This is a genomic window from Prevotella sp. C0026C3, from assembly GCF_056590795.1.
Genome location: NZ_JBWPWW010000002.1, coordinates 173,014 through 230,684, shown reverse-complemented (window position 1 = coordinate 230,684; position 57,671 = coordinate 173,014). Strand labels below are relative to the sequence as shown.

The window sequence follows — 57,671 nt, the reverse complement described above, 5'->3', positions numbered from 1 at the left end:
TCTTGGCCAAATACTTAGAGAATACATCATGGCGGGCACTTGTCAGCCCATTACTTCCCATACCACCATTATATGTCTTCTCGTATGTAGCCTGTCCGGTAGAACTAAGACCTACAATCACGTCCCCCGGACGTATATTCGCATTGTCGATGACGTCACTTCTCTTCATACGGCAAGTGACAGTAGAGTCTACAATAATCGTCCGAACGAGGTCGCCAACATCGGCAGTCTCACCTCCTGTAGGCCAAATTCCGATTCCCATATCGCGCATTTCGGTCAATAATTCATCGGTACCATTGATAATGGCAGATATTACTTCACCCGGAATGAGCATCTTGTTTCTGCCAATCGTACTTGAAACAAGGATATTATCCACTGCTCCTACACAGAGTAAGTCGTCTGTGTTCATCACGATTGCATCTTGGGCAATACCTTTCCATACATCTATATCACCGGTTTCTTTCCAATACATATATGCGAGTGAGGATTTGGTTCCTGCTCCATCCGCATGCATGATATTACAATACTCCGGATCTCCACCTAGTATATCAGGGATAATCTTGCAAAAGGCTTGTGGATAAAGACCCTTATCAATGTTCTTGATGGCATTATGCACATCTTCCTTGGCAGCACTTACGCCGCGCATCATATATCTATTGTCCATAATATTATTCGTTTTCATTCCAAAAGTCCCAACTAGCAAAGGCTTGTAATAGCAACATCTCCAAGCCATTCTTTACCGTAGCTCCATATTCTAGACCTCTTTTCATGAAGAGGGTTTCATCCGGATTGTATATTAAATCATATAAAAGTGTTCTTGTATTCATAGCCTCGTAGGGCAATTCCGGGCATTCATCGGCTTTAGGATACATTCCACAGGGTGTACAATTAATAACGACATTATATTCTTGAATCATATCCGGAGTAATGTCTTCATATTGTATGATTCCCGGTTTTCTAGTTCTACTAACTAGCTGAGTCTCTATATTGAGCAATTTCAGACCGTATTCTATGGCTTTGGATGCTCCGCCAGTACCGAGGATGAGAGCTTTCTTATGAAAAGCTTCCAATAGTGGTTCTATACTTTTGGTAAAGCCGGTGACATCACTATTATATCCTTTCAAGATGGTATCTTTGCCTTTGTGGTCTATCTTGACTACATTGACGGCACCAATTTCCTTTGCTTCCGGACTGATATAGTCCAAATAGCGCATCACTTTTTGCTTATAAGGAATGGTCACATTGAATCCTTTAAGTTCCGGATTAGATGTGATAATCTCTGGGAGGCTCTCTATATTGGGAATTTCAAAGTTGATATACTCTGCATTGATGTTCTCATTCTCAAATTTCTCATTAAAGAAGCCTACAGAAAATGAGTGCCCAAGTGGATATCCTATAAGTCCATACTTATCCATAGTTATAAGTGCTTTAGCTCTGAATAATTATTTTTCTGCGGTATATAGTGTGCAGATACCGAATGTTAATCTCTTGAAACTAGTCTTGGAGAATCCTGCTTGTTTTAGTATATTCATCATCGTTTCTCCTTGAGGGAAAGCTTCAATCGTTGCAGATAGATACTTGTATGCACTGTTATCTTTGGATATGAGTTTCCCATAGAGTGGGAGAATGGTGTGTGAATATATTCTAAACAGGTTTCGCATAGGGAAATAGACTGGCTCAGTCAACTCGATAATGCATAGATGTCCACCAGTTTTCAGTACTCTATACATTTCTTTGAGTCCTTGATCTAGATTTTCAAAGTTGCGAATACCAAAGGCTGCGGTCACTGCATCAAAAGTCTCGTTGGGGAAACTTAAATTCATACAGTCTTCTTTTTGGAAAGTTATGATGTTCCCCAACTCTGCTTCTTCTACTTTTTGACGCCCAATTTCCATCATTCCCTCAGAAATGTCAGCTCCTATTAATGAAGATGGTTTCAGTATTTGAGCCGATAGAATGGCAAAATCTCCTGTCCCTGTAGCGATGTCGAGCATCGTTTGGGGGTGGTAAGCAGCCAATTTATTAACTGCTTTTTGTCTCCATCCTTTGTCAATATCCCATGAAAGCCGGTGGTTTAGTGTGTCATAGGTCGGAGCAATGTTATCAAACATCTGCTCTACATGTTCACCCTTGCGCCCGTTTCCATTGTATGGGATTATTTTTTCTTGCTTGTACACTCTGTGGAATGAATTAAATGGTATGCCTTATTTACGCGAAGCCAAATACTCCTTTACGTTTTTCTCGATGCGCGAAGCTATATTATCGCTTATAGCTGCCTTATTGAAAGTCTCGCCCGTAATGTGTTCGTACAGTTCTATGTAGCGTTCGCTTACGCTCTCTGCATATTCATCGGTAATCTCAGGCATCGTTTGGCCGGGTTCGTTCATGAAATTATGTTCAATCAGCCACTGGCGTACAAACTCCTTACTCAACTGCTTTTGTGGTTCACCTTTAGCGAACTTCTCCTCATATCCGTCTGCATAGAAGTATCTACTAGAGTCGGGAGTATGGATTTCGTCTATCAAATAAATCTTTCCATCGCGCTTTCCAAATTCATACTTTGTATCTACAAGTATCAATCCTTGCTTGGCTGCTATTTCTTGTCCACGTGCAAAGAGTTTCTTAGTGTAGTCTTCGATTACGGCATAGTCTTCTTCACTGACGATACCTTGGGCAATGATTTCCTCTTTGGAGATATTCATATCGTGTCCCTCGTCTGCTTTTGTGGTAGGAGTTACGATAGGTTCAGGAAATTTTTGATTTTCTTTCATGCCTTCCGGAAGTTTGACACCGCATAAATCTCGGCATCCTTCCTTATAAGCTCGCCATGCACTACCTGTAAGAATAGAACGAATAATCATTTCTACTCTGAATCCTTCGCATTTTAGACCGACTGTAACCATTGGGTCGGGAGTTGCCAGCTTCCAGTTGGGGCAGATGTCCTGTGTTGAATCAAGGAACTTTGCCGCAATCTGATTTAACACTTGTCCCTTGAAAGGAATACCTTTTGGTAAAACGACATCAAAAGCAGAGATTCTGTCGGTAGCAACCATTACGATCAAATCGTCGTTGATATCATAGACATCACGTACTTTACCATGGTAAACACTCTTCTGTCCATCGAAATGGAATTCGGTCTTTGTTAATGCTTTCATTTTATTTATAATTAATAGGATTTCCTTATTATGTGGTTGTAGAGGTCTTGCTAGTTGTTTTGTCCGTACTCTTTAGCTGCTTGTCTACGGCATTATTTTTCTTGTCATAAGCATCGAATGCGGCTACAATTCTTGTCACGAGCTTGTGTCTGACGATGTCTTTGCCATCCAGTTTGATAACAGAAATACCTTCGGTATTGCTGAGTATGGATAATGCTTCACGCAATCCACTCTTCTTTTCTTTGGGCAAATCCACCTGAGTCATATCTCCCGTGATTATCATCTTGGTGCTCCAACCCATTCGAGTTAGGAACATACGAATTTGTTGAGGCGTTGTATTCTGCGCTTCATCAAGTATGACAATGGCATCGCTTAAGGTTCTTCCTCGCATAAAGGCCAAAGGAGCTATCTGTATGATATGCTTTTCAAGCATGTCTTGCAGCTTGACCGGTGGAATCATGTCTTCAAGCGCATCGTATAAGGGTTGCAGATAAGGATCTATCTTGTCTTTCATATCACCGGGAAGAAATCCTAGTTTTTCTCCGGCCTCAACGGCGGGGCGACTTAAAATAATTCTTTTAGCAGTCTTCTCTTTCAAAGCTTTGACGGCTAAAGCTATACTCAGATAGGTTTTACCTGTACCTGCCGGGCCGACAGCAAAAATCATATCATCCTTCTCGAAAGCGTCAATCAATTTTTGTTGATTCTCTGAGCGACTCTTAATGGGACGCCCGGAGATACTATAAACGATGACGCCTTTTACGGCTTCTTCCTTGGTTTGTTTTCCTTTGATGATGTCTAAGATGTCTTCGTCGTTGATGGCATTAAAACGAAGTACATGTTTACGCATGTGCTCAATGTCTTCTTCAAAAATGGCCATTTCTTCTTCATCGCCCAAAACCTTGATGACGTTGTCTCTTGCAACAATCCTTAATTTGGGAAATAACGACTTGATGACCTGAAGATGACTATTATTTACCCCATATAATACAACAGGGTCTATATCTTCTAAAACAATATGTTTCTCTATCAACGTTATTGATACTTTATTTGGATGCAAAAATACGAAATTTCAATGAATGTAACAAGGAAATGTATTTTGAAATGATAAATAATGAAAAATTACTTTTGGGCTCTCTTTGCTCTCTTTTCTTTTTGCTAACTTTGCAACCGTACGGCTTGAAGAGTTTGAAATTCCTTATGTTATATTGATGTCATTCTGCTGTTGGGCAGGCTCTTCTTGAAAACATTGTTTTTTATATGAAAATCAGTAAAAAAAGATATTTGCAGGGATTTGGAATTGTTATCGTCGTTTTGGGAGCTGTTCGGACTTTTTTCCCAAGTGTAGCCGGAGATATAGCACAGGAGAATACCGTTGCAGATCAAGAAGTTAACGACAGTATTGGCATAGATTCCATTAGCAATAGTCGTGTGGATTTGACAGAGAATGTCTCTACTCATGGAATCTATTTGCGAGATGGTGAAAAGCCTCATCGTATTTATAGTGTTCCTCACTTTGGCAAAACGTTTCCGGATATGAATGATGTGCAGTTACAGGCTGCAACAAAATGGGGCGTCCAGCCGGTAAAAAATCGAGATGAGGCAGAGCATCGCAAGGCAGAATTGGTATATGTCGGTAGCAATCCTTATTTCTATGTAGACCGTCTTCGTAGCAGTATTCCTTATTTGGTACCTAAGGCTGCCGTGCTTTTACAGGATATTGGACGTATCTATTTTGATAGTCTTCAAGTGAAAGGTATTCCATTACATAAGATTATTGTCACGAGTGTGATGCGTAGTAAAGATGATGTATCTCGTCTTCGTAGTCATAACGGAAATGCCACTCAAAACAGTTGCCACTTGTATGGTACTACTTTTGATGTGTGCTATAATAGATATAAGACAGTGGAACGACCGGATGAGCCGCGTCGTAAAGTGCAGAATGATACGCTGAAATGGATTCTGAGTGAAGTTTTAGATGATATTCGTAAGGACAACAGATGCTATGTGAAGTATGAGGTTCATCAAGGTTGTTTCCATATCACGGTGAAGTAATAAAGCATAGCGACTTTTTAGAATTTACTGCAAGGTATCAGCAGGATTGCTGTTAGTATGAGGCATGAAAACAGCAAAGGCTCCGCAGCAATGCTGCGGAGCCTTTGCAATATCCTCATATATAGTTTTTGCTATAGCAATTTACGTATTATTCGGTATAAAACTGTATGAGTCTACGTAGCGCTCTCTCGCATACGGGGCAGAAGTATGGATACTCATTGGTTCTCATACGGCAATCCATCATTGGTCTATACATGCCTTTTAGTGCATATCCCGCTCCTTCGTATACACCTACTTTACTCTTATTTTTGTCTGTGATAGGGGTAGGGACGGGCGTATATTGATCCAACATGTCTTCCCATTTGTTGTGGAAGTCGACCAGTGTGGTTAGGTTGGGCTCCCAAGGCTCAATATCGTGTGGATACATCGGTATTTGTTCAGATTCGTATCCGTATTCATCGCCAAGTCCGGCAAAGCTATGGCCAAACTCATGTACGACGACTTGAGGGGTCAATTTGTGATGAGCCGCAGTTAAGTTATATGAATTGAGGATGCCACCACCGCCGTATTTGTCTGTATTTACTAGTACGATGATATGTTCATAGGGCAGTCCGGCTAGCCAATCGTGCAAATCTTTCAAATGCAGTGTTGTCAGATAGCGGTCGCTGTAGAATGTGTCGAAATGGGAGTGGAGTGCTGTATTTTTCCAAATACCCTTCCCCGGTTCGCTCGTTCCGCTTTCACGCGAGGGGGATTTTACTGCGATGACTTGGAAACGGTCTTTATATGACTTGAATGGTTCGTAAGTGAAGAGTATATTCATAGCCTTCTTTGCGTCTTCAATGAAAGTCGACATCTCGCTTTTTTGATACCCTTCGGCAATGTAGGCTATGCGAATACAGTTGTTTGTATCTTTGGGTGTGGAGAGCACTTCATAAGGTGTAGTGTCTTTAAAGCCTATATGTTTGATAAGGATGTCGGATGGTATAATTCGGTGAGTCAATGTGGCTACGACTTGCCTTCTGTTGTTTCGTAGGTCTAGGGTTACTTCGACCGTATCTTTCGGCATCGGAATCAGCAACACGTTTTCAAAAGACTTGCTGTTGGTCTTGGCTTCATCATAGCTTAACCACTCTTGAAACAAGGACGAGAAAGAGTTTTTATAGATAACTTTTCCTGTATGATGGTCTCTTACCGTAATCTGTCCATTACCCTCAACAGGGAGTTCTGTCAACCTCTTCTTTTTGCCATACCATCTCGGAGATACGTTGAGCTGGTCTATGGAGATATTTTGTAGTTCTACATTCCCCGAAAAAGTATAGTCTATTCTCAATGTACTATCTCTGAAATGATGATGAAACTCTTGAGCATACGTTTTGGAAACAGTGCATAACACTGTCAGTAATAGATAGATAAGGCTTATTTTTCTCATTGTCACGAAATTTAGTACACTCTCAGACTGTCGCCAACTTTAGGTGAATAGTCGGGAGACAAGTGGTTCTTTTTGTATAAGTTCTTGAGCCTGATACCATAAAATTGAGCGATACTATACATGCTTTCACCCTCTTTAATGATATGTGGTCTCTTCTTATATTGCTTTTCTGCCTTTGTTCTTTTCTTTTTGAGATAGATGGTTTCGCCAGTTACGAGGGCATCTTTCTTATTTCTCTCATTGTATTTTGCAATTTTACGATATGAGATACCTACCTCTTTTCCAATGCTCTTGAAGGTATCTCCCAGACGAGCTTTGAGATAGTAGTTATCATTGTAGCGATATATTGGATGCAGTTTTCCGTCAGGATTGACAGGCGTATCGACTGCGTTGTGGCGAGCCATGAACTTGTCATAGCTTTGCGCATTATCATAAACATAGAGTTTATACAATTGGATAATCTCTATTAGTTTGGTCGCATATCTTGGATTTGTGGCATATCCGCAGGCTTTCAACCCATTTGCCCAACCTCTATAATCTGTTCTGTTTAAAGAGAAAAGTCTACTGTATCTAGATTGTTTGGCTAGAAACTTGCTGTGGTCTTCGTAACTTTGTAAAGCGTTGTCATAAGAACGGAAGCATTCGCCTTCTGCATCATCGTTATGGTAGATGGTTCTACCTTGCCAATTGTGGCATTTGATACCGAAATGATTATTGCCTTTAACACTCAATTCGCTCATTCCTGCTCCGCTCTCCAATAGCCCTTGTGCTAGTGTGATGCTTGCCGGAATATCGTATTTGAGCATTTGTTCAATGGCAAGGTCTTTGTATTGGTTGATATATGCTTGATACGAAGAATTCCATCTCATTTGACCAAATGATTCCAATGAAATGAGACAGAATATATATATAATAGTATTCCTTAAATGCATTATGTTTCTTGCTTATCTGACTTATTCCAAGATAAGTCTCATGATTGTATTGAACAAAAGTACAGAAAAATAAAAATGTATGAAAGGAAATACACTCCTTTAATAATTATTAGTAAATTTGTGACATATATGAAACATTATCGAGTATTATTGGGAATTGGTTCTAATGACCGTCCTGTTGAGAATATAAATAGAGTGAAGGCAATGTTATTGGCGGTATTGTCTGATATTCAATATTCTAGTTGCGTTCCAACAAAGGTAATAGGCATGTATGCAGCTGATTTTTTGAATTGTCTTGTGCTTGGTACGACCGAGATGGCTTTGGAAGAACTTAATCAGAAACTTAAGACGATGGAAAAAAAGTGTGGAAGAACTGCACTGTCGAAGGATTTAGGTTGTATCCCGGTAGATATAGATGTGTTGTTATATGGGAAAGAAAAGTATCATGAAAATGACTGGGATAGACCCTATATTCAACAACTTTTGAAGGAGATGGATATTGAATAATGGGCTATCGATGATTGATATCGTATCCGTATAAGGCAAAATCTCCTTTCAGTGGATCTTCGGGGAAAACATCTTTCATGATTGCAGTGAGACGCTTGGCTACACTCATCGTTGTAGAGGATGTATTCATAAGGCCTAGCCGATTCGCTTCTTGTATTACGTGAGTGTCAAGAGGCATGATTAACGTACGCTTATCTATGATTTTACTCCATATACCTAAGTCTACTGGAGAGTGGTCTCTCGTCATCCAACGTAAATACATACATATTCGCTTACAGCTGGACTTGGCGTTCATAGGAATAGCTTCGGTTTCTTTGTTGAAATAATCAACAATTAGTTCTATGGCATAGAAAGCATCTTTGTCCTTTATATTTGTCGAGATAAAATGATATAAAGAACCATATTCATTGATGAGAATGCTTAGTTTGTTCAGCAATGCGTAAATTGTATGATTACTGTATAGTCTGTAGTAACACTGATTATCGTTAGGAATGTCAGACTCAAACATTCTGTCTTTTACCCAATGAAAGGGCTGATCATGGCTATAATCAAGAAAATTTTGAATCTTTGGAAAGAATTGTTTACGCGAACCGTAGCTTAAACAAGATGCAAGAAAGGCGAGCGTCTCTTGATTTCTTTCCCCTGTAACCTGATGCATAAACCATGCCGGATCATTCTGTAGAAATGCTTTTGTCTCGTATGTATCGGCATATTCTTTTAGATGTTGATATAGTTGATTCGGTATGGTGTGGATTCTTTTCAAGAATTGTTTATTTTTTAAAACGTTTCAAATTATATTTGATGACGAAATAGACAATGGCTATGGCCATCAAACCTATAATGGCAATCTTGATATATTCTCCATATTCCATGATTTTGTCTTGAAGTAACTCTTCTGGTACAATACTGTGGAGATACCATCCTAATGCTGCAAGGATACAGTTCCATGCCCCAGCACCAATCGTTGTATAGAGTAAAAACTTTCCATAGTGCATCTTGGCAAGTCCTGCTGGGATGGAAATGAGGTGTCGGATGCCGGGTAAGAGGCGACCAGTGATAGTTGCCACCATTCCATGGTTATAAAAATACTTTTCACTCTTCTCTACTTTGGCTTGGTTGAGCAAACATAGATGGCCTAGTTTGCTGTTTGCGAATTTATAAATAAGTGGACGTCCAAGGTAATATCCGGCAATGTAGTTAATAGTAGCACCCAAGTCGGCACCAATAGTAGCAAAGAGAATGACAAGTGCGATATTTAGATTACCACTGGCCGCGTGATAGGCTGCGGGTGATACTACTAATTCTGAAGGAACAGGAATAACGGTACTTTCCAGTAACATTAAGAATAGTATCGTTCCATAATTGAGGTTTCCTAATAAGGATGATAGCCAACTCATAATTTGTTTCTTTAATTTGGGTTGTTATTAATGTAATCAATATATTGTTCAGGCTCTAAGTCTTCGGGAAAGTCTTGGCCTAAAATCATTTTTGCTTCATAAGGATTGACTTTGCAAGCCTTTTCTATGGCAGCGCGATATTCTTCTGTCTGACCCATATATTTGCAACAGTAGGCAAGATAAGCCCATCCTGTAGTCCACTGGTTGTCTACGGCTTGGAGTAGAGCCTTAAACATTTTATAAGCTAACTGTATATATCCGTTATCGAATACGGAAATGGCGATACGAAGAAATATCTGTGGAGAGGAGTTTGATAGTTTGATAGCTCTTTGGAAATACTTCTGTGCATCATCTATATTTCCATGCTCCAATACTAAATGTCCTCGTAGTACTTCGAGCTCGTCTTTACTACTATGTGGAAGGAGCTCGGCTCTATCGACGTATCCCAAAGCTTTATCAGTATTGCCTTGTCTAGATAAGGCGAAAGCTAATTCTTGATATATTTCAGATAGATTGGGGGATAAATGTGGAGCCTGCTCGGAGGCTTTTATTAAATGTGCAATAGCCTCCGTGGTTCTATCCATGTTGAAAAGCGTTATTCCTTGCAACATCTCCCCCAGTTCTTCGTGTGGGCATAATTTGGAAAAACGTTGGTAATACTTGAGGGCTTCTTCATAATTGCCCAATGCAAATAGGCCATTGCCCTTGTTCAAGATAGCTTCGTCGTCATTGGGATTAATGGCTATAGAGAATTCACTGCTACTGATGCTGTTTTTAAAATCATTCCTCATCAATTGCGAGGAAGCCAATTGGTTCCAATAGGGGCTTGCGTATGGGTTGCCATCAATGAGTTCGTTGAAGATGCGTTCGCATTCTTCGTATTGCCCATTGCCCATTGCTATTCTGCCTTGGAGTTCTTTGTATTCCTCGGAAGTATTATCGCTAGCTAGCTCCAACCATTCTTGAGCTTTATCTACAATGTCGTAATCAGAAAAAAGTGAAGCTACATCTATATAGAAATCTTCAATATCTTCTTCGGCTATGTTGTTGAGACACTGACGCAGATATTTGTCTGCTACTTCAATTTTATCTTGCACAAGTAGTATCTCCGCTTCGATATAGAAGTAGTCAAGGTCTGATTTGTCTTGCACTTGTGCTACGTATTTCTTTGCTTTTTCTATATTTCCCTCTCGCAACAAGGCGAATCTAGCTTTGAAAAGGAGTGGGGCTGTAGCATCGGGAAAGAGTTGGATGGCATAATCAATTACTTCAATAGCCTGCTCGGTACAGCCTTTGGAATGGTAATATTCGGCTATATCGGTTAGTTCTTCAGATTCCAAATACGGATATTTTCCCTGTTGTAGGCTTTCTTCATATTTGTGGAGTAGATCTTTGAACTCATTGCTATTGAAATAATTGTCTGCCATGTACTACGTTTACTTGTTAAGTTTAGCCCATGTATCTTTCAAACTGACAGTCTTGTTGAAGATAGGCTTCTCCGGTGTAGAATCAATATCTGCCATAAAGTATCCTATTCTTTGGAATTGCAGATATTCACCTGCGGACTTTTGAGCTGCATAGTTTTCAACGTAGCAATTTTCGTAAATGTACAAGCTTTCTGGATTTAGTAATTCTCTAAAATCACGTTCGTCTGCAGATGGATTCTCGATGTTGAAGAGTCTGTCGTACTCTTGAACTGTGGCTTTGACGCAAGAATCTGCCGATACCCAATGTAGGGTACCTTTAACTTTGCGGTTTGCACCTTCAAGTCCACTTTTACTCAATGGGTCATATTCTGCTTGAATCTCAGTTATATTTCCGTTTTCATCTTTAGTGCACCCTGTACACTTAATAATATACGCATTTTTGAGCCGAACCTCATTACCAGGAGTCATTCTGAAGAATTTCTTTGGAGCATCTTCCATGAAATCAGAACGTTCAATCCATAAGTTTTTGGTGAAAGCAATGGTGTGTGTGCCATCTTCTGCATTTTCAGGATTATTGATAGCTTCCATTTCTTCTAGCTGTCCGTCGGGATAGTTTGTAATGACAAGTTTTACAGGATTTAGCACTGCACTCACACGACAAGCCCTCTTATTCAAATCTTCTCTGACAGAAGCTTCCAACAATGCCATATCGTTTAAAGCGTCAAATTTTGTGTATCCAATAGAATCTATAAACATACGGATACTTTCTGGTGAGTATCCTCTTCTGCGCATACCACACAATGTAGGCATACGTGGGTCGTCCCATCCTGCTACTAACTTCTCATCAACCAAAGTATGGAGCTTTCTCTTGCTCATAACAGTGTATGTAAGATTAAGGCGGTTGAACTCAATCTGTCTAGGACGATTGTCATTCAATACGTTGGCTGAGCCGTCTTTCTCTTTCAAGAAATCGATAAACAGATCGTAGAGAGGGCGGTGAGGTACAAATTCCAGTGTGCAGATGGAGTGAGTTACCCCCTCGAAGTAATCGCTCTGACCATGTGCGAAGTCGTACATGGGGTAGCAGTGCCATTTAGTACCGGTGCGATGGTGTGGAGTTTGAATGATTCGATAGATGATGGGATCTCTGAAATGCATGTTTGGATTAGCCATATCTAATTTAGCTCTCAAGACCATACTACCTTCTACGGCTTCTGGAGTATTCATCTGCATGAAAAGTTCAAGGCTTTCTTCTATGGGACGATTGCTGTATGGGCTATCTTCACCCGGCGTTGTTGGAGTGCCTTTTTGTTGTGCTATCTGCTCGGAAGTCTGTTCGTCAACATAGGCTTTACCTTGTTTGATGAGCCAAATGGCAAAATCCCACAACTTCTCAAAATAGTCAGAAGCATAATAGATATTTCCCCATTTGAATCCAAGCCAACTGATATCATGCAGGATATTCTCTACATATTCGTTGTTTTCTTTACTTGGGTTCGTGTCATCAAAACGGAGATTGCATATACCATTGTATTTTTCTGCAACACCAAAGTCCATGCAAATAGCTTTTGCATGTCCTATATGTAGGTAACCGTTTGGCTCAGGCGGGAAACGAGTTTGAATACGTCCACCGTTTTTACCATCAGCTAAGTCTTTTTCTACTAGTTGTTCTACAAAACTAATACCTTTTTTAACCTCAGTATTATTTTCTTCTTTCGTTACCATAGTGTTTGTCTTCTAATTTTTGGTTACAAAGTTAATAAAAAGATGATAGACAATAGCAAGTATGAATATTTTTATTCAAACACCTTATAATAGGATGAATATAATACGAAGAATGAATGACTATTGTTGCTGATATAACCTCCAAAAATATGTTTATAAACATAGAAAAATATTTTTGTGGTTTATTAAAAACTGTTATCTTTGCGCCAGTTATCCTGAATACAATCTTTTTACCTTAAAAAAGCTAATACCTATTGAGATTGGATGCCTCCCTTTGAGAAAAGGGGGGCGTTTGTTTTTATGACTATATGGCCAGGTAAATAAACAGTGTTGGCATTTATTATAAGGATTAGTCGAATTTTATAAAAAAAAAGTTTTAATTTGTTTGTGTTTTCTATGGAATGTTGTATATTTGCAAGCAAAGAATAAAATATTTGAAATAAAGAATATGAATATATCAATATCTACAGCATGGTGGTGGCGTTTCTCAAGATTGAAAAAGTCGTGAGTTACGAAGCCATGTAGATATTTGAATAGAAAAGATACATCACAGAGGCCTGTCGTTCTTGCGACAGGCCTCTGTTTTATAATTTATTGCAAATAAAATTGGAATCATAGGAGAATAATAAAATGGCAATGAAAGATGTTTTGAATAAGATGTTGAATCATGAAGTGTTAACTCGTGAAGAAACTAAAGACGTGATTCTTGGTATTACAAAGAGCGAATATCCACAAGAACAGATAACGGCTCTACTCACTGGGCTGCAAATGCGAGGCGTTACGGTAGATGAATTATTGGGATTCCGTGATGGTATTTTAGAGACAGGTGTTCCGGCACTATTGAATAGCGAACGTTATATAGACGTTGTGGGCACGGGGGGTGATCGGAAAAACACGTTCAATATCTCAACGACCGCATGTTTTGTTATAGCTGGTGCTGGATATAAAGTTGCCAAGCACGGTAATTATGCAGCTACATCGGTGAGTGGAGCTTCTAATGTTATTCATCAACATGGTGTTGTATTTACTGATGATATGGAAAAATTGAACCGTAGTCTTAATGAAGCCGGCATTGTATATCTTCATGCTCAGCTATTTGCTAAAGCTATGAAATTTGTAGGTCCTATCCGTTCTGCGCTACAATTTCCAACAGTATTTAATCTGTTAGGTCCATTAGTCAATCCTTCGCAGCCGACATGTCAGCTGCTGGGAGTTGCTACGCTTGAGCAGATGCGACTTTATACTCAGGTAAACCAAAAATTAGGAATAGATTTCGGAATCGTAAATAGTATTGATGGTTATGATGAGATTAGTCTGACAGGTGACTTTAAGGTGACAACCAATGATTATGAGAGGGTATTTAAACCTGCAGACCTTGGATTTGAAATTGCCAAACCTGAGGAAGTTGTTGGTGGAGCAACAGAGGAAGAAGCTGCAGCTATCTTTGATGCAGTGCTTGAAAATCGTGCATTACCGGCTCAAAAGAATATAGTTTTGGCTAATGCGGCATTTGGAATCCAAGTGATGGAGCGTGGCAGAAAAGATATTCAAGAATGTATAGAGATTGCACGTGAGAGTATAGATAGTGGTAAGGCTTTGGCCACATTTAAGAAATTTGTAGCCCTTAATTCATGATGAAAGATATTCTAGAAGAAATAATAGCTCGAAAGCAGAAGGATATAGAACTATTTAAACAGTTTTTACCTCCTAGCAAACTTTATACATTGGTGGAACAGAAGATGATAGAAGGTCAATCGGATATTCCTGATCGTTCTATGAAAAAAGCATTATTGGATTCTGATACAGGTATTATAGCGGAATTTAAGCGTCGTTCTCCTAGTAAAGGTTGGATAAACGAAAAAGGAAAAGCAAATATTATTCCTTTGTCTTATCAGCAACATGGAGCTGCAGCATTGAGTATATTAACAGATACTCCGTATTTTGGAGGCTACGATGAGTTTGTCAGTGAAGCCCGATTGTCGGGTGTTACCCTACCAATACTTTATAAAAATTTCATCATGGATGAATATCAACTGTTTCAAGCTCGTTATTGTGGAGCCTCGGCGATATTATTAATAGCGACTGTAATCGCAAAATCTACATGTCGACAGTTTATAGATATAGCCCATGAACTTGGTTTGGAAGTGTTATTAGAGGTACATAGTGAGTGCGAACTGGAATATGTAGAATTATCCCCTGATATGCTTGGTATTAATAATCGTAATTTAGGCAGTTTTAATACTGATGTGGATTGTAGCTTTAAAATGGCGGAATTATTGCCAGAAGATATTTGTAAAGTTAGTGAGAGTGGGATAAGTAATCCTTTGATTGTAAGTCAATTAAGAAGTGTTGGGTATAGAGGATTCTTGATAGGAGAATGTTTCATGAGGCATGATGAACCGGGGGCGGCATTATCAGCGTTTATTCAAGATTTAAAAGAACAATAAAAGATATGGAAAGAGAACAATTAATAGTGAAAGTTTGTGGTATGCGCGACGCGGCAAACATAGAATCTGTGGCCAAGTTGGGTGTGGATATGATAGGGTTAATCTTTTGTCGTACTTCTCCTCGTTATGTTTCAATGGTTGATAGTTTAGCAGGATTTATGCCCAACTATACTGTAAATCAACTCAAGGAAATGAAGAATCCGTCAAAGTCAACTGATATAAAGGTTGCTCCAAAACGTGTAGGAGTTTTTATTGATGAGATGCCGCAAACCATTATTACTCATGTTTATAATTATCGGTTGGATTATGTGCAACTTCATGGATATGAAAATCGGATTATGATAGAGAATTTGCGTCGGACAATAGAGCCGGATATAAGAAGAAATGTAAAGTTCATCAAGACGCTCCATGTGAGCACATTAGAGGATGTAGAGGAATATAAGGATTATGAGGGCGCTGTAGATATGTTCTTATTTGATACGTCTTGTCGTCTAGGTGGTGGTAGTGGACAGAAATTTAATTGGGATTTGCTAAAGCAATATTCCGGTGAGACTCCTTTCTTGTTAAGTGGTGGGATAGGCCCGGAAGATGTTGATAATATTAAGAATTTTAATCATCCCCGCTTTATAGGAGTCGATTTAAATAGCCGATTTGAGATAAAGCCGGCATTAAAGAACATAGACTTATTACAAGAATTTATTCAATCACTCCGAAAATGAACAGAATAAATAAACTTTTTGAAGAGCGAGGTGATAGGAAACTCTTGTCTCTATATTTCTGTGCGGGGTGTCCTACACTTGAAGGAACTGGTAAAGTAATCAAGACTTTACAACGTCGTGGAATAGATATGGTAGAAGTTGGGATCCCATTTAGTGACCCATTGGCTGATGGTCCGGTCATCCAATCGGCCGGAACGCTTGCTTTAAGAAATGGAATGACACTTGCGAAACTATTCAAACAGCTTGAGGAAATAAAGGCAGAAGTAGAAATTCCATTGGTGTTAATGGGCTATCTGAATGTAATAATGCATTATGGATGGAAAAACTTTTGCCAGTCGTGTGTGAAGAGTGGAGTGTCGGGAGTCATTATTCCAGATCTTCCTTTTAATGATTATATGGAAGTGATGAAGCCTATTGCTGATAATTACAATCTTCGTATCATTATGATGATAACACCGGAAACCAGTGAAGAACGCATCCGATTTATAGATGAGCATACTGATGGCTTTATTTATATGGTGAGTAGTGCAAGTATCACAGGTGCTCAAAGTAATTTTGGAGAAGCCAAATTAGCTTATTTTGAGAGAATTAATAATATGAACCTACGCAATCCACGTATGATTGGCTTTGGTATTAGTAATCGCCAGACGTTGGAGAGTGCACAAGAAAATGCCGCTGGAGCTATTATTGGAAGCCGATTCGTAACATTACTCAATGAGACAAAGGATGCCGAAGAAGCTATTAATGAATTATATGAGGCTTTAAAGAAATAGAATAATGGAAAAGTTTGGAGTTGATAAAAGAGGATTTTATGGTCAATTCGGAGGGGCTTATGTTCCTGAAATCCTTTATAAGTGTGTGCATGATTTACAAAATGCTTATATACCAATTATTGAGAGCGAGAAGTTCCGAAATGAATATGAGCAATTATTGAAAGATTATGTGGGCCGACCATCACCTTTATATTATGCACAACGTATGAGTGAGAAGTATGGTTGTAAACTTTATCTAAAACGTGAAGATTTGAATCATACTGGTGCCCATAAGATTAATAATACGATTGGTCAAATCCTATTAGCACGTGAAATGGGGAAGACACGTATCATTGCTGAGACCGGAGCTGGTCAGCATGGAGTTGCTACAGCTACTGTATGTGCTTTGATGAATATGAAATGTGAAATCTTTATGGGAAAGGCAGATGTGGAGCGGCAATATACAAACGTAGAGCGCATGCGTATGCTAGGTGCAACTGTTCATCCTGTTACTACTGGTAATATGACATTGAGTGATGCTTGCTCTGAAGCTATTCGTGATTGGTGTTGTCATCCACAAGATACATTTTATATAGTAGGCTCTACGATGGGCCCTCATCCTTATCCGGATATTGTGGCTAGAATGCAAAGTATTATCTCTAAAGAAATAAAATGGCAATTACAAGAGAAGATAGGACGTGATTATCCTGATTATCTTATAGCATGCCTAGGTGGAGGTTCTAATGCTGCAGGGACGATTTATCATTATGTTGATGACGAACGGGTGAAGATAGTATTGGCTGAAGCCGGGGGACATGGTGTTGATACTGATTATACCGCAGCTACTATCCATCGCGGTACTGAGGGTATTATTCATGGTGCTCGTACGCTAGTAATGCAAACTGAGGATGGACAGATAGAAGAGGCATTTACCATTAGTGCCGGGCTTGATTATCCGGGTATTGGTCCAATGCACGCTTATCTTTCTCAGGTGGGGTGCGAGCAAGTTTTGGCTATCAATGATGATGAAGCTATCTATGCCGGATATGAGTTAACCCGTATGGAAGGAATTATTCCTGCGATTGAGAGCGCACATGCAATAGCTGCATTAAAGAAGATAAGTTTTAAACCTGATGATGTGGTAGTGCTTACTGTTTCTGGTCGTGGTGATAAAGATGTAGAGACTTATTTGAATAATAAAGTAATGGCAAAAGAGTATGGAAACTTTTAATTATATCACAGTTACACGTAAGATATTGGCAGATCTCTATACCCCTGTGGGTATTTATATGCATTTGCGTGACAAATATCCTCAAAGCGCTTTGATGGAAAGTTCGGATTATCACAGTCATGATAATTCTCGTTCTTTTATAGGGATACATCCTATAGCAAGTATTATGATAGGGCATGGGGCTGTGAATTGTAGTTTCCCGGATGGCACTACAGAAACAGAACGATTACCTATATTTACTCAGAAAGGAGCTGATACTTGTAAATTAGCTGTGGCAAATGCCATGAATCGTTTCTTAAAGAGATTTCATGTAGAAGGTGAAAGAAAGGATTTGTGTGGTTTGTATGGGTATACGGCATTTAATGCAGTGCGTTATTTTGAGAATATCCCGATAAAAGACGAAATAATAGAAAAGAATGATGCACCGGATATTTATTATATCTTGTATCAGAATCTTATAGTCTTTGATCATTTCAATAATACAATTGAGTTAATCACATTAAGTGATTCTGATAGTGAAAAAGGAGAAATTGAATTAGATAAATTAATTAAGTCCATTGATTGCGCAAATGTTAAACCGTATGGCTTTCGTCCGATAGGGGAGACAATCAGCACTTTAACGGATGAACAACATAAAGCAAATATTAGGAAATGCGTACAACATTGCTTACGCGGTGATGTCTTTCAAATAGTCGTGTCACGCCGGTTTATCCAAAGATATGAAGGTGATGATTTTAAACTTTATCGCGTTTTGAGAAGTATTAATCCTAGTCCTTACTTATTTTATTTAGATTTTGGAGGGTTCCGAATATTTGGTTCGTCACCGGAAACTCATAATCGAATGATGGGAAATCAATCTTTTATCGACCCTATTGCAGGCACAACAAGGCGGACAGGCAATCAAGAACAGGATCAAAAGAATGCATCTTTTTTAGCTAATGATTCCAAAGAGAATGCAGAACATGTAATGTTGGTAGATCTAGCACGCAATGATTTAAGTCGAAACTGCCATGATGTAAAGGTTGATTTTTATAAAGATATGCAGCTTTATAGCCATGTTATTCATTTAGTAAGCAGAGTCAGTGGGGTATTAGATGAAGGAGCAGATCATATAAGCGCTTTTATAGACACCTTTCCAGCGGGTACACTTAGCGGTGCTCCCAAGGTAAAGGCGATGCAAATTATTAGTGAATTAGAGCCCCATAGTCGTGGAGTGTATGGTGGATGCATTGGTTTTATAGGGCTGAATGGTGATTTGAATCAAGCAATTGTTATCAGAACATTTGTTAGTAGGAATGGAGAATTATGGTTTCAAGCTGGTAGTGGTGTTGTATCTAAGAGTGATGCAGACTATGAATTAGAGGAATGTAACAATAAGTTGGGAGCTTTAGCTCAAGCAATCAAAATAGCTAAAAATATCTAAATATGTAAAGTATGAATGTTGTAATCATAGATAATTATGATTCTTTTACCTATAACTTGGCTCATTTGGTAAGAGAATTTGGAGTAGAAGTTACTGTGTATCGTAACGATCAATTTACATTGAAGCAGTTAGAACCTTTTGATAGAATTATACTTAGTCCGGGTCCGGGGCTTCCTAGTGAATCGGGATTGTTGTTGGATGTCATTAAAACTTATGCGGGACATAAACCTATATTCGGTGTTTGTCTAGGACATCAGGCTATAGGAGAAGTTTTTGGAGCGAAACTTATCAATCAACAACATGTGTATCATGGCGTTGCTACTGAGGGTACACAATTTGGTAATGACCCTATATTTACCGGATTACCTCGTCGTATGATGATGGGGCGCTACCATAGTTGGGTGGTTGATAAAGAGGAGTTTCCTAATTGTTTGGAAATTACTGCTGTAAGTGATGATGGGCAAATCATGGGCTTATGCCATAAGAACTATAATATTCATGGTATACAATTCCATCCTGAGTCTGTACTTACTCCTCAAGGACGTATTATTATGCAGAATTGGCTTCGTACTTAACTCTCCTTTTCACTACTTATAATATAGATACCCTGTAGCAGTCCCTGCTATTGGGTATTTATTTTTATGCCTTTGTTATTTAGAAATAAATGTTTTCACGATAATTTCATGTTAGTTGTTCTACGAAACGAATCTATAAAAATGATTTTGTATAATAAGTTTTTAACTTTGTGCTTATAAAACTCTAAGAAAAATATTACTTTTGTATAACACAATTAGATTTATCTTCACATGTTACCAGATACTGAAACTATTGAATTAAAGGAAGTCTCTTTACCTATGAAAGATACTGAAGATATATTGCAAGATGATTTCCCTTGGTATGGCATTAAGCTTTATACCGTGAGACAGCAAGAAGTTGCAGATTATTTTGCTCAATTTCAATTAGAGACTTTTATTCCTCAAGAGTACGTTGATGTCGAAACAAGTGAGCATAAGATCAAGCAAGTTTTGCGTCCGGTAGTCCGGAATCTCCTGTTTCTAAAAAAATCTAAGGATGAAAAGGAGATAAGAGAAATTGTAACCAATTGTAATTATAAGATTTCTGTATTAACAAAGGGGCGTACTGATCGGGCGTATTATGAAATACCTGCTAAGCAGATGTTTGAGTTTCGCGTGATGTGTAATCCTCAAATCACTATGCGGAAATTCCTTAGTGAGAAAGAGGCACATCTGAAAGCTGGCTCGCGTGTAGTCGTGAAGTATGGTCCGATGAAAGGGCTTACCGGTCGATTGGTACGAAGTAGCAAGAAATATTATTTATTAAAAGAGGTACCGGGAATGGCCATCATGTTAAAAATATCTAGATGGTGCTGTGTGAGTTCGGAAAGTTAGTTAATGCATCTATAAAGCTAGATGCATTAACTAATATCCTGTTAGAACTCAGATGTGAAGTGGAATTTGATATGTTCAAAGTCTTGTTGAGCCATACTTAGTACATACCCGCTGTCGGCAAGGAAGACGTCTCGGCTTTCACGGTCTTTTGCCATATATTGGTATTTTCGTTTTTTGAAGTTTTCAAGTTCAGCTTCATTGTCGCTTTCTATCCAGCAAGCCTTGTATAGATGTACTGGTTCCCAACGACATTTCGCATTATATTCATTCTCCAAACGATATTGGATGACTTCAAACTGTAGTTGTCCGACCGTTCCAATAATTTTTCTATTATTGAATTGGTTTACAAAGAGTTGGGCCACACCCTCATCCATTAATTGCTCAATACCTTTTTGAAGCTGCTTGCTCTTCATCGGATCTGCATTCTCTATGTACTTGAACATTTCCGGTGAAAAACTAGGTAAGCCTCGGAAATGGATTTGTTCGCCCTCGGTCAGGGTATCACCTATCTTAAAGATACCATTATCGGGGAGTCCGACAATATCTCCGGGATATGCTTCGTCAATCGTACTCTTGCGTTGAGCCATGAATTGGGTAGGAGAGGAGAACCGTACAGTCTTACCCAAACGGATATGTTGATAAGGTTGATTCCTTACAAACTTACCACTGCAAACTTTACAGAATGCGATACAACTGCGGTGATTAGGGTCAATATTTGCTGTAATCTTAAAGATAAAGCCTGAGAATTTTTCTTCTTCTGGTTTTACCTCACGCTCTTCGGCCATAGTAGGTTGTGGGCTGGGAGCGATTTTAACGAAACAATCTAGTAGCTCTTGAACTCCAAAATTATTCAAGGCAGAGCCAAAAAATACCGGTGCTACTTTGGCATGGCGATAATCCTCTATATTGAATTCCGGGTAAACACCATCCACTAATTCAAGGTCTTCACGCAATTGTGTTGCTTCCCTTTCGCCTACATGGTCGTCCAGTTCTTTGCTATTGACGTCAACTGTCACCTTTTCTGTGACGCGTTGCTTGTTTGGAGTGAATAGATTTAATTGTTGCTCATAAAGGTTGTACACGCCTTTGAAGCGGAGTCCTTGCCCTATAGGCCAACTAAGTGGGCGTACTTTTATCTGTAGTTCTTCCTCCAACTCGTCTAAGAGATCAAAGGCATCACGTCCCTCACGATCCATTTTGTTGATAAAGACGATGACAGGAGTATTGCGCATACGGCAAACTTCCATCAATTTACGTGTTTGAGTCTCCACACCTTTGGCAGAATCCACGACGATGATAGCAGAGTCTACTGCGGTTAAGGTACGGAATGTATCTTCGGCAAAGTCTTGGTGTCCCGGTGTATCAAGAATGTTAACCTTGTAGTCTTTATAATCAAACTCCATGACAGAAGTAGATACTGAAATACCACGCTGTTTTTCAATATCCATCCAGTCTGATGTTGCAGTTTTACGAATCTTATTACTTTTGACAGCTCCTGCTACCTGTATTTGTCCACCGAATAGTAGAAACTTCTCTGTTAAGGTTGTTTTACCGGCATCCGGGTGTGATATAATGGCAAAAGTTCGTCTTCTTTCTATCTCGTTCATTTATTAATTGTCATTAAGTTTTTTAATACCATCGGTCAAACTAACTTTCCTATAACGGATTTCTTTTTGAGTTTAATCGTCCTCAAATTTGAGTCCTTCCGTCCTATCTTTTATATAATAGTCGCTAAGCATACCAATGAAAGTTGTAATTTCTTTGATGGCATTGCTAGTCTCAGGAGTAATGGCTTTTTTTTGTAGTCTTAGTAGCATTACCCCATAGAGTGCATCCATACATGTCTCAATCTCATTAAGTTCTTTATCTCCCTTGTTTCGGAGTTCAACAATGAAAGGAAGTACTTTATAATATTCCGAGGTGTAGAATGGAAATTTGGTACTTTCGAGTAGCATGGCATGTAAATCGGCCATGTCTTTCAGCAATATAGTATTGATGTTCAGATGCCCTTTTTCGCGTTTTCCTTCTTCATTCATCATGCGAATAAGGTTCCCATACCAATCTGCCATTTCTTCTTTTTGCTCATCTGTATATTGAAATTTATCAATATATTCATGTCTGATTCTGCTCAGACTATTTCCATATGCACGAATCAGGTCTTCCACCTGCCACATGTATAATAAGTATTCGGCAATGGACTTCTTTCTTAATTCTTTAGCTATATACATATTTATAACCCCGGTATATGGTACAGGTTGAAAATAGTTCCTATCAAGAATACGATAGAAAAAATAATTACTACCCCTCCAATTACTTTGTTGATAATTAATATGCCGTTATTATCAAATTTATTTCTAATTTTGTCAATGAGCCAAGTCAATCCAAACCACCACAACAATGCTCCTGCCATGATGCTGATGAACCCTATACACATCTCGAAAGGATGGTTAGGTATCACAAATGTCAGCAATGCAAACAAGAACATAAAGATGAATATAATCAGCGGATTGGAGAATGTGACGAAGAATGCGGTTAATCCGTTATGCCATAGAGACCCCTTAGATTTGCTACTACTATGTATATTGCGTGTAGGGTTACTGCGGAAACAGTAAAGGCCAAATATTAATAGCATGACGCTACTAGAGATTTGTAACCAATATTTATGATGTGGATTAGTTATAAGGTTCATGACGAAACTCATACCTAATCCTGTAAATAGAGCATAAATAATATCGCTTACAGCAGCTCCAATTCCGGTCACAAAGCCATACCAGCGCCCTTTGTTCAAGGTGCGTTGTACACAGAGGATTCCTACCGGTCCCATTGGAGCCGAAGCAAAGATTCCGATTAGGATTCCTTTAAGCACCAAGTCAATGATATCTATATGGAATGGAAATGGCATAATTGTTGCAAAGTTAGTGCAAATCGTATGAAATGCAAAATAATTCCCGATTTATTTTGCAAATGTTAATATGCTTAAACAGTATGGGAGAACTGTATTTTAACAGTTCTCCCATATTATAGATAGCTCAATAGAGTCTTTATGTATTACATGTGTGACTCTATGTTGATTTTAGTTGTTTGTGTCTGTTATATCCCAACCTACGGCACTGGCTCCCAATACTGCTGCTGAGCTACCCTCTAGCCCGCTAATAAGAAATTTAGCCTTGTCTTTGTAGATTTTCAAAACATGCTCGTTATAACTCTTGATTAGTGGATCCATAAGCAAATCACCAGCCTTTGTCAAACCACCGAAGAAGATAAATGCTTCGGGTGAAGAGAATGCTGTGAAGTTTGCACATGCTTCTCCTAAGAGTTTTCCTGTGAAATCGTATATGTCGAGCGCTAGCTTATCACCCTTGCTAGCCGCAATACTTACGTCAAGGCTGGTGATATCTTCCGCTTTCATATCGCGCAATAAAGACGGTTCATCGCTGTTTGCCAAGAACTCACGTGCAGTACGAGCTACACCGGTAGCAGAACAATATGCTTCCAAGCAGCCGTTTCGACCGCATCCACATGAGCGTCCATCAGCGGGACGAACGACTACGTGCCCCAACTCGCCTGCGAAACCATCGCTTCCGTATACCAATTGTCCATTGACAACGATACCTGAGCCTACTCCTGTACCCAATGTGATGACAATGAAGTTTTTCATTCCACGAGCTACCCCGTATGTCATTTCGCCGATTGCTGCAGCATTGGCGTCATTGGTGAGTGCTACCGGTATTCCTAATTTTTTACTGAATAAGTCTGCAAGAGGTACGATACCGCTGTTTCCCCATGAGAGGTTGGGAGCAAATTCAATAGTTCCCTTATAGAAATTGCCATTAGGTGCTCCGATACCCATAGCTTTTATCTTGTTGATACCGCCAACTTGTTCGATGATAATGTGCAAAGCTTCCACAGATGCATCTACATAATCATAGACATTATCATAGCCTTGAGTCTTAATAGCAGTTGTAGCCTTGATTTCACCGCGACTGTCCACAATGCCAAAAACAGAGTTTGTGCCACCTAAGTCTAGTCCTATTACATAAGGCTTTAATTCTTGAGATTCCATTTATTTGTTATTTAAAGTTAGTATTTATTCTGATTTTGTTTTTTAGGTTGAACCTTGATAGTGGTTCTAGCGAATACTTTTAGTAGCCTTTCTGTTAGCAAAGTTATTAAAATAATGTAGAAACACAAATTTTCTTTGTGAATTTTAGCATAATGACTATTCCGAAGAGAAGTCGGAAACCATTTTCCTGTACATGCTATACATGCGTGTACGCGATACGTAACCAATCAATCTGCCCGAAATATCTACGACAGCCAAGAAGTTACTATTGGTCTTTTCAAACTTCTGCATCACATCTACCATCTTATCGCCCGTACTCAAAGTCGTTGAAACCGGTGTCATAATCTGCCTTACGGTAAAGCGATTATAAAGTTCCGTGCGGAACATGATGTGACGTATTTTGGTAATATCGACTTCTCCTAATAGTGTTCCTGCACTATCAAGCACAGGGAGGAAGCTAGTATGACTCTTACTGATGAAGTTGATAAGTTTTCCTAACGGCATGTCTTGGTCTACTGATGTGAACTGCCGATCAATAATACTATCTAAGCTCATCAGAGTCAGTACGGCTCTATCAGTATGGTGAGTGATGAGTTTACCCTCACGTGCCAGACGCATACCATAGATACTATGTTGTTCAAATATGTTGATAGTAAGATAAGCGCTGATGCATACTATCATCAAGGGCATTAGTAATTTATAGCCACCAGTTATCTCTGCGATCAGAAACATACCTGTAAGAGGGGCTTGCATAACGCCGGCCATGACACCAGCCATACCCATTAAGGCAAAGTTTTTTTCAGGAACGTAGATACCAATATTGTATAAATTCCACACGCGTGCAAAGAAAAAGCCGGCAAATCCACCGATGAATAGTGAAGGAGCAAAGGTTCCTCCACATCCCCCCGCGCCGTTAGTGGCTGAGGTGGCAAATACCTTTGTCAATAAGACAAGACCAATATAGACTACTAATAAATTGCTGTGTCCGGCAAAAAGCGAGCCATTCATCACTTGATCCCAGTCTGTCTGCGTACGTCCATCTAACAAATAGTTGATGGCATCCCATCCTTCACCATAGAGCGAAGGGAATAAGAAAATGAGAGAACTAAGAATCAGCCCCCCCATAATCAGTTTGACATATGGACGTTTGTTCATCTTTGCGAATATATTTTCGCAGGCGGTCATGGTTCGCATGAAGTAGAGTCCGACGATACCACAGAATAATCCTAGCAAGATACATTCCGGTAGCCGCTCTATTACCCATGAGCTATCGAGCTGAAAATCGAATAGGCTTTTGCTACCAACAAATATATAAGAGAAGCAGGTTGCCGTGACGCAACTGATTAGGATTGGGAGTAGGGAGGCCATAGTGAGGTCTACCATGAGTACCTCCAATGTGAATACAAGACCGGCAATAGGAGCTTTATAGATGCCGGCAATGGCTCCGGCCGCACCACAGCCTACTAATAACATGAGGGTGCGATTGTCCATTCGGAACAATTTGCCAAGATTGGATCCTATGGCTGACCCTGTGAGAACAATAGGTGCCTCTGCACCGACAGAACCACCAAATCCGATGGTGATACCGGAGGCGATGACCGACGACCAACAGTTATGGCTTCGTAACCGGGATTGTTTGGTGGAGATAGCATAAAGCACACGAGTAATACCGTGAGAAATGTTATCTTTCACCACATGGCGGACAAATAAAGATGTAAAATAAATACCGATGACAGGAAATAAAAGGTAGAGCCAGTTGTATGTGTCCTGTGCAAAACCTGCTGTCAGCAGTTGTTGTATTTGTCTAATGATGAAATGGAGGATGTATCCTGCCACAGATGCAAAGAAGCCAATGGCAAAAGATAGGATAAGTACCATCTTTCGGGTATCTATATGAGATTCCCGCCAGTTGGTAAGTTTGTCTATCAACGTGTTTGGTTGTATATCTTTAGCCGCTTCCATGTTTAATCCTATTTTCTGATAATTGTCACCTCACCGTTTTTAGTGAGCTTGATAATAGAACTAGGGGTATGCGGTTTGTGTTCTTGTCTTCTAGTCGAACATACATAGTCTACCGAATCTAAGAGCTCTTGACTTATATCACAGTAGTTGGCGGCAGCAGGTTCACCGCTTATATTTGCACTAGTACTTACCAACGGCTTCTGAAAACGGAAGCAAAGCTCGCGTGAGAATGCTTCTTTGGTGATGCGCAATGCAATGCTACCATCCTCTGCAATTAGGTTAGGAGCGAGGTTTACGGCTTCGTCAAGAATGACTGTGGTGGGTTTGGTTGCCAAATCGAACAAGTCCCACGCCACATTTGGTACATTCCTTACGTATCTTTGCAGTCTTGCGTCAGAATCGACTAGGCAGATAAGTGCTTTAGAATCATCGCGACGTTTAATCTTATATACTTTAGCTACAGCCTCTGCATTGGTGGCATCGCATCCGATTCCCCATACTGTATCGGTTGGATATAAAATGACTCCACCCGATTTCAGGCATTCAATAGCATTCTTTATGTCTTCTGCTTGTGTCATATTGAGTTTTCATAAAGTACCCGCAGGTATCTGTTTCTTAATGAATTGGATTGCGAAGATAGCATAAAATCCGGAAAAAGCCAAGAAGATTACTGCAAATCCGTTATAATCTTATTCCGTTGATAAAGTCAGATGATTTCATGCGCTTCTTCCCTGCAAGCTGCAATTCTGTGATTTCAAGCCATTCGCCAAGGCAAGCTATATAGAGATGCTTGCTGTCTGAAGCCCACAACTCTCCGGGAGAGGCCTCTGTCTTTAAGCCTGTTTTACGACTCTTGAATATCTTTAGAATACTTTTTCCTTTGCTGGGGAGCTCTATCTCTGTCCATGTGCCGGGATAAGGGCTAAGTCCACGAATGAAGTCGTATACTTTTTTTGCCGGCTGTTGCCAATTGATCTCGCATGTATCCTTAAAAATCTTGGGTGCAGATTTGAGTTCTTTAATGCCGGCTTCAACAGCAAAAGTTTCTTGGTCGGTCGTCGTCAATTCTCCATTCGATTCCAGTATCAGGTTGATTGTCTCGATAGCTGCATCTGCTCCTAAGTGCATTAAGCCGTCGTATACATATTCCACGTCGGCTTCATCGGGTATCTCGAATTGCTTTTGCATGATGATACGGCCGGTATCAATGTCTTTGTCAAGAAAGAATGTGGTCACTCCGGTTTGTGTCTCGCCATTGATAACAGCCCAATTGATAGGAGCTGCCCCTCGGTATTGGGGTAATAGGGCTGCATGGACATTAAAAGTTCCAAACCGCGGCATATCCCATACCACTTCCGGAAGCATACGGAAGGCTACTACCACCTGCAAGTCGGCTTGATAGGAACGTAGCTGTTCTACAAATTCTGGGTCTTTCATTTTGACCGGTTGTAGTACCGGTAAATTGTGAGCCATGGCATATTGCTTCACCATAGAGGCTTGTAGCTGGTCTTGGTGTCTACCTACAGGCTTGTCGGGTTGTGTCACTACAGCCACGACATTATATCCTCCTTTGACGAGTTTGCGTAGGGATTCTACAGCAAACTCTGGAGTTCCCATGAATATAATGCGTAAGTCTTTCTTGTCCATCTTCTTATTTAATTCCTCTTTCGTTCAATGCTTTAGCATATTTTGCAGCATTTTGCAAATGCTCTTGATAGGTTACGGCGAAATTGTGGGTACCGCTGAAGTCTTCCTTTGCACACATATATAGGTATCTATGATGCACATAGTTGAGTACGGCATCGATTCCTGCTATACTTGGAATCCTAATCGGGCCGGGAGGTAGGCCTGTGTTGGTATAAGTATTATACGGGCTGTGGATATAGAGAAGGTTGTTATAGATACGATGTAAGTCGAATTTCTTCCATGCGAATTTGATAGTTGGGTCTGCTTGTAGTGGCATTCCCTGTGGATACTCTGCATCCCTGAACATCAGTCGGTTATAGTACATGCCTGCAATCATCGGTTTTTCTGCATCATTAGCAGTCTCTTCGTCTATGATACTTGCTAAAGTGCTAACCTCATTTGGGGATAATTTCATAGCTTTGGCTTTCTGTTGGCGCTCGCTATTCCAAAATTTCCGGTTCTCTTTTTGCATCTTTAAGAGAAACTTATCGATGTTCGTATCCCAATAAACATCATAGGTATTAGGTATGAACATACCTGCGATGGTGGTCGTATCGTAACCATGTTTTTGGCATACAGACTCATTGCTTAGAGCATTCATGATAGTGGCGCTGTCCAGCATGAGTTTCTTGCTGATTTCGGCAGATAGTCTACCAAGCGTACGAACGCTAGGGATGGTCAAACTTACCGGTGTTTGAAGTCCGTTTTTGATATGGCGGAACACTTTGAAAGCACCTTCTCCGGGTCTAACGGCATATTGTCCGGTCTTAATATGTTTCGGATATGAACTATGTCGGACAAGTGTACGGAAGCCTGTCATACCATGCTCCGAGGCAATGGGAGTGAGTTTTGTATAGACAGAGTCTATATTGTCGTCGGTGTCAATATATACATACTTCACATCATTGTTGTCGATAGAGAACGATGAAAAGAAATAATAATAGAGAAGGCCAATGATAACAACAAGACAACCAATGGCTGGAATAATGTATTTCCTTTTTAAATCTTTCTTCATATGATGATATTCAAAGTTGTTGCAAAGGTAGTAAAAAACTTCGAATGGATGTATTTGCTTACTACCTTTATCGTTATTATTTTACTGCATGGGCGTATCAGTAGTTTTGCATTGCCTCTTCAGTAAAACTGCAAGGGCTTAACACGAATAGTGAAAAGCCCTTGCAGCAATATGATAATAATGGATTGGTATACCTATATAATCATTCTGTGTTGACGATATGGGTTTTATAGTTTTTTGAGATATTCTTCTGCACGTGTATCTCCCAATTCTTTGGCTTTCTGTAATGCCTTCTTTGCCTCTTCCTTTTGGTTGCGTTCTTTTTGGGCTAATCCTAAGAGCAGCCATCCATCTGAGTATTCCGGTGCAAGAATAGTACATCTTCTAGCGGTCTCAAAGGCATCATCAAATCGTCTGACACGCAATTGAAGTGATGACATTTCTGCATAATAGGTAGGCTCCTGTGGATTCAATATCAAGGCTCTGGCAATGTCTGTAAGTGCCTGTTGGTATTGTCTGATTTGCAATTCGCATTTATAGCGAGTGTAATAGAAGAAATGATCTACGCGTCCGAGCATCAATGTGTCGTACTGATTATAGTCGGCAAGTGCTTTACGCCATTCCTTGTTCTCGTCGTAAGCATAAGCTCTGGCTAAGATGTAAGGGGCTGCCACACTTGTCAGAGGGCGAGGGCAGACTGCAATAGCGCTATCAAGCAATGCCATAATCTCTGTTTGTGGAGCCTTCAGTTGCTGCTTACATTGAGCTGCTTCGTAAAAGAGCTCGCCATTTCTGAGCGAAGTTTTTGTCAAATCCATGAATTGTTTGTAGGCCTCTTTGTATTCTCCCTTGGCATAAACGATTTGTGCAATTTGGTGTTGGTAGATAGGCGAGGGATTAATCTTGTAAGCCTCTTGTGCTTCAGTCATGGCTTTGTCCATACTCCATGCAGGATAAGCGTCTTGACCATGGTATATTTCTTTTTGGAATATCACTTTTGCATAATTGGAGTGCGCCTCGTCTTTCTTCGTACAATTAGCAATAGATTGAGCCATAAGCTTGTCTGCCTGTTCGTATTTGTTTGCTCCGACCAACATCAAAGCTTTGGTAGAGTAACCTTCCGGTGATTTTGGAAAAGCTTGGATATAGTCGTCTACATATTGGGCATGGGTGAGAGAGTCGCATTGCTCGGTCGACATCATCAGCATTAATAGTGCCTGTTGCTCGTCTGTAGGAAGTATGGCGCGTATCCCTGTGGTCTTGAGGATGGGGTCGCTAAGCGATAACCCGGTTGTTTTGAACTCATTCACTAAACGTACGTCTGTAGCATGGACAGTTGTACCATCGGCAGATAATTGGGCAATGCCGATGATTTGACCATTAGAATTGCAGATAGGAGCACCGATAGCAGATTCAGCAATCGTTTTATCAAAGACGTAATAATTGAATGTCTGATTGAATTTCTCAACCTTGGCAACGGCTAATGGGGTGGTAGCATTGGCTTTTATAGAGTAGTCAACAAGGAATGTCTTTGCTCCGGTACAGGCTGGAGTCTGTGCAAGTGGAGCTGGGGTTGAGCTGGTTCCAGCGCGGAATTTGCAAATATCGTAGAGTTCATTGGCTCCCCACATACCTGTAACCGGGTATTTATTGCCGTTTCCATCGACAATAACCGCACTTGCTGCACCTTTGAAAGGAGTCAGTAGACTAACGGCTTCTCCCTTGTTTCCGATGAAGAAACCTTTGCTGGAAGCATGTATGGAACCATCTTTGTTGAAAGTAGTCAGAGTAAATACTGATTTCGTAACATTTTTAATGTTACTAGATTGAGCATACCCTTGAACCATGCTCAATAATAGTAATGCTAGAATTGTGATGTGATAACGTATGTTTGTCATAATTGATAATTTTTCTATTTGGTTGTTTTATGGTCGAGTAATGCTCTTGCATTGCTGATAGCCTCTTTTGTAACGCTGCTGCCACTGAGCATTTGTGCGATTTCTTGCACTCTCTCCTCATCGGAAAGTAATATCATTCGACTTTCGGTTTCTTCTTCTGTGTCGTTCTTAGATACTTTATAGTGATGAGTACCCAATGCTGCAATTTGTGGAAGGTGAGTTATACTGATGACTTGGCGACCATTCATACCCATTTCGTTCATTATTTTAGCCATTTGTTCGGCAACTCTTCCACTGATTCCGGTATCCACTTCATCAAAAATAATTGTAGGTAATTTAATGGCACCACTAATCATTGCTTTGAGTGAAAACATGACTCTAGCAATTTCACCACCTGATGCTACTTGGCTAATGGGTTGGAGTGGAGTGTTCTTGTTGGCGCTGAAGAGAAATGATACTTTGTCGCAGCCATCGGAAGATAGTTCTTTCTGTTTGATAGAAACTTCAAACTTAATATTAGGAATGCCCATAGGGATGAGCCTAGTATGCATTTCTTCTTCTGTTAACTTTGAAGCTCTAGCCCTTGATTTAGAGAGAATTAAAGCTTTTTTGTTGCACTCTTTCTCTAAGAGTATAATCTGCTGGTTGAGTTCTGAGAGTTTCTCATCGTAGTCTCCGATTTCATTGAGCTGTGTAGCAATGGAATCGCGCTCATGCATTAATTCCTCTATAGACTCGACGTGGAACTTTTGTTGGAGCGAGTATATCGTATCTAGGCGCTGATTGAGTCTCTCTTGGAGTTGAGGATCAAACTCGATGGAATCGGCCTTTCCTGATATTTCTTGCGCAATATCTTTGACTTCTATGTGTAATTGGTCTAGTCTTTCTGCCAAGACTTTGGCATCTGCATGGTAGTTTTCGATGGAATGGAGGTTTTCTGAAGCATTTCTGATGTGTTGTATGATTCCATTGTCATCCCCAGACAGCAGATCATCGGTCTTGTAATAAGCAGCTTTAATACTTTCTGCATGTTCAATCTGAGCAATTTCTTGCTCAAGAGTTTCTTGTTCGTTGGTATCGTTGAGATTGGCATCGGAAAGTTCTTGAAGTCTGAATTGCAGATAATCTTGATTTTCTTTGTCTTTCTCTATATTCTCAGACAACTCTTTAAGTTGCTGTTGCAGAGCCTTTAATTGTTTATAGCTGTTTTGGTAGTCGGCTAATTCCTTGGTATTGTTTGCCAAGATGTCAATTACCTGCAATTGGAAATCTTCTTTTTGTAATAACAGGTTCTGATGTTGGCTGTGTATATCAAGAAGATTTTCTCCAAGTTCCTTGGTAATAGAAAGGGGAACAGGAGTATCATTGATGAATGCACGGCTCTTTCCTGTTACATTGATTTCGCGACGAATGATACAGTCTTGTGCTTCATAGTCAATGTCATTCGCTTGGAAGAATGATTCTAATGAATAGCCTGATAGGTCGAAATGGGCTTCTATGATGCATTTATTGGAACCGGGTTTGACAGATTTACAGTCTGCCCTTTGACCTAAAAGTAGGCCTATAGCTCCAAGAATGATACTCTTTCCGGCACCGGTCTCACCCGTTATCACAGAAAATCCGGGAAAGAAGTCAATGCTCATTTCCTTGATTATTGTGAAGCTTTTGATATGTAATTGTCTTAACATAATGCTAGTGAGGTTTTTATCTTAATATTTTTTCCCAAGAAGTATTTTGACTTGCATTGATTCGAATAAGTAAATCGTAGATAGCTTGTTTTTCTTTTTTTGTTCCTTGAGAATGATAGATGTTTACTAATTCGTCTTTCTTAAAGTCAGTCCAAATCTGTGGGAGCACGCTAAGAGGCTTGTTCTCATGTGCTTTTTTCAAATTACTCTCTAATGATTTGGTGATATTAGCTCTACCTCTGGCAGTATTTGTTTGCATTTCATCAAGCCCTGTACGATAGTAATCGTATTGCAGTTGGCGCAATGGTTTCATACCTTCATCTAGATAATCATTGATGATGGCAAATCTGTTTCTAGAGTCTTCGAAACTTTTCCAACCAGTGAAACTTAGGCTCTGTGCATTGTTGACCAACGTAAAGCATCTTTGTAGAATTTCTTCTCCGCCCATAGGAGCAAATGTATCTTGGTTGGTTCCGATAATGAGAAGAGCATAGTAGGCTAAGAGGGCAGTCAACTGGTTGTCTATGGTAGCCTCTGTAAAGTTCAATTGGTCGAACTGGGAAAAATCAAAGTTGAAGTTATTATCGGTATTATTGTATATGGTTGTAGTATAAGCAGAGTTGTATACAGGTCTGTTGGCTTGTATAATAGCCCTTGCAGTCATTTGGTTATTGTCCTTATCATACTTTGTGATGGTGATATTGAAGGAACAATTGATTCGTTCGTTCTTTTGGAAAATAAGTGAGGTCCATTGCCTGTCATTGAGAAATTGCTCAATAGACTTCTGTAAACTCGTGAATACAGACTCGTCAGTACCTTGTATCTGTGAATGATTGATGGCGACTTTTGCTAATAATTCCTGCCCATGTCCAATAGAAAATTGTAACATGAGGTATAAAAAAAAGAAAAGAAACTTAGCAAAAAACTTCATAACTACAAGTTTTCTTTATAACCTTCTAATGCATCAACAATATCTTTTGCAACGTCTTTCTTGCTTTTCTTTCCGAAGGCTTTGCGCTCACCGTTGCGATAGATGATAGTGATTTGGTTGTCATCACTTTGAAATGTAGTACCGGGAATTTGGGTGGAATTCATCACAATGAAGTTCGCATTCTTCTTGTTAAGTTTTTTAGTCGCATTTTCTAGCTCATGGTCGGTTTCTAAAGCAAATGCTACTAACAGCTGCTCAGGCTTCTTGGCTTTACCCAAAGAGGCTGCAATATCTTTTGTTGGAATCAAGGATAATTCAAGGTTATCACCAGTTCGTTTGATTTTAGAATCATTTTGCTCACCAAAGGTGAAGTCTGCGACAGCGGCGCTCAGTATGGTTACATCTGATTCCGGAAAATGTTTAGTGGTTTGTTCGTACATTTGCCCTGCGCTCTCAACGTCTATCCTGTGGACATTTTTGGGGGTAGGGAGGTGTACCGGCCCAGCAATGAGTGTGACATCAGCTCCTCTAGATGCACACTCTGCAGCAATAGCAAATCCCATTTTTCCCGAAGAATAGTTGCCAATGAATCTGACCGGATCTATCTTTTCAAATGTAGGACCAGCGGTGATAAGTACTTTCTTTTTGAAAGTAGACTGATGTTGGAAATACTGTTCAACTGCTTTTACTATGATTTCAGGATCTGCCATACGGCCTTTTCCTTCCAGTCCACTTGCTAGAAAGCCTGATTGAGGGTCAATAATGGTATTTCCGTAGCCTTGAAGGGTTGCTAAGTTCTGCTGTGTGGAAGGATGTGCAAACATATCTAAGTCCATGGCCGGAGCAACGAAGATTTTCGCTTTCATGCTTAAATAGGTAGTGATAAGCATGTTGTCGGCAACTCCATGAGCCATCTTCCCAATGGTAGAGGCCGTACATGGAGCAATAATCATGCAGTCTGCCCATAATCCGAGATCTACATGAGAATTCCATGTACCGTCTCTTTGGGAGAAAAATTCACTGATAGTAGGCTTTCTTGTTAAAGTAGAAAGTGTTAAAGGAGTGATAAACTCTTTGCCCGCAGGCGTTATAACAACTTGAACTTCTGCGCCAGCTTTGATAAGTAAGCGAATGAGAGAACAAGCCTTGTATGCAGCTATGCTCCCAGTAATACCTAAAACGATATGTTTGCCTTTCAACATCGGAAATCTATGATTATGGTTCGATTGTTATCTGTTGTTGAATTCTCTTAGTCTGATACGTGTGAGAATTTGCTTTGTATTGTTGGTAAAATCACCAGCAAGCATCCAACTATAATATCCCGGATCGCGTTTTAAAACGTCTGCCACTGGTATTCCTTTGTACTTGCCAAAGTTGAAGACTTCAATAAATTGCTCTTTTCCATCTTTATCGGTAACGGGAGCACCATCTTTGTTTAAGATCGGTTTCCAAATAATACGTCCTGCAAAGTCTACATTGGCATTCATTTTAGAGAATTCAGCCAATGCATCCATATCGTTTGGCAATATTCTTTCGGATGCGGATTGGTTCTCAGGGGAGTACATCGCTAATTCACCGAGTAGAACTCGATAAGTAGCTTCGGTATCTTGATCGGCTCGATGAGCTTCAAAATCATCCTCCATCTTTCTACCACAGTAGAATTCATAGGCTGCTGCGAGGTTTCTACGTTCCATTTTGTGGAAGATAGTCTGGATGTCAATGAGTTTGGATTTGGAGAAATCAAAGTCAACTCCCGCACGAAGGAACTCTTCGGAAAGCATGGGGACGTCGAAACGATTAGAATTGAAGCCAGCAAAATCGCAACCTTTAAACTCTTCATAGAGCTTGGGAGATAACTCTTTGAACGAAGGAGCATCGGCAACACTTTCGTTGGTGATACCTGTCAAGGCTGACACCTCCTGTGGAATGGGCTGGCCGGGATTAACTTTGTAGTCGCCACGGATTTCAGTACCGTCGGGTAAGACTTTGATATATGATATTTGTATGATACGGTCTTTAACCAGATCAAGCCCCGTAGACTCCAAATCGAAGACTACTAAGGGCTTTTTTAAGTTGAGTTTCATTTGAAAAAATTAATCGTTCAGAAGCATTGGCATAATCAGCATGAGGATATTTTGATTTTCCGGTTGCTGAGTAGGAATAACTATACCGGCACGACTAGGATCTGCCAATAAGATATCTACTTCTTCACTTTCCATGTTGTTGAGGATTTCCTGCATAGAGCTTCCTTTGAAACCAATGCTGATAATAGAGGAATCGTAATCACATACGATTTCTTCCTTAGCACTGGTAGCGAAGTCTACATCCTCTGAACTCAGGCGTAGTTTGCCACTTTCAAGATGGAAGCGAACCAATTGGCTGCTTTCACTAGCAAATGGGAGAACACGACGGAGGGCTCCTATGAGAATTTTTCTGTCAATAGTTAGCTTGTTTGGATTATTTCTAGGGATGACAGAGTTGTAATTTGGATATTTTCCCTCAATTAATCTACATGTGAGTACTGTGTTGCTTGTTGTAAATTCCGCAGTTCTAGCATTGAATTTAATGATGACCTCTGTATCATCCTTGACGAGAATTCCCTTCAAAAGCATTGCAGGCTTCTTGGGAAGAATGAATGAGGCTGGTGTTGAGTTCTTGATATTTAGTATCTGGTTGCGCACAAGTTTATGCCCATCACTGGCAACAATGGCTAGATTTTCGTTTGTCAGATCAAAATAGATACCGCTCATTACCGGCCTTAATTCGTCTTGTCCTGTGGCAAAAATAGAACGAGAAACATTGTCTAATAGGACGGCTGCCGGTATGGTGATAACGGTTACATCGTCTGTAATAGAAGTGTTTTTGGGATACTCGTTAGCATTTTGTGCAGTAAAGTTGTAAACACCATTTTGATATATAATCTGCACAGAATATGAATTGGTATCAATTTCGAAAGTTAGTGGCTGTTCTGGAAGTTCCTTGACGGCATCCAATAAGGTTCTACTAGGTACTGCAAAAACTCCATTTTGATCAGCCTCATCTAGTGAGAGGGTTGATTTGATGACATTCTCACTGTCAGATGCTGTGACAGATAATTCGTTCCCAGACACTTCGAACAGGAAGCAATCTAGTATGGGCAATGTATTTTTATTATTAATTACTTTTGCCAATGACTGCAGTCTATTATTGAGCAAGCTGCTAGAAATCGTAAATCTCATTAGTATGTTGTTTAAAATTATTAATCTGATTTTCCGTTGCACAAAAATACGAAAAACCATTGTCACCGGCAAAAAAAACGTATGAAATGTTCTCTTTTTAGAACTATTTTAGTAATTTCGCAAACTACAAAGTTATCAATAGTATTAAATAAAAATATAATGGAGTTACAAGGAAAAGTTATTGCAGTACTTCCTGAGCGTAGTGGCGTCTCTGCCCGTGGTGAATGGAAATCCCAGAGTTTTGTAATTGAAACACATGAGGCTTATCCACATAAAATGGTATTTGATGTTTTTGGTGCAGAACGTCTACAGAGATTCAATATTCAAGTAGGACAAGAGATTTCAGTGTCTTTCGATATTGATGCACATGAGTACAATGGACGTTGGTTTAATAATATCCGTGCTTTTGATGTGAGGCCGGTAGACCCGGCTTCCATTGGTATGGCACCTGCTGCAGCTCCGGTTGGAACATTCGGTAATACACCGATTCCGACACAATCTGCTGTACCTACAGCCCCTGCTATGGATGATGGGCAGGATAGCGATTTGCCATTCTAGCGCCCATCTCATAGGATAGACTCCCCTCTGTCACTTGTTAGGAGTGATAGAGGGGAGTTTTGTTTTTTTATTGATGATATTAATGTTTTAACATAATGGACTGTAGATTTATAACAAAATCATTATTTTTATATTTTTGCTATTCGTGTTTTTAGTTTGAATTCCGTAACTTTGCAATATTAAATAAATCGCTAGCAATATGAAACAAACTAAGATAGTAGCTTCAATCAGCGATCGCAGATGTGATCAGGATTTTATTAGAAAGCTTTTTTTTGCGGGGATGAATGTGGCACGTATTAATACAGCCCATGCAACTCCTGATGGTATCCGCACTATTGTCAAGAATATCCGTGCTGTATCACCTCATATAGGTATTATGATTGATACGAAAGGACCGGAGATTAGAACGACAGCAGTGGAGTCTCCTATATCATATAAGACAGGAGATGTAGTAAAAATATTCGGTCGTCCGGGAATGGATACTTCTCATGACATTATCAATTTAAGTTATTCTGACATCTGCAAGGATGTGAAAGTAAACGATCATTTGTTATTTGATGATGGTGAGTTGGATATAAAAATATTCGAGAATGTAGGTCCGATGCTTGTTGGTCAAGTACAGAATGATGGAACACTTGGGGCACGAAAAAGTGTCAACGTACCGGGTGAGCATATTGATTTGCCTGCTATTACTGAGAAAGATGAGCAGAATATTCTTTTGGCAATAGAACTTGATATTGATTTTATAGCCCATTCTTTTGTTCGTAATGCTGCGGATATTAAGGCTGTACAAACTATTTTGGATGAACATAATAGTGACGTCAAGATTATTTCTAAAATTGAAAACCAAGAAGGTGTAGATAATATTGATGAAATTATAGACGCTTCTTATGGTATTATGGTGGCCAGAGGAGATTTAGGTATAGAAGTTCCTATAGAGCGTATTCCGGGTATTCAGCGTCAAATTATACGCAAATGTATTTTGAAAAAGAGGCCTGTGATTGTAGCGACTCAGATGCTTCATACGATGATTAACAATCCTCGTCCAACAAGAGCGGAAGTGACTGATATTGCAAATGCCATTTATTATCGTACTGATGCATTGATGTTAAGTGGTGAGACCGCTAGTGGAAAATACCCGGTAGAGGCTGTTCAGACGATGGCAAGAATCGCAGAACAGGCAGAAAGAGACAAACAACGTGAGAATGATATTGAAATTCCTATTAATGTAGGGTGTGACCAACGAGAGTTCTTGGCACATGCTGCGATAGAATCGACAGTTCAATTAGGTGTACAGGGAATTATTACAGACAGTGAAACTGGTCAGACGGCACGTAATCTTGCTGCCTTTAGAGGACCGGTTCCAGTGCTTGCTATCTGTTATAAGGAAAAGACGCAGCGTTGGCTTAATCTAAGTTATGGCGTAATACCTATTTATCAGAAGGAGCATGTATCTTCACAGTATATGTTTTTTGCAGCATTGAGAATGTTGAGACAGAAGGGGTATATCAATCTAGAGGACAAGATTGCCTATCTAAGTGGTTCTTTTGGTGAAGGCGGAGGTACTACTTTCTTGGAAATTAATACTGTTAATAAGGTGTTTGATCAAAGATATCAGTTCCATTTACCCGGTGAAGTAGAGCGTGTAGAGCAGAATTAATCTGCTGAATATAACAAATAAAAGTCCTCACAACATTATTTAAGTTGTGAGGACTTTTTTATTGAAGTACTTAGATGTTAGCAGACTTTTCTACTACCGTCGCTAATAACTACATCATAAACTGCTGGTGCATGACCAAACTTTTCTGTGTACTTTTGCTTAGCAGTATTGATAAAACTGTCATAGAGATCTTCCTTTACAAGATTGATGGTACATCCACCAAAGCCACCTCCCATGATTCGGCTTCCTGTTACGCCACATTCTTTTGCGAGGTCATTTAAGAAGTCTAGTTCTTCACAGCTTACTTCGTACTCTTTGCTTAAGCCGTAATGTGTTTCATACATCTTTTGACCTACAGTTTCGTAGTCTCCTTTTTCCAAAGCATCGCACACTGCGAGGACACGATCCTTCTCTCCAAGAACGAAATGTGCACGTGTATAATCTTCTTCACCAACTTCTGAACGAACGGCTTCGAGTTGTTCCCAAGTGCAGTCGCGTAATGTCTCAAACTTCTGGTCAGGATATTTAGCAGCAATATGTTTTACTACATTCTCGCAACTGTTTCTGCGATCATTATAAGGAGAACCCTTTAGCTCGTGCTTTACTTTTGAATCAACTAAGACAAGTTTGTAACCTTTTGGATTAAATGGGAAATATTCAAACTCACGGCTACGACAATCGAGTCTCATTAGTTTACCTTCTTGCCCAAAGACACTTGCAAACTGATCCATGATACCACAGTTTACACCAATGTATTTGTGCTCTGTAGCTTGGCCAGCTAATGCTAAATCCCATTTAGAAACCTTATTGTCACCGAACAAATCGTTTAAAGCAAAAGCGAAGCAACTCTCTAATGCTGCGCTAGAACTCATACCTGCTCCAAGGGGAACGTCACCAGCGAAAGCTGTATTAAATCCTTTGACATCAACACCAAGCTTTTTCATCTCTTGGATAATACCATAGATATAACGTGCCCAAGTAGCGTGTGGTCCTTCGGGATCGTTCACTTTGAATTCTACTCTGTCCTTCAGGTCAATAGAGTAGCACATGACAGTATCAGTACCATTAGGTCTAATCTCTGCCATAATTCCTTTGTCCACAGCTCCGGGAAATACAAACCCACCATTGTAGTCTGTATGTTCACCGATAAGGTTGATTCGGCCGGGAGACGTATATATGTTACCAGTCAAGCCATCAAAATGTTTGATGAACCTACTTCTTACATGTTCAATATTCATAATATAAAATGTTTAGGTGTTAGAGATAGTTTTTATTTATTCTACAGGGATATCTTTGTTTACATTCTTATAGCCGATGAGAGCGTAGAATAGGATGTAAGCTGCACACAATACAACCACCCAATAAGAGGTCAGGAATGAACCGGTAACGTCGGCAACTAATGCTTGGAGACCTTGGAATACTGCACAACCACATACCATGGTCATAAATGCACCTGAGGCAATAGCTGTATATTTGCCAAGACCTTCAGTGGCAAGGTTGAATATGCTACCCCACATAACGGAAGCACAAATACCTACCAACAAGAATGCGAAGATTCCAACGGGTACTTGAGCAGTAATTACAGAAAGATTAGCCCAATCAATACCGGGAACAGTAACCATAACTGATGTAGGAGCAAACATACCGAAGAGAGTAAGAATTACAGAAACTCCGGATGTAATTGTCAACATCATCTTAGCAGATACCTTAGAACCGATAACACCGCCTGTAAAACGTCCAATCATCATAAACAAGAAGTACACGGCTACGATAAGTCCGGCAATCTGAGTATCCATACCTAGGCCCGGTGTAGCAGCATCAGGAGCAGTTGTCAAGTATTGGTTTACATAGTTAGGTACACCAATTTCTACGCCCATGTACATGAAGATAGCAAGGATACCCAAGTTGAAGTGACGGAAAGAGAATGCACTATGAGGATCTTTTTCAGTGCTAACTGCTTTCTGGACAGGCTCACTCTTAGGTTCTTCTATCTTTGTTAAAGCAATAACAATCAAAGCTACGGCAAAGATAGCAATAGCCAACATCAAGGCTGGAGTTGCATCTGAAATCTTAGCTTTGGCTGCATCTCCTACAAGGGCGCCCATTACGATATAGCAAGCTACAGCTGCTGCAGAGTTGAATGTACCACCTATTTGGATAAGCTGGTTTCCGTTGTTACCACCACCACCAAGGAGGTTAAGCATAGGATTCACAACAGTGTTAAGCATACACATCGTACAGCCTGCAACAAAAGCACCGATTAAATAAATAAGGAAGTTGTTGCTAGAAGCCATACCGCTGTACCACTGGAACAAGAGGCCGATGATACCAATTACGAGAGCTGCCATAGCCGTCTTCTTATAGCCAATCTTTCTGATAAGCATTCCTGAAGGAATACCCATTAATAGATATGCCATGTAGTTTCCATAGTTTCCTACCTGTGCTAAAACGTTGGAAACTGCAAATTGATTTTTAAGAATAGTAGCCATAGGATTGCAAAGGTTAGTAACGAACGCAATCATAGCAAAGAGCGCAATCATCATGATGATGGCACTCCATTGTTTTTTTTGTTGACTCATTGTATTAATTTAAAATTTATGATTATTTCCTTTTGAAAAATGATATTATTTATCGATGCCAAATTTATAGATAGTTTTCTGTTTGTACTTTCTATCCGGACAGAGCTGTACACTTGGGAAATAAGGATGATTAGGGGTATCTGGGAAATGTTGACATTCGAAACAAATGGCAGAACGACGCCCGAATGTAGCGCCATGTTGACCGGGATATCCTGTAGCCCAGTTGTGAGTATATAACTGAACACCGGGTTCAGTAGTATAGACTTCCATTGTTCGTCCACTATTAGGTTCTATAATCTTTGCAGCAAACGACATTTCGCCTTCTTCATTCTTGTTTAATACGTAGCAATGGTCGTAACCTGCGCCATTTTTGATTTGCTCATCGTCCGCGTCTATATCTTGTCCTACAGGTTTAGGGCTGCGGAAATCGAATGGAGTGTCGGCTACTTTGAGAATTTCCCCTGTAGGGATTGAAGTTTCATCAATAGGTAGATAGTAGTCAGCATTGATTTCACAAATCAGATTATCAATGGTTGGAGTAGGGGTGGCAATTCCCGCTAATGAGAAGAAACCGTGGTTTGTAAGGTTAACAATAGTCTTCTTATTCGTTTCTGCCAAGTAGTTGATGACAAGTTCGTCTTCGTCAGTCCAAGTATAAGTAACGTGAACTTTTACTTCTCCGGTAAATCCTTCTTCACCGTATGGAGATACATAAGTGAGTGACAACTCTTTTCGATTCATTAAGACTGCATCCCATACTTTGGCATTCCAACCGGTTTCCCCACCATGTAGGCAGTTGGGACCATTATTTACGAATAGTTCGTATTTCTTACCATTAAGTTGGAACTTTCCTTTAGCAATACGATTGCCGTACCTTCCAATAAGGGTTGATAAGTAAGGCTCTGGAGAATTAATAACATCTTGGATATTGTCGTGCCCTTGAATCACGTTAGCTCTCTTTCCATCTTTGTCAGGAACCATAATAGCAACAAGTGCACCGCCGTAGTTTGTGATAGCAACTTCGTTTCCATTTGCATTTTTCAGGATGTAGAGGTCTGTTTGCTTACCTCCAATAGTGGTCTGAAAATCCTCTCTTCTCAGGCCACAAATGTTTTCAGTTTCTGTTGTGCTCATAATATCGTAAAGTTTTTAGTTACCTTTCTCTATTGCAAAGTAACTGAAAAAAAATGAATAACCCAAATTAAAAAACTGAAAAAAAGCAGGCTACTACATTTTTTAAGAATCATCCTTTATTGGGCGATATTAGAGCGTAAATAGGTGAGTAAATCTGCTACTATATAGCTAGAGCCTCCTATAAATAGAAGGTCTTCTTTGTTTGCATATTGTAATGCTGTTAGGTAAGCTTCTTTTACGGTAGGAAAATGTTGTCCTTTGTATCCTAATGAATCGCCAATGTCTTGAATTTGTTCTTCCGGTATGGCACGTTTACTGTAAGCTCTAGTCCAATAGTATGTGGCATTCTGTGGTAACATTTCCATTACGGCAAGAATGTCTTTGTCGTCTACCATGCCAAAAACGATATGCAAATACTTATATTGTTGACTTTTAAGTTGAGAGGCAATATAATTCCATCCACCGACATTATGTCCCGTGTCGCAAATTACTTTTGGCGTCTGCTGGAGAGTCATCCAACGTCCCACTAACCCGGTAGACTCGCATACATTCCGGAAACCGGCATGAATGGCATTTTGTGGAATATTGAGAATGGAATTTAGAAGTTTGATTGCTGTTAAGACTGTGTTTGTATTTTTAATTTGATAGTTCCCTCCCAGTTCTCCATGAAAGTTACCATAATCTTTTGAAATATAGTCAATCCCCCCTTGCTCACAGGTAGTTGCGTCAAGAATCTCTTTACTATCTTCTGCAAATACGATAGGAGAGGAGCATTCGGATGCTTTCTGCAAGAATACCGGTTTGCTTTCTTCTGTATATTCTCCTACAACAACTGGTATAGAAAGCTTAATGATACCGGCTTTCTCAGCAGAGATTTTAGCAATCGTATTTCCGAGAAATTGGGTATGATCGAGGCTAATGTTAGTAATGATAGACAACAGTGGAGTAATGATATTGGTACAATCGAGGCGTCCACCGAGTCCAACTTCTATAACAGCAATGTCTACCTGCGCGTCTTTAAAGTATTTGAATGCTAAGGCTGTGGTTAATTCAAAGAAACTCGGATGGAGTGGTTCAAAGAAATCTTTTTCTTTTGCGACGAAATCTACTACATACTCTTCACTGATACATTCACCATTAACTCTAATGCGTTCACGAAAATCAACAAGATGTGGACTTGTATATAAGCCTACTTTATATCCGCTTGCTTGTAAGATAGAAGCTATGGTATGCGAGCAAGACCCCTTTCCGTTGGTTCCTGCTATGTGGATTGTTTTGTATGTTTGATGCGGAAATCCAAAGTGTTTGTCAAGTATGTGTGTGTTTGATAATCCCTCCTTATATGCAGTAGCACCCACTTGTTCGAAAACAGGGGTGCTATTGAATAAATATTCTACAGTTTCTTTATAGTTCATTTTCAAGAAAAGTAGTTTCTAAATTTCTGAAATATAGTACGCTTAGTGGTATTGTCGCCTTTGAAGTTATCATGGGATGTCCATTCTTCTAGAATGCTCTTTTCGTCGGCAGTCAAAGTCTTGGGGACATAGACGCTGATGTTGACAACCATATCTCCGATGCCATTGCCATATCCACTGACAGCAGGCAGGCCTTTGCCACGAAGTCTAAGGGTTTTACCGGGTTGTGTTCCCGGTTCAATCTTGATTTTAACTTTCGTGTCTTGAAGTGTTGGAATCTCTACCTCGCCGCCTAAAGTCGCTGTCGGGAAGTCCAGTAGGAGATTGTAGATGAGATCTTGTCCATCTCTTACAAATGTATCATTCTCTTCCTCTTCAATATAAACTTGGATGTCACCAGAAATCCCATTGTGTTGCCCGGCATTTCCCTTGCCGGGCACATTGACCACCATACCTTGGGCAACACCAGCCGGAATCTTGATTTCTACGACCTCTTCGCCTTTTTTAACGCCGCTACCATGGCACTCATGACATTTGTTTTTGATGACACTTCCTTCACCGTGACAAGTAGGACACTCTGTTTGGGTCTGCATCATGCCAAGCATTGTACGAACGGTCTTTACCACATAGCCTCTTCCACCACAGGTAGAACAAGTCTCAGAGCCACTTCCTGCCTCTGCACCAGAGCCATGACAATGCTCACATTCGACATCTTTTCTTACTTTGAATTTCTTGACTACACCAGTTGCAACTTCTTTCAAAGAGAGTCTAACCTTTAGTCTTAAGTCTGCTCCGCGGTATTGTGGTTTCTGTTGTTGGCTGCCGCCACCGAATCCACTAAATCCACTAAATCCGGAATGACCGCCGAAGATATCTCCAAACATAGAGAAGATATCATCCATATCCATGCCACCACTGAATCCGCCACCAAATCCTCCGCCCGGTGCATTGAATCCGAATTGATCGTATTGTTGGCGTTTTTGTGGGTCATGGAGAGTGTCGTAAGCCTCTGCGGCTTCTTTAAATTTCTCTTCAGCTTCCTTGTTTCCGGGATTTCTATCCGGATGATACTTGATAGCTAGCTTTCGATAAGCCTTCTTTATATCATCTTCTGAGGCGTTCTTATCTAGCCCCAGCACTTCATAGTAATCTCTTTTCTGTGCCATATTATTGTCCTACTGCCACCTTGGCATGGCGAATCACTTTGTTGTTGAGTGTATATCCCGTAAGAACGCAATCAATAATTTTGCCTTTTTTGTCGTCTCCCATACCGGGAACCATGGCAATAGCCTCATGGAAGTCTGTGTTGAACTCGGCATCCTCGGTATCAATCTTCTTGACGCCAAGTCCTTCTAGCGATTTCATAAACTTCTTGAAGATAAGTTCCATACCTTCTTTGATGGCTTTCGGATCTTCGGTCTTATCGTCTAGAGCACGTTCAAAGTCGTCAATAATAGGGAGAATTGCAGAGATAGAACGTTCTCCACCATTCTCTATCAATTCGGCTTTCTCTTTACGAGTACGCTTTTTGTAGTTCTCAAATTCTGCAACTGTACGAAGATATTGATCGGTCAGACTATCTAACTTTTGTTGTACTTCTGTTAGAGGGTCTACTTCTTTCGGTTCTTCTGTTTTTGTTTCAGCTTCTTGAGTTTCTACATCTTCTTGTTGGTTTTCTGTAGATTCAGCACTCTGCTGGTTCTTATCCTCGTTCAGTTCTGTTTCTTTTATGTTTTCTTCTGACATCATATAAACTATTTATAAAGGTTCTATGCAAATGTTATGCCACCTTTTTGAGAAAATAAAAGATGGCATTTGGATTAGTACATAGTTGCTCTTTGGGCTTTCAACTGTTCATCGTAGATGTACTCGTCGTAACTCATCAATTTGTCTATTGTTCCTGTTGGAGTCAATTCTATGATACGATTTGCCACCGTCTCGATAAACTCATGGTCGTGACTTGAGAATAATATGTTGCCTTTGAAGTTGACTAGGTTATTGTTGAAAGCTTGAATACTTTCAAGGTCTAGGTGGTTGGTTGGGGTATCTAGTATGAGACAGTTTGCGTTTTGCAATTGCATGCGAGCAATCATACAACGCATTTTCTCTCCACCGGAAAGCACGTTGACTTTCTTCTCCACCTCTTCGCCGCTGAAGAGCATTCGGCCGAGATAGCCTTTCATCATGACTTCGTTTCCTGTACCAAATTGTCCGAGCCAGTCTACTAGATTCAAATCGCTGTCAAAGAATTCTGTGTTATCAAGAGGCAAGTAGGCCGTTGTAATGGTAACGCCCCATTTGTAGGTTCCAGCAGTAGCTTCCCTGTTGCCATTGATAATCTCAAATAGTGCCGTCATGGCTTTTGGATTATGGCTAAGGAATACTACCTTTTCTCCTTTTTCTATGTTGAAATTGACATTGTCGAAGAGTACTGTGCCATCAGCATCAACCGCTTTTAACCCTTCTACTTCAAGAATTTGGTTTCCGGGTTCACGTTCCATTTGGAAGATAATACCGGGATATTTACGGCTACTTGGGCGAATTTCTTCTACATTCAGTCTCTCTAGCATTTTCTTGCGGCTGGTGGTCTGGCGACTCTTTGCCACATTGGCAGAGAAACGGCGGATAAATTCTTCCAATTGCTTACGTTTCTCATCTGCTTTCATGCGCTGATTTTGAGCCTGACGGAGTGCCAATTGCGAACTCTCATACCAGAAACTATAGTTCCCGGAGAATACAGTAACCTTGCCAAAGTCAATATCTACAGTCTGGGTACTTACTGAGTCCAAGAAGTGACGGTCGTGGCTGACAACCAAGACTGTTTGTTCTACGTTGCCAAGATATTCTTCCAACCATTCTACTGTGTCGAGATCCAAGTCGTTGGTAGGCTCATCGAGTAGCAGGTTGTCAGGGTGTCCAAAAAGAGCTTTGGCCAACATGACGCGCACTTTTTCGTTGTTAGAAAGTTCACTCACCAACTTATCGTGTCTATCTTCTTTGATTCCGAGGTTCTGGAGTAGTTGAGCAGCTTCGCTTTCAGCTTCCCAACCATTCATTTCAGCAAACTTTTCTTCTAGTTCTGCAGCCCTGTTTCCATCCTCTTCTGTCATCTCTGGCTTGGAGTAGAGGGCTTCGCGCTCTTTCATGTTGGTCCATAGAGGCTGGTGTCCCATGAGGACTGTATCCAATACTTTGAATGTATCGTACTTGAAGTGGTCTTGTTCCAGCACAGACAGGCGCTCACCCGGACCGAGTTCTACAGTTCCCTTGTTTGGCTCAAGTTCACCACTGATGGCCTTTAATAGGGTGGACTTACCCGCACCATTGGCTCCGATGACGCCATAGATGTTACCATGAGTGAATTTTAAATTTACATCTTTATAAAGAACTCTCTTTCCAAACTGGATTGCAAGATTCGAAACTGTTATCATTTTTTGTATATACCTTATTATAATAATTGGATGCAAAGGTACTAAAAAAAAACTTACCATACAAGAGCAACGGCTCTTTCTCGACCTGCTGGTCAATGAAGAACCGTTGTACATGTGAATAGTATCATACTGATCGTTATCCTATCATCAGTTTTAAGTCTTCTTCTACAGTTGTGATACCGCCTAATCCGAAGTTGTCTACAAGTACTTTGAGTACGTTTGGCGATACAAATGCAGGAAGTGTAGGGCCGATATGGATATTTTTGATGCCTAAACTCAGCAAGGCTAATAGTACGATGACAGCCTTTTGTTCGTACCATGCGATGTTGAATGCGATAGGTAGGTCGTTGATATCGGCTGCTCCAAAGATTTCCTTTAACTTTAATGCTACAACAGCCCATGTGTAAGAGTCATTACATTGTCCTGCATCAAGTACACGTGGAATGCCGTTGATATCTCCAAGGTTCAATTTATTGTACTTATATTTGGCACAACCGGAGGTAAGGATGATGACATCTTTGGGTAATTTCTGAGCGAATTCAGTGTAATAGTTGCGATCTTTGAAGCGACCGTCACATCCCCCCATAACAACAAACTTGCGGATGGCACCGTTCTTAACAGCTTCGACTGTTTTATCGGCAAGAGCGAATACCTGGTTATGTGCGAAACCGCCGATAATTTCTCCTTGTTCTATTTCGGTAGGAGCTTCACATGTCTTGGCCAATTCTATTACTTCAGAGAAGTCCTTGTGTCCGTTAGCTTGTGTCTCAATGTGCTTCCAACCGGGGAATCCGGTAGAGTTCATCGTGAATACGCGCTCTTTATAGTTGGCGTTAGGCAATGGTGGAACGATACAGTTGGTCGTAAATACGATAGGACCGTTGAAAGTCGAGAATTCTTCTTTCTGTTTCCACCATGCATTACCATAGTTTCCTACCAAATGCTTGTACTTCTTTAACTGTGGGTAATAGTGTGCTGGTAGCATCTCGCCGTGTGTATACACATCGATACCGGTACCTTCGGTCTGCTTCAATAGGTCTTCTATGTCGTGAAGGTCGTGTCCGGAAATTAATATACCCGGCCTTTTGCCTACACCGATATTGACCTTTGTGATTTCTGGATTGCCGTATGAGCTGGTATTGGCCTTGTCTAGGAGTGCCATGACAGCCACGCCTTGCTTGCCAGTCTCTAGTACGAGGTTAAGCAGTGTATTCATTTCAGTATCTGGATCAGTAATGCCGGCCAAAGCCGCACTCATGAAGTCTGTGATGGTTTCATCCCGATAGCCGAGACGGGCAGCATGTTCGTAATAGGCAGCAATTCCTTTCAAGCCCAAAACCATAAGTTCTTTCAGCGAGCGCAGATCCTCGTTGGTATTGCGAAGTACGGTTTGTCTTTCTCCTTCTGCGTCGTATTCATTTCTCTCTCCAGTCCATTTTACTTCTTGATAATCGGGTAGGGAGATGTTGTTCTGATCCGTCAAAGTCATGAGTCGCTTCTTGAGTTCGATTCCATTATCAATGCGTTTAAGCAAAGCTTCATCGTCAAAATTCGCATTAGTGATGGTTGTAAAGAGCGCATCAACAATGAAGTCATCTACCTCTATACCAGTATTGATACCTGCTTTACTGAGTTCATGGTCTATCGTACCGATACCTCTAGTAATACTCAGTAGTAAATCCATGTATTTATTAGTCTGTGGCAATTTTCCACATACGCCTCTTAAAGTACATCCAATACCTTTTGCTGTTTCTTGACATTGAAAACAGAACATCTTATTTTCCATCATAATGTTTTAATATAATAATTGATTAATGATGGCGCAAAGATAGGTTAGTTAATGGAAGTGGATGAGTAACAATTGTTACTCAATGGGGTTAAAGAATGTTATATTTGAGTGTTGCGATAAAGTTGGTTTATTATGGAAAAGCTCATTACATGGTTTTGTGTTATCATGTGAATTCTTAGATATTGCTGAAATGCCGAGTCAGCAACGGTGAACAGGCTTTACAGCATTACTGCGATGACTAGGCAGTGATATTGCAAAGGCGTCGCAGTAATATGAGATAGATGTGTTGAATATTGGTTAGCGTCCGATTGGGGACCTAAAAACTGTTTTCTATCGTAAATCGATCACTTCTGCCGAAGGATATTCTTTAGAATTAAACGAGAAAACACTGTCTGATATCTTCTTCTTTTGGAAGTTGGTAATATTAATGGTAAGCCAATTCTTTCCTTGTAACACCTTCACTTGGCTAGGAACGTAAGTCTTCTTGTTGATAAGCAGATAAAGTTCTTTGAGTGGACGTTTGGTATTTTGGGCTGTTAAATGAACTTTATAATTATTCCCTTGCGTACTGGATGACATGTTGTAGCCGCTCTTATAGATGGTCACGAATGCATAAGGATTCATTACAGCTTGCTTGGCCTCATTAGGAGTAGTGATGTTTACTTCGTTGGAACTTTTCATGTAAGTCCATTGCGTCTTTCCGTTATACCAGATTGTGGCTTGAGGGGAGTGGGCAACGAACTTATTCTTTTTAACAGTTACGGTACCACTTGTTTTCCCAATATTATCACCTGAAATCGAAAAATTAGCGCTGGCACCTCCTTTTGTATTCAATGTAGCTGCCGTCTTATCCAGTATTTGCATGGTTTGAGAGGGAGTCTGAGCTTTCAAACCTGTAAAGCAAGCTGATATAAAAAATAATAATGTGAATAGTTTCTTGTTCATATTCTTTTAGTTTTAATATGAGCAAAGTTAGAAAAATACACTGTGATGAGATGAGACTTTTAGTGTATTTATCTAACTTTAAGAACTCTTGCAATAGTTTTATTGCTTTTAAGGAAATATATATCAGGCTCCGTGGAGTTGGGCAAGCAATATGTTTAGTTGGTTTTCATCTTGAATTAAGACGTCACGAGGTTTGGAACCCTGTGCCGCACCAACAATACCTACTTGCTCTAATTGATCCATTAGGCGACCCGCTCTATTGTATCCGATAGAGAAACGACGCTGAATCATGCTGGTAGAACCTTGTTGTGAAATAACGATGGCATGGGCGGCTTCCTCGAAGAATGGGTCAAGATTCTGTATGTCGGCACTACCTCCGTTGCCAACACTTCCACCTTCGTCTGATGGAGGCTCCGGTAATTCCATTGGTTCTACGGGTCCCGGCTGGTCAGAAATATAATTATTGATGTTCTCTATTTCCGGTGTGTCAACGAAGGCACATTGTACACGTACCGGTTCATTGCCATTTAAGAACAATAAGTCGCCTCGGCCGACAAGTTGATTAGCTCCTGAACGGTCGAGAATGGTTCTTGAGTCAATCTGTGAACTCACTCTGAATGCCATTCTTCCGGGGAAGTTAGCCTTGATATTACCGGTGATGATATGGGTTGTTGGACGCTGTGTGGCAATGACCATGTGGATACCTACGGCACGTGCCAACTGTGCTATACGGGCTATTGGTAGTTCAATCTCTTTGCCGGCAGTCATAATCAAATCTCCGAATTCATCGATAATGACCACGATATAAGGCATATATTCATGCCCTTTGGTCAGATTGAGTTCGTGATTGACGTATTTCTTGTTGTACTCTTTAATGTTCTTTGCTCCGGCAATCTTTAATAAATCATAGCGGTGATCCATGAGTGCGCACAGGCTCTTCAATGTCTTTACGACTTTCGTGACATCAGTGATGATTGGTTCTTCGTCGTTTTCGGGTAGACAAGCCATCATGTGAGAGGCTATCTTATGGTAGATGCTGAACTCAACTTTCTTGGGATCGACTAGCACGAATTTCAATTCGTTCGGATGTTTCTTGTAGAGTAGGGAAGTAATGATGGCGTTTAGACCAACGGATTTACCCTGGCCTGTGGCACCCGCAACAAGTAAATGGGGCAGTTTGGCTAAGTCTACCATGAACACTTCGTTGGTAATAGTCTTACCAATGGCTAATGGTAGCTCCATCTTAGTCTCTTGGAATCTCTTTGAATTGAGGATACTTTCCATTGAAACTATTTGTGGATGCTTGTTAGGAACTTCTATACCGATGGTTCCCTTGCCCGGAATAGGAGCGATAATACGAATTCCGAGAGCAGAAAGACTAAGTGCAATGTCGTCTTCTAGGTTTCTAATCTTACTGATTCTTACACCTTCTGCAGGAGTAATCTCATAGAGGGTGATGGTTGGACCTACTGTTGCTTTAATCTCTTTGATGCTGACACGGAAGCTATTAAGCACTTCTACAATACGAGCATTGTTGGCCTTGATTTCGTCCATATCCACCTGTGGACTACCGTTATCATCATACTTTTTCAATAAGTCCAATGTGGGGAACTTATATTTGGTGTATGGCTCCAATGGATTGATAGGTGTTTTCAGGATCTCTTCGATATTTAGATTCTTACCGGTAGCAGTCTCTTCTTGCTTAACTACTTCTACTTTGAGTGTATTATCACCGGTTTCATCGAATTTTGGAGTGCTAGGATTTTTTACTTCTGGCTTCTCTGTCTTTTGCAAAGGAGCGAAATTTGTTAAATCTACTACCGGTGAAACCTTTTCTTCTTGGGGCGTTATAGTCGTAGGCTCACCATTTTTATCTTCTTCCTCTTCGTCTTCTGAGTCGGAAATCTCGGGGGATTCTGGTTCGACAGTATTTTCTTCGTGGTGCGAGAAATTTGTGACGCTGAACTTAACTTTGTTTGTGAGATACTTAACAGGGTTAAGTGCTTTCCTTATCACTTCGATAGTTTCGGCACTCAAGTAGGTAAGAAAGGTTAAAGCTACAAGCACTAAGAGAGCTGTAAGGCCCGGAGGGCCTACGACATTCTCTAATTGTTGGACGCAAAATAGCCCATGATTTCCCCCGGGATTGAAGACCTGACCACCCATGAAAGGAGTTAGGAATTTGGCAAATGTGACAGAGCCCCATATCATAACAAGCATTGTGCATAGGAACCACTTCCAAAGATTGACTCTATAAGCTCGCATCAAACGAAGACCTGCCAATATAATAAAAGCCGGAATAAGAAATGATGTGAGACCAAAATTCACTGCAATCAATTCGTATGCAATGATAGCGCCTAATGAACCACAGTAATTGGAGAACTCATGCTTGCTATTGAGCCATTCGCCCGGCCTCAAATCTTCTAGTAAACTTTGGTCGGCTTGCCCTGTGTTGAAATATGATACCATGGCAATAATCATGTATACTGCCACTATAACGAGGACTACACCTAATAAAAAGTCTGATTTTTCGCTGCCTATATTGTTTTTTAAACCGATTGCTTCGCTTATATTTTTAGGCTTACGTTCAGTTTTTTTTCTTGCCATTATGTCTTTTTGCGTATTTAAAAATTTAATTGCAAAAATAGTGTAAAAAAGTGATAACCGCCCATAAATTCATATCTTTTTTCTAATTTTGCACCCTATTAGACTTCCCTTTATGAGAAAAATCATATATAGTAAATTTGACAAGAAAGCCATTAGCCTATTGCCACCAGTCTCATTTTCGGGGCGAATCATCACAATCTTGTCTGAAGGTGAGGCTGAGAAAGCTGTAGACTATTTGCTATCAAGTAAGATTTTAGGTGTTGACACTGAGACTAGACCTGCCTTTCACAAAGGAGAGAGCCATAAAGTATCTTTGTTGCAAGTGGCAAATCATGATACTTGCTTCCTGTTTCGGCTCAATAGGATAGGAATGTGTCCACCTATTATTAGACTATTGGAGGATACTACAGTCCCCAAAATTGGTTTGTCATGGCACGATGATTTACTATCTCTACATCGGCGCACTGCTTTTGTGCCCGGTTTCTTTATCGATTTACAGGACATTGTCGGCTTGCTTGGCATTAAGGATATGAGTTTACAGAAGTTGTATGCAAATATCTTTCATGAGAAGATCAGTAAACGTCAACGACTCACCAATTGGGATGCCGATGTATTAAATGAAAAGCAGCAAGTATATGCAGCTATTGATGCGTGGGCATGTGTCAATCTTTATGAAGAAATTTCTCGTCTTATGAAGACTAAAGACTATGATTTGATAGCAAACGAAGAGGAGAAACAGGATACAGATAATAATAAAATAGCATTAAGTAGCAATTCATAATTATGCCATATAAGTCAATTTACTTAAAGAAAGGTAAAGAAGAATCATTAAAACGTTTCCATCCTTGGATATTCTCTGGGGCTATCCATCATGCTGATGAAGGTATAGAAGAGGGCGAAGTTGTACGTGTCTATACGGCAGATAAGAACTTTATTGCCGTTGGGCATTTCCAAATTGGTTCAATAGCTGTACGAGTATTGTCTTTCAAAGACATTGAAATCAACCATGATTTTTGGACCTCAAGATTGTCGGATGCACTGACTATGAGAGCGAGAATTGGTGTTGTTGGTAGTAAAAACATGACTTATCGACTGGTACATGGTGAAGGTGACTTAGTGCCGGGGCTTATTATAGATTGTTATGGGCGGACAGCTGTGATGCAGGCGCATAGTGTTGGCATTCATTTAAGTCGTTATCAGATATGTGAAGCTTTGTTGGAAGTGATGGGAAACCAGCTGGATGCCATTTATTATAAAAGCGAAACAACCCTCCCTTTCAAAGCGGAACTAGGACAAGAAAATGGCTTTATCCACGGCAATACGGATGATGACGTGACCATAGAGAATGGTTTGAAATTCCATGTAGACTGGTTGCGTGGCCAAAAGACAGGTTTCTTTGTAGACCAACGTGAGAATAGAATGCTCTTAGAGCAATATTCTGCCGGGAAATCAGTGCTGAATATGTTCTGCTATACAGGTGGATTCTCTGTCTATGCGATGCGAGGTGGAGCCAAATTAGTCCATTCTGTAGATAGTAGTGCTAAGGCTATTGAGTTGACAAATAGAAACATAGACCTCAATTTTCCCAATGATTTGCGACATGAAGCAATCTGTGAGGATGCTTTTAAATATCTTGATCAACATGATGATACATATGATTTGATGGTGTTAGATCCTCCGGCGTTTGCCAAACATCGTGCCGCTGTACACAATGCATTGAAAGGTTACACGCGTTTGAACGTCAAAGGATTGCAGAAAATCAGGCGTGGTGGTATCTTGTTTACGTTTAGTTGTTCGCAAGTTATTACTAAAGACAACTTCCGTAGTGCTGTTTTTACTGCGGCAGCACAGGCTGGTCGCCATGTAAGAATCTTGCATCAACTTCATCAACCGGCTGATCATCCAATCAATATTTATCATCCTGAAGGTGAATATTTGAAGGGATTGGTATTGTATGTAGAATAATGAGTAAAGCACAAAGCCTTTTTATAAATAAGGTTAGAGACTTTATTAGGCATGAGCATCTGCTGAATCACGATGCAACTTATCTTGTCGGATTGAGTGGTGGTCCTGATAGTGTAGCCTTATTACGTGTACTTTGTGGATTAGGATACTCTATTGAGGCTATTCATTGCAATTTTAATTTGCGTGGAGAAGAGTCGATACGCGATGAAAAATTTTGCAAAGACCTGTGTCAACAATTAGATATTAAGTTTCATACAGTCCATTTTGATACTTATGAATATGCAAAGAAGTATAAATTAAGTATTGAAATGGCTGCCCGACAACTGCGTTATAATTATTTCGAACAGTTGTTGAAAGACTTGGATGGGCAAGGTATATGTGTGGCGCATCACCTAGATGATAGTATAGAGACGTTTTTTATCAATCTATTAAGGGGTACCGGACTTCATGGACTGACCGGTATTGCTCCTCAAAATGGCCATGTTTTGCGCCCTATGCTGTGTGTGTCGCGATCAGAAATCATGGATTATCTCGCCGAAATAGGGCAATCTTACGTTGTTGACAGCTCTAATTTGGGAGACGAATACGTGAGAAATAAGATTCGACATCAAGTGATTCCACTGATGGAAAATATGAATCCTGCATTTCGGAGAAACATGTCACGTACTCTTCTATACTTATCTGGGGCGGAGAATATACTGGATGAGACTGTCAAACAAGCTGTTAATGATGTGATAGTTTCCCAAAAAGAGACGGAAATACTCATCAGTAAAACTAAGTTGCAAGAATATTTTTATGGTGAGTTTGTTCTGTTTGAATTATTAACAGCATATCAGTTCTCTCCACCGCAAATAGAAGAAATATGGCATTCTATACCGGATGGAGTAGGAAAAAGATGGAGTTCTTGTGATTGGGGATTACTAATAGACCGCCAATATTTGATACTCTCGATTGCAATGTCCCAAGATTTACAAAGGAAAATAAAAATTCCGGAGAATGGAGTATATGTTTGGGATGAGCAAAAGAAGTTCAAATTCTCTGAATGTAAATATGATGAGAGCTTCATTATTAGCCGAGAACGCAATAGGGCAACATTGGATTTCAATAAAACAGCCTATCCGTTGACGGTAAGGTATGCTGTTACAGGCGATCGGTTTGTCCCATTTGGTATGGCAGGTTCTAAGCTTATAAGTGACTATTTGACCGATAAGAAGCGCACACGATTCCAAAAAGAAGTGCAATTAGTCGTGGAAGATGCCAACGGGAAAATCATATGGTTGGTAGGAGAGAGAACGGATAATAGGTTCAGAGTGAGCACATCTACCACAACTTGTCTTTGTATAGAGGTCTTAGAATAAATATTCTGTCATATATAAAACCCCGGTTATCAAATTGATAACCGGGGTTTCTTTTTTATATATAGATAATTTTTATACCAAATATTGTGAAGAGATGCTCTCATTCTGAACTACGCGCTTGATAGTTTCGGCTATCATATCGGCAACAGAGAGCTGCTTAACTTTCGCACAGCGGTGAGAATAAGGGATAGAGTCGGTGAATACAATCTCTTCCAAAGCCGAATCCTGTACACGCTCAGATGCAGGACCGCTCATAACGCAGTGTGAAGCGCATGCACGAACGCTCAAAGCTCCGGCTTCTTTCATTATGTCGGCCGCCTTGGTAATGGTTCCTGCGGTGTCTACCATATCATCAACGATAACCACATTCTTGCCGGCAACGTCACCAATAATTTGCATGCTGTCTACAACATTGGCACGAGCGCGTGTTTTGTTGCAAAGAACGAGCGGACAACCGAGGTACTTAGCGTAGGTATTAGCACGCTTAGAACCACCCACATCGGGCGAAGCTATCACTAAATCCTTCAAGTGAAGACTCTGTAAATAAGGCAGAATGACGCCTGAAGCATACAAGTGGTCTACAGGAACATCAAAGAATCCTTGAATCTGGTCGGCGTGCAAGTCCATTGTAATCAATCTATCAATGCCCGCAACACTGAGAAGATCGGCCACTAGCTTGGCTCCAATGCTGACTCTCGGTTTGTCTTTGCGGTCCTGACGTGCCCATCCGAAGTAGGGAATAACGGCAATGATATGGCGTGCAGAAGCACGTTTGGCTGCGTCAATCATCAACAGAAGCTCCATAAGATTGTCTGAATTGGGAAAAGTGCTTTGTACGAGGAAGACGTCACGGCCGCGAATGGATTCCTCATAAGACACTGCGAATTCACCATCAGAGAATCTTGTTACTACTAGATTGCCTAAGGGACAACCGAGACTGGCACAAATTTTTTCTGCAAGGTATCTCGTACTTGTTCCCGAGAAAACCAAAAAAGAGTTGTTTTCACTCATTTCCATTAGCGTTTTATTTTGATTTAAGTTTATTAATCAATTGCTTTTCTTAATTGCTCGAAGTGGCCTACCAAATCTTTAAAGTCTACTTGGTTGTGAATGTCGAACCGTTTCCACATATCGCCACAAATCACTACTCCGCCAAAT

52 protein-coding genes (2 of these 52 only partly in view) are annotated in these 57,671 nt (G+C 40.2%); 15 read left to right on the top strand and 37 right to left on the bottom strand.

Annotated features, from left to right (window positions below; translation table 11 throughout):
* The 5 genes in view from AC1EK4_RS02155 to AC1EK4_RS02135 are tightly spaced (at most 28 nt apart) and all read right to left on the bottom strand, a layout consistent with a single transcriptional unit that may run on beyond the window.
* A protein-coding gene (locus AC1EK4_RS02155) for an AIR synthase-related protein (protein WP_062432955.1) crosses the window boundary here: on the bottom strand, nt 1-664 show its 5' portion. The gene continues 500 nt to the left of window position 1, outside the view; 664 of the gene's 1,164 nt are visible here — the first part of the coding sequence; its start codon is at nt 662-664; the stop codon falls past the left edge of the window.
* A 4-nt stretch (nt 665-668) separates the two neighbouring features.
* Nucleotides 669-1,415, bottom strand: a complete 747-nt coding sequence (locus tag AC1EK4_RS02150) for a shikimate dehydrogenase family protein (RefSeq protein ID WP_062432930.1) — start codon at nt 1,413-1,415, stop codon at nt 669-671.
* Nucleotides 1,416-1,442: 27 nt separating this feature from the next.
* Nucleotides 1,443-2,177: a bifunctional demethylmenaquinone methyltransferase/2-methoxy-6-polyprenyl-1,4-benzoquinol methylase UbiE gene (ubiE, locus tag AC1EK4_RS02145; protein ID WP_480356845.1), complete on the bottom strand. Its 735-nt coding sequence runs from the start codon at nt 2,175-2,177 to the stop codon at nt 1,443-1,445.
* A 27-nt stretch (nt 2,178-2,204) separates the two neighbouring features.
* Nucleotides 2,205-3,155, bottom strand: a complete 951-nt coding sequence (locus tag AC1EK4_RS02140; protein WP_036898507.1) for a phosphoribosylaminoimidazolesuccinocarboxamide synthase — start codon at nt 3,153-3,155, stop codon at nt 2,205-2,207.
* 28 nt (nt 3,156-3,183) lie between these two features.
* Nucleotides 3,184-4,188: a PhoH family protein gene (locus AC1EK4_RS02135; RefSeq protein ID WP_480356842.1), complete on the bottom strand. Its 1,005-nt coding sequence runs from the start codon at nt 4,186-4,188 to the stop codon at nt 3,184-3,186.
* 227 nt (nt 4,189-4,415) lie between these two features.
* Here AC1EK4_RS02135 and AC1EK4_RS02130 point away from each other — a divergent pair, with 227 nt between their 5' ends.
* Entirely contained in the window at nt 4,416-5,210 is a 795-nt protein-coding gene (locus tag AC1EK4_RS02130; protein WP_036898503.1) for a DUF5715 family protein, read from the top strand.
* A 148-nt stretch (nt 5,211-5,358) separates the two neighbouring features.
* Here the strand turns inward: AC1EK4_RS02130 and AC1EK4_RS02125 are convergent, their stop codons facing one another.
* A complete protein-coding gene (locus AC1EK4_RS02125; protein WP_480356841.1) occupies nt 5,359-6,642 on the bottom strand; it encodes a M64 family metallopeptidase in 1,284 nt (427 codons plus the stop codon).
* An 11-nt stretch (nt 6,643-6,653) separates the two neighbouring features.
* The gene (locus tag AC1EK4_RS02120) at nt 6,654-7,511 is read right to left on the bottom strand and encodes a glucosaminidase domain-containing protein (RefSeq protein ID WP_369796361.1); all 858 of its coding nucleotides are present in this window, start codon (nt 7,509-7,511) and stop codon (nt 6,654-6,656) included.
* Nucleotides 7,512-7,703: 192 nt separating this feature from the next.
* Between AC1EK4_RS02120 and AC1EK4_RS02115 the strand changes: the two genes are divergently transcribed.
* Nucleotides 7,704-8,081 (top strand): 2-amino-4-hydroxy-6-hydroxymethyldihydropteridine diphosphokinase, encoded by a 378-nt coding sequence (locus AC1EK4_RS02115; RefSeq protein WP_036898496.1) that lies wholly within the window; start codon nt 7,704-7,706, stop codon nt 8,079-8,081.
* A 4-nt stretch (nt 8,082-8,085) separates the two neighbouring features.
* Here AC1EK4_RS02115 and AC1EK4_RS02110 read toward each other — a convergent pair whose 3' ends face one another.
* The 4 genes from AC1EK4_RS02110 to AC1EK4_RS02095 are packed head-to-tail and all read right to left on the bottom strand — an operon-like array spanning nt 8,086 to nt 12,630.
* Nucleotides 8,086-8,844 carry a TIGR02757 family protein gene (locus AC1EK4_RS02110; RefSeq protein WP_369793936.1) on the bottom strand — a complete coding sequence of 253 codons (759 nt, stop codon included), beginning with the start codon at nt 8,842-8,844 and terminating at the stop codon, nt 8,086-8,088.
* A gap of 7 nt (nt 8,845-8,851) precedes the next feature.
* Complete coding sequence (locus tag AC1EK4_RS02105) at nt 8,852-9,478, bottom strand: DedA family protein (protein WP_480356839.1); 627 nt, start codon at nt 9,476-9,478, stop codon at nt 8,852-8,854.
* Nucleotides 9,479-9,489: 11 nt separating this feature from the next.
* Nucleotides 9,490-10,905, bottom strand: a complete 1,416-nt coding sequence (locus tag AC1EK4_RS02100; protein ID WP_480356837.1) for a tetratricopeptide repeat protein — start codon at nt 10,903-10,905, stop codon at nt 9,490-9,492.
* A 9-nt stretch (nt 10,906-10,914) separates the two neighbouring features.
* Nucleotides 10,915-12,630, bottom strand: coding sequence for a glutamine--tRNA ligase/YqeY domain fusion protein (locus tag AC1EK4_RS02095; protein ID WP_480356836.1), 1,716 nt, complete (start codon nt 12,628-12,630; stop codon nt 10,915-10,917).
* A gap of 630 nt (nt 12,631-13,260) precedes the next feature.
* Here AC1EK4_RS02095 and trpD point away from each other — a divergent pair.
* From trpD to AC1EK4_RS02055, 8 genes are all read left to right on the top strand, one after another.
* The gene (gene trpD, locus AC1EK4_RS02090; protein WP_198025889.1) at nt 13,261-14,265 is read left to right on the top strand and encodes an anthranilate phosphoribosyltransferase; all 1,005 of its coding nucleotides are present in this window, start codon (nt 13,261-13,263) and stop codon (nt 14,263-14,265) included.
* Nucleotides 14,265-15,077: an indole-3-glycerol phosphate synthase TrpC gene (trpC, locus tag AC1EK4_RS02085; RefSeq protein ID WP_036898562.1), complete on the top strand. Its 813-nt coding sequence runs from the start codon at nt 14,265-14,267 to the stop codon at nt 15,075-15,077. Before trpD ends, trpC begins: the two co-directional genes overlap by 1 nt.
* A gap of 5 nt (nt 15,078-15,082) precedes the next feature.
* Complete coding sequence (locus AC1EK4_RS02080; RefSeq protein WP_036898483.1) at nt 15,083-15,796, top strand: phosphoribosylanthranilate isomerase; 714 nt, start codon at nt 15,083-15,085, stop codon at nt 15,794-15,796.
* On the top strand, nt 15,793-16,569 hold the full coding sequence (trpA, locus tag AC1EK4_RS02075) for a tryptophan synthase subunit alpha (RefSeq protein WP_036898479.1): 777 nt from the start codon (nt 15,793-15,795) through the stop codon (nt 16,567-16,569). Before AC1EK4_RS02080 ends, trpA begins: the two co-directional genes overlap by 4 nt.
* 4 nt (nt 16,570-16,573) lie before the next feature.
* Nucleotides 16,574-17,779, top strand: a complete 1,206-nt coding sequence (trpB, locus tag AC1EK4_RS02070) for a tryptophan synthase subunit beta (RefSeq protein WP_480356834.1) — start codon at nt 16,574-16,576, stop codon at nt 17,777-17,779.
* Nucleotides 17,766-19,202: an anthranilate synthase component I family protein gene (locus AC1EK4_RS02065; protein WP_480356832.1), complete on the top strand. Its 1,437-nt coding sequence runs from the start codon at nt 17,766-17,768 to the stop codon at nt 19,200-19,202. Before trpB ends, AC1EK4_RS02065 begins: the two co-directional genes overlap by 14 nt.
* Nucleotides 19,203-19,213: 11 nt before the next feature.
* The gene (locus tag AC1EK4_RS02060; RefSeq protein ID WP_480356830.1) at nt 19,214-19,777 is read left to right on the top strand and encodes an anthranilate synthase component II; all 564 of its coding nucleotides are present in this window, start codon (nt 19,214-19,216) and stop codon (nt 19,775-19,777) included.
* A gap of 279 nt (nt 19,778-20,056) precedes the next feature.
* Nucleotides 20,057-20,611 carry a UpxY family transcription antiterminator gene (locus tag AC1EK4_RS02055; protein ID WP_480356828.1) on the top strand — a complete coding sequence of 185 codons (555 nt, stop codon included), beginning with the start codon at nt 20,057-20,059 and terminating at the stop codon, nt 20,609-20,611.
* Nucleotides 20,612-20,652: 41 nt separating this feature from the next.
* Here the strand turns inward: AC1EK4_RS02055 and AC1EK4_RS02050 are convergent, their stop codons facing one another.
* From AC1EK4_RS02050 to dnaN, 14 genes are all read right to left on the bottom strand, one after another.
* Nucleotides 20,653-22,218 (bottom strand): peptide chain release factor 3, encoded by a 1,566-nt coding sequence (locus tag AC1EK4_RS02050; RefSeq protein WP_480356827.1) that lies wholly within the window; start codon nt 22,216-22,218, stop codon nt 20,653-20,655.
* A gap of 72 nt (nt 22,219-22,290) precedes the next feature.
* Entirely contained in the window at nt 22,291-22,839 is a 549-nt protein-coding gene (locus AC1EK4_RS02045) for a DUF4924 family protein (protein ID WP_036900312.1), read from the bottom strand.
* A gap of 2 nt (nt 22,840-22,841) precedes the next feature.
* The gene (locus tag AC1EK4_RS02040; RefSeq protein WP_036900315.1) at nt 22,842-23,513 is read right to left on the bottom strand and encodes a LysE family translocator; all 672 of its coding nucleotides are present in this window, start codon (nt 23,511-23,513) and stop codon (nt 22,842-22,844) included.
* Between the two features lie 171 nt (nt 23,514-23,684).
* Nucleotides 23,685-24,674: an ROK family protein gene (locus AC1EK4_RS02035; protein WP_036900319.1), complete on the bottom strand. Its 990-nt coding sequence runs from the start codon at nt 24,672-24,674 to the stop codon at nt 23,685-23,687.
* Nucleotides 24,675-24,830: 156 nt separating this feature from the next.
* Nucleotides 24,831-26,552: a chloride channel protein gene (locus AC1EK4_RS02030; protein WP_480356878.1), complete on the bottom strand. Its 1,722-nt coding sequence runs from the start codon at nt 26,550-26,552 to the stop codon at nt 24,831-24,833.
* A 92-nt stretch (nt 26,553-26,644) separates the two neighbouring features.
* Nucleotides 26,645-27,214 carry an L-threonylcarbamoyladenylate synthase gene (locus tag AC1EK4_RS02025; RefSeq protein WP_036900321.1) on the bottom strand — a complete coding sequence of 190 codons (570 nt, stop codon included), beginning with the start codon at nt 27,212-27,214 and terminating at the stop codon, nt 26,645-26,647.
* Nucleotides 27,215-27,317: 103 nt separating this feature from the next.
* Nucleotides 27,318-28,283 (bottom strand): methionyl-tRNA formyltransferase, encoded by a 966-nt coding sequence (gene fmt / locus AC1EK4_RS02020; RefSeq protein WP_480356824.1) that lies wholly within the window; start codon nt 28,281-28,283, stop codon nt 27,318-27,320.
* Between the two features lie 4 nt (nt 28,284-28,287).
* Nucleotides 28,288-29,337 carry an endolytic transglycosylase MltG gene (gene mltG / locus AC1EK4_RS02015; protein WP_036900326.1) on the bottom strand — a complete coding sequence of 350 codons (1,050 nt, stop codon included), beginning with the start codon at nt 29,335-29,337 and terminating at the stop codon, nt 28,288-28,290.
* A 227-nt stretch (nt 29,338-29,564) separates the two neighbouring features.
* On the bottom strand, nt 29,565-31,235 hold the full coding sequence (locus AC1EK4_RS02010) for a tetratricopeptide repeat protein (RefSeq protein ID WP_062433868.1): 1,671 nt from the start codon (nt 31,233-31,235) through the stop codon (nt 29,565-29,567).
* 14 nt (nt 31,236-31,249) lie between these two features.
* Nucleotides 31,250-32,923, bottom strand: a complete 1,674-nt coding sequence (recN, locus tag AC1EK4_RS02005) for a DNA repair protein RecN (RefSeq protein WP_036900331.1) — start codon at nt 32,921-32,923, stop codon at nt 31,250-31,252.
* A 16-nt stretch (nt 32,924-32,939) separates the two neighbouring features.
* Nucleotides 32,940-33,854, bottom strand: coding sequence for a type IX secretion system protein PorD (gene porD / locus AC1EK4_RS02000; RefSeq protein WP_082721707.1), 915 nt, complete (start codon nt 33,852-33,854; stop codon nt 32,940-32,942).
* Nucleotides 33,855-33,856: 2 nt separating this feature from the next.
* Entirely contained in the window at nt 33,857-35,056 is a 1,200-nt protein-coding gene (gene coaBC, locus AC1EK4_RS01995) for a bifunctional phosphopantothenoylcysteine decarboxylase/phosphopantothenate--cysteine ligase CoaBC (RefSeq protein WP_062433871.1), read from the bottom strand.
* 27 nt (nt 35,057-35,083) lie between these two features.
* Entirely contained in the window at nt 35,084-35,938 is an 855-nt protein-coding gene (locus AC1EK4_RS01990; protein WP_062433873.1) for a 3'-5' exonuclease, read from the bottom strand.
* 9 nt (nt 35,939-35,947) lie between these two features.
* A complete protein-coding gene (gene dnaN / locus AC1EK4_RS01985) occupies nt 35,948-37,072 on the bottom strand; it encodes a DNA polymerase III subunit beta (protein ID WP_062433900.1) in 1,125 nt (374 codons plus the stop codon).
* A 159-nt stretch (nt 37,073-37,231) separates the two neighbouring features.
* Between dnaN and AC1EK4_RS01980 the strand changes: the two genes are divergently transcribed.
* Together AC1EK4_RS01980 and pyk are read left to right on the top strand one after the other, a co-directional pair.
* Nucleotides 37,232-37,630 (top strand): DUF3127 domain-containing protein, encoded by a 399-nt coding sequence (locus AC1EK4_RS01980; protein ID WP_036900343.1) that lies wholly within the window; start codon nt 37,232-37,234, stop codon nt 37,628-37,630.
* Nucleotides 37,631-37,829: 199 nt separating this feature from the next.
* A complete protein-coding gene (pyk, locus tag AC1EK4_RS01975) occupies nt 37,830-39,290 on the top strand; it encodes a pyruvate kinase (RefSeq protein ID WP_036900347.1) in 1,461 nt (486 codons plus the stop codon).
* A 77-nt stretch (nt 39,291-39,367) separates the two neighbouring features.
* On the opposite strand, the gene galK is transcribed toward pyk, so the two are convergent.
* From galK to AC1EK4_RS01925, 10 genes are all read right to left on the bottom strand, one after another.
* Nucleotides 39,368-40,528, bottom strand: a complete 1,161-nt coding sequence (gene galK / locus AC1EK4_RS01970; RefSeq protein WP_480356821.1) for a galactokinase — start codon at nt 40,526-40,528, stop codon at nt 39,368-39,370.
* Between the two features lie 36 nt (nt 40,529-40,564).
* On the bottom strand, nt 40,565-41,869 hold the full coding sequence (locus tag AC1EK4_RS01965; RefSeq protein ID WP_036900409.1) for an MFS transporter: 1,305 nt from the start codon (nt 41,867-41,869) through the stop codon (nt 40,565-40,567).
* 45 nt (nt 41,870-41,914) lie between these two features.
* Nucleotides 41,915-43,006 (bottom strand): aldose epimerase family protein, encoded by a 1,092-nt coding sequence (locus tag AC1EK4_RS01960; protein ID WP_480356877.1) that lies wholly within the window; start codon nt 43,004-43,006, stop codon nt 41,915-41,917.
* Between the two features lie 113 nt (nt 43,007-43,119).
* Complete coding sequence (locus AC1EK4_RS01955) at nt 43,120-44,418, bottom strand: bifunctional folylpolyglutamate synthase/dihydrofolate synthase (RefSeq protein ID WP_480356819.1); 1,299 nt, start codon at nt 44,416-44,418, stop codon at nt 43,120-43,122.
* Between the two features lie 2 nt (nt 44,419-44,420).
* Nucleotides 44,421-45,584: a molecular chaperone DnaJ gene (dnaJ, locus tag AC1EK4_RS01950; RefSeq protein WP_480356817.1), complete on the bottom strand. Its 1,164-nt coding sequence runs from the start codon at nt 45,582-45,584 to the stop codon at nt 44,421-44,423.
* Nucleotide 45,585: 1 nt separating this feature from the next.
* On the bottom strand, nt 45,586-46,167 hold the full coding sequence (locus AC1EK4_RS01945) for a nucleotide exchange factor GrpE (protein ID WP_156431047.1): 582 nt from the start codon (nt 46,165-46,167) through the stop codon (nt 45,586-45,588).
* Nucleotides 46,168-46,238: 71 nt separating this feature from the next.
* Nucleotides 46,239-47,849, bottom strand: coding sequence for an ABC-F family ATP-binding cassette domain-containing protein (locus tag AC1EK4_RS01940; RefSeq protein WP_036900416.1), 1,611 nt, complete (start codon nt 47,847-47,849; stop codon nt 46,239-46,241).
* A gap of 136 nt (nt 47,850-47,985) precedes the next feature.
* A complete protein-coding gene (gene hcp, locus AC1EK4_RS01935) occupies nt 47,986-49,638 on the bottom strand; it encodes a hydroxylamine reductase (protein ID WP_480356815.1) in 1,653 nt (550 codons plus the stop codon).
* 330 nt (nt 49,639-49,968) lie between these two features.
* Nucleotides 49,969-50,583, bottom strand: a complete 615-nt coding sequence (gene lolA1 / locus AC1EK4_RS01930; RefSeq protein ID WP_480356814.1) for an outer membrane lipoprotein periplasmic chaperone LolA1 — start codon at nt 50,581-50,583, stop codon at nt 49,969-49,971.
* A 123-nt stretch (nt 50,584-50,706) separates the two neighbouring features.
* A complete protein-coding gene (locus tag AC1EK4_RS01925) occupies nt 50,707-53,190 on the bottom strand; it encodes an FtsK/SpoIIIE family DNA translocase (protein ID WP_480356812.1) in 2,484 nt (827 codons plus the stop codon).
* Nucleotides 53,191-53,302: 112 nt separating this feature from the next.
* Between AC1EK4_RS01925 and AC1EK4_RS01920 the strand changes: the two genes are divergently transcribed.
* Genes AC1EK4_RS01920 through tilS form a run of 3 tightly spaced genes read left to right on the top strand, consistent with a single transcriptional unit; the run spans nt 53,303 to nt 56,513 of the window.
* Nucleotides 53,303-53,971, top strand: coding sequence for a 3'-5' exonuclease (locus AC1EK4_RS01920; protein WP_036900427.1), 669 nt, complete (start codon nt 53,303-53,305; stop codon nt 53,969-53,971).
* A 2-nt stretch (nt 53,972-53,973) separates the two neighbouring features.
* Complete coding sequence (locus AC1EK4_RS01915) at nt 53,974-55,155, top strand: class I SAM-dependent rRNA methyltransferase (protein ID WP_480356810.1); 1,182 nt, start codon at nt 53,974-53,976, stop codon at nt 55,153-55,155.
* Nucleotides 55,155-56,513, top strand: a complete 1,359-nt coding sequence (tilS, locus tag AC1EK4_RS01910; RefSeq protein WP_480356809.1) for a tRNA lysidine(34) synthetase TilS — start codon at nt 55,155-55,157, stop codon at nt 56,511-56,513. Before AC1EK4_RS01915 ends, tilS begins: the two co-directional genes overlap by 1 nt.
* 72 nt (nt 56,514-56,585) lie before the next feature.
* Here the strand turns inward: tilS and AC1EK4_RS01905 are convergent, their stop codons facing one another.
* Both AC1EK4_RS01905 and AC1EK4_RS01900 read right to left on the bottom strand, forming a co-directional pair.
* Nucleotides 56,586-57,524, bottom strand: coding sequence for a ribose-phosphate pyrophosphokinase (locus tag AC1EK4_RS01905; protein WP_036898754.1), 939 nt, complete (start codon nt 57,522-57,524; stop codon nt 56,586-56,588).
* 32 nt (nt 57,525-57,556) lie between these two features.
* On the bottom strand, nt 57,557-57,671 hold the 3' portion of the coding sequence (locus AC1EK4_RS01900; protein WP_036898746.1) for a thiamine phosphate synthase. Its footprint extends 494 nt past the window's final position; the window shows 115 of its 609 coding nt (coding positions 495-609); its start codon lies off the right edge, out of view; the stop codon is at nt 57,557-57,559.

Bases quoted from the DNA above. Each gene is read 5' to 3' on its own strand.
- tilS (WP_480356809.1), top strand. From the start codon at position 55,155: ATGAGTAAAGCACAAAGCCTTTTTATAAATAAGGTTAGAGACTTTATT.
- mltG (WP_036900326.1), bottom strand. From the start codon at position 29,337: ATGAAGAAAGATTTAAAAAGGAAATACATTATTCCAGCCATTGGTTGT.
- AC1EK4_RS01940 (WP_036900416.1), bottom strand. From the start codon at position 47,849: ATGATAACAGTTTCGAATCTTGCAATCCAGTTTGGAAAGAGAGTTCTT.
- AC1EK4_RS01920 (WP_036900427.1), top strand. From the start codon at position 53,303: ATGAGAAAAATCATATATAGTAAATTTGACAAGAAAGCCATTAGCCTA.
- porD (WP_082721707.1), bottom strand. From the start codon at position 33,854: ATGAAGTTTTTTGCTAAGTTTCTTTTCTTTTTTTTATACCTCATGTTA.
- AC1EK4_RS02030 (WP_480356878.1), bottom strand. From the start codon at position 26,552: ATGGTACTTATCCTATCTTTTGCCATTGGCTTCTTTGCATCTGTGGCA.
- dnaJ (WP_480356817.1), bottom strand. From the start codon at position 45,584: ATGGCACAGAAAAGAGATTACTATGAAGTGCTGGGGCTAGATAAGAAC.
- lolA1 (WP_480356814.1), bottom strand. From the start codon at position 50,583: ATGAACAAGAAACTATTCACATTATTATTTTTTATATCAGCTTGCTTT.
- AC1EK4_RS01980 (WP_036900343.1), top strand. From the start codon at position 37,232: ATGGAGTTACAAGGAAAAGTTATTGCAGTACTTCCTGAGCGTAGTGGC.
- AC1EK4_RS02100 (WP_480356837.1), bottom strand. From the start codon at position 10,905: ATGGCAGACAATTATTTCAATAGCAATGAGTTCAAAGATCTACTCCAC.
- AC1EK4_RS02095 (WP_480356836.1), bottom strand. From the start codon at position 12,630: ATGGTAACGAAAGAAGAAAATAATACTGAGGTTAAAAAAGGTATTAGT.
- AC1EK4_RS02150 (WP_062432930.1), bottom strand. From the start codon at position 1,415: ATGGATAAGTATGGACTTATAGGATATCCACTTGGGCACTCATTTTCT.
- AC1EK4_RS02130 (WP_036898503.1), top strand. From the start codon at position 4,416: ATGAAAATCAGTAAAAAAAGATATTTGCAGGGATTTGGAATTGTTATC.
- AC1EK4_RS02125 (WP_480356841.1), bottom strand. From the start codon at position 6,642: ATGAGAAAAATAAGCCTTATCTATCTATTACTGACAGTGTTATGCACT.
- AC1EK4_RS01990 (WP_062433873.1), bottom strand. From the start codon at position 35,938: ATGAAACTCAACTTAAAAAAGCCCTTAGTAGTCTTCGATTTGGAGTCT.
- AC1EK4_RS02055 (WP_480356828.1), top strand. From the start codon at position 20,057: ATGAAAGATACTGAAGATATATTGCAAGATGATTTCCCTTGGTATGGC.
- galK (WP_480356821.1), bottom strand. From the start codon at position 40,528: ATGAATATTGAACATGTAAGAAGTAGGTTCATCAAACATTTTGATGGC.
- AC1EK4_RS02040 (WP_036900315.1), bottom strand. From the start codon at position 23,513: ATGCCATTTCCATTCCATATAGATATCATTGACTTGGTGCTTAAAGGA.
- trpB (WP_480356834.1), top strand. From the start codon at position 16,574: ATGGAAAAGTTTGGAGTTGATAAAAGAGGATTTTATGGTCAATTCGGA.
- AC1EK4_RS02065 (WP_480356832.1), top strand. From the start codon at position 17,766: ATGGAAACTTTTAATTATATCACAGTTACACGTAAGATATTGGCAGAT.
- fmt (WP_480356824.1), bottom strand. From the start codon at position 28,283: ATGGACAAGAAAGACTTACGCATTATATTCATGGGAACTCCAGAGTTT.
- AC1EK4_RS01965 (WP_036900409.1), bottom strand. From the start codon at position 41,869: ATGAGTCAACAAAAAAAACAATGGAGTGCCATCATCATGATGATTGCG.
- AC1EK4_RS02025 (WP_036900321.1), bottom strand. From the start codon at position 27,214: ATGACACAAGCAGAAGACATAAAGAATGCTATTGAATGCCTGAAATCG.
- AC1EK4_RS01955 (WP_480356819.1), bottom strand. From the start codon at position 44,418: ATGAACTATAAAGAAACTGTAGAATATTTATTCAATAGCACCCCTGTT.
- AC1EK4_RS02140 (WP_036898507.1), bottom strand. From the start codon at position 3,155: ATGAAAGCATTAACAAAGACCGAATTCCATTTCGATGGACAGAAGAGT.
- AC1EK4_RS02010 (WP_062433868.1), bottom strand. From the start codon at position 31,235: ATGACAAACATACGTTATCACATCACAATTCTAGCATTACTATTATTG.
- pyk (WP_036900347.1), top strand. From the start codon at position 37,830: ATGAAACAAACTAAGATAGTAGCTTCAATCAGCGATCGCAGATGTGAT.
- AC1EK4_RS02115 (WP_036898496.1), top strand. From the start codon at position 7,704: ATGAAACATTATCGAGTATTATTGGGAATTGGTTCTAATGACCGTCCT.
- AC1EK4_RS02050 (WP_480356827.1), bottom strand. From the start codon at position 22,218: ATGAACGAGATAGAAAGAAGACGAACTTTTGCCATTATATCACACCCG.
- AC1EK4_RS02060 (WP_480356830.1), top strand. From the start codon at position 19,214: ATGAATGTTGTAATCATAGATAATTATGATTCTTTTACCTATAACTTG.
- AC1EK4_RS02080 (WP_036898483.1), top strand. From the start codon at position 15,083: ATGGAAAGAGAACAATTAATAGTGAAAGTTTGTGGTATGCGCGACGCG.
- AC1EK4_RS01915 (WP_480356810.1), top strand. From the start codon at position 53,974: ATGCCATATAAGTCAATTTACTTAAAGAAAGGTAAAGAAGAATCATTA.
- trpD (WP_198025889.1), top strand. From the start codon at position 13,261: ATGGCAATGAAAGATGTTTTGAATAAGATGTTGAATCATGAAGTGTTA.
- trpC (WP_036898562.1), top strand. From the start codon at position 14,265: ATGAAAGATATTCTAGAAGAAATAATAGCTCGAAAGCAGAAGGATATA.
- AC1EK4_RS01925 (WP_480356812.1), bottom strand. From the start codon at position 53,190: ATGGCAAGAAAAAAAACTGAACGTAAGCCTAAAAATATAAGCGAAGCA.
- AC1EK4_RS01905 (WP_036898754.1), bottom strand. From the start codon at position 57,524: ATGAGTGAAAACAACTCTTTTTTGGTTTTCTCGGGAACAAGTACGAGA.
- trpA (WP_036898479.1), top strand. From the start codon at position 15,793: ATGAACAGAATAAATAAACTTTTTGAAGAGCGAGGTGATAGGAAACTC.
- AC1EK4_RS02120 (WP_369796361.1), bottom strand. From the start codon at position 7,511: ATGAGATGGAATTCTTCGTATCAAGCATATATCAACCAATACAAAGAC.
- AC1EK4_RS01945 (WP_156431047.1), bottom strand. From the start codon at position 46,167: ATGATGTCAGAAGAAAACATAAAAGAAACAGAACTGAACGAGGATAAG.
- AC1EK4_RS02105 (WP_480356839.1), bottom strand. From the start codon at position 9,478: ATGAGTTGGCTATCATCCTTATTAGGAAACCTCAATTATGGAACGATA.
- AC1EK4_RS02035 (WP_036900319.1), bottom strand. From the start codon at position 24,674: ATGGAATCTCAAGAATTAAAGCCTTATGTAATAGGACTAGACTTAGGT.
- hcp (WP_480356815.1), bottom strand. From the start codon at position 49,638: ATGATGGAAAATAAGATGTTCTGTTTTCAATGTCAAGAAACAGCAAAA.
- recN (WP_036900331.1), bottom strand. From the start codon at position 32,923: ATGTTAAGACAATTACATATCAAAAGCTTCACAATAATCAAGGAAATG.
- dnaN (WP_062433900.1), bottom strand. From the start codon at position 37,072: ATGAGATTTACGATTTCTAGCAGCTTGCTCAATAATAGACTGCAGTCA.
- coaBC (WP_062433871.1), bottom strand. From the start codon at position 35,056: ATGTTGAAAGGCAAACATATCGTTTTAGGTATTACTGGGAGCATAGCT.
- AC1EK4_RS02045 (WP_036900312.1), bottom strand. From the start codon at position 22,839: ATGTATATAGCTAAAGAATTAAGAAAGAAGTCCATTGCCGAATACTTA.